Genomic DNA, 54,760 nt, shown 5'->3' on the forward strand with positions numbered 1-54,760 from the left:
CTGAATTTCGTCTTCGCCACCACGGCGCGCGCGCGCGATAATTTCAAGCCGGTGCGCGGACCGGTCGAGGCGGGCAGGGCGCTGAGAGCGCGCCAGCGATCCGGACAGCGCACCGGCATCCTGTTCGGCCGCGAGCGGTTCGGGCTCTACAATGACGAGGTCGGCCTGGCCGACGAGATCGTCACCTTCCCGGTCGATCCCGCCTTCTCTTCGCTCAACATCGCCCAGGCGGCCCTGCTGATGTCTTATGAATGGATGAAGTCGGGCTTGGAAGATGAGACGAAAACCAATTTTTCCAGCCCCGACATGATGCCGGCGACCAAGGAACAATTGCACGGCCTGTTCGCGTACCTGGAAGGCGCGCTCGAAGCGCGCGGCTATTTCCGCCCGGCGCCGAAGAAGCCGAAGTTGGTCGACAATCTGCGGGCGGTGCTGACGCGCGCCGGCTTCGCCGAGCCGGAGCTCAAGGTGCTGCGCGGCATAATATCATCGCTGGACAGGTTCTCGCCGGCCATGCCGCGCGGCGACGGATCGCCGGGCGATGATCCAAGACGGCTTCCGGCAGCGGCGGCACGCGCCCGCAAGGTGACAGACAAAGAATAGAACCGATCGTGAGAACGGCTGCTTCACCAGTAACTGAATTTTATTCGATATGATCCATCGTCCGGCGAAGGGTGGATCCTCGGATGTTTAACTCAAATATCGGTCGTCTTCGCTTTTTCTTCTATTCCGCGGCCCTGCTGGTTGCGGAAATTGTGACATTTGTGCTTTGCATCGTATCGACCATCGGCATCGAGGGATTGGCCAATTCGAAACCTGGTCCTTCCAGGGAAGGGCTGGCCGCGGCCGTTCTCGTCGCTTCGCTGGTGATCGTGCTGTTCCGCGCGAATTTCGCCCGGCGTCGAAGCCGCGACGCGCAAGGACCCAAATGGATCCTTTGGTCGTACATTGTGTTCTCGGCCCTGTTTGCGATTCTGCAGGCCGGCACTGTTCTTGTCGTGAAATTCGACGGCGAAGATTCGCATTCCGGCCTTAACCTGCTGGGACTCGCTCTCGTCGGGCTCTGGGCGGTCATCTTGGCGGCCAAGCCGGCGGGGGACAGCTTTGCGGATATGGCGTCTTCCCTAAGTTTCGATGATCTCGACCCTCCCAGGCCGTTGCGCGGCGGCCGGGCGCCCCATTCAGAGTCGGCCGCCGGCGTGACGGCCCAGGCTCCGGCGTACGCCATGCGCGCCGCACCGGCGCCGTCGAACCATCCTGCATCTCAACCTGCGTCTCTGCCAAACAGCCGGCCGCGGTCCGGCGGCTTCGGCAAGCGGGGCCTTGTGTGATCATCTCGCCGCATCAAGGCCATGATGGTTGCAGATAGAACCGTGCCAGGTAAAACGCATCATTGGCCTAAGCCTAGGCCAGCCTTCTCTCCCCAGCTCCCTTTCCTGAATGACAATGACCGATCTCTCAAACGCCCGCCCGATCCTGATGTTCGATTCCGGCATCGGCGGCCTGACGGTGCTGCGCGAAGCGCGCGTGCTGATGCCCGACCGCCGATTCGTCTATGTCGCCGACGACGCGGCTTTCCCCTATGGCGCTTGGGAGGAGCCGGCACTGAGGGCGCATATACTGGAACTGTTCGGCAAGCTGCTCGACCGTTTTTCGCCGGCCATTTCGGTCATCGCCTGCAATACCGCCTCGACGCTGGTCATCGATGCGTTGCGCGAAAGATTTCCCGGCCATCCTTTCGTCGGCACGGTGCCGGCGATCAAGCCGGCGGCGGAACGCACGCGCTCCGGGCTGGTTTCGGTGCTGGCGACGCCCGGCACCGTCAAGCGCCAGTATACGCGCGACCTGATCGGCAAATGGGCGCAGAAATGCCATGTCCGGCTCGTTGGCAGCGACAATCTGGCGGGACTGGCCGAGGTCTATATGCGTGAGGGCTTCGTCGATGAAGAGGCCGTGCGTGCCGAAATCGCGCCATGCTTCGTCGCACATGATGAGCTGCGGACCGACATCGTCGTGCTTGCCTGCACCCATTACCCTTTTCTGGCCAACCGCATGCGCAAGACGGCACCTTGGCCGGTCGATTGGCTCGATCCTGCCGAGGCGATCGCGCGACGGGCGCTCTCGCTGCTCGCGGACACCGAGGCCAGGAATGGCGGCGAGGCGTTGCCGGAAGGCGCCGATCTTGCCGTCTTCACCTCAAAGAGGGTTGATTTCCCGACTCGCCGCCTGATGCAGGGGTTTGGGCTGGCGATTTCCTGATATCTGGGAACATCACCCGGACCGGTGCGTTTTTCCCTCATTGCAAGACGGGAGAAACGATCATGCCAGCCACATCAAAGGCCCAGCAGAAAGCCGCCGGCGCGGCATTGTCCGCCAAGCGTGGCGAAACCAAAAAGAGCGAACTCAAAGGCCCTTCGAAGGGAATGTACAAATCCATGAGCGAAAAGCAGCTCGAGGAATTCGCCGAGACCAAGCGTAAGGGCCTGCCCGAGAAGAAATCGAAACACTAGCCCGCCGCGTGTCCGACTGGGCGCACCCCCAATGGGCGGTCGTTTCCGGGTCCACGTTTGACCAACCAGCGGTCAAACACAAAGCCGGTGCTACCAGGCCCGGTGGCCGCGCCGTACCTTGTAGCGGATGACCTTGCGATGACCACGATGCGGCATAACTTGTGATGTTTGTGTCCGCGCCAATGCCTAGCCTGCGCCGGCTCCGGCGCAAATGCCATCGAGCACTGCATTCAACGTCGAGGACCGCCTGCCATCACCAACGCCAGCCGCTGCAAGCTTGACACCAGTTAAATCTCCGTCTAATCAGCCCACCAACACCGGGCCTCAGCGTCCGGTGGTTTCTTTTTATGTGCGCAAGGCGTTTGGAAAGCCGCTCTATTCTTTCCGGAGTCTTGTCTAGAATGACGTGTCCCGTGGGTCTTCCGCCGCGTTGCGTGGGAAAACCCTGTCAGGTCTCGAAAACGGGGGCCAGAGGAGGGCGCGTTTCCTTCACCCGGACCATGAGGTTCCGGGTCTGTTGTTTTGAAAGGGAATGCGATGAGCAAGCGCGAATCCGCGAAATACAAGATCGACCGCCGTCTCGGCGAAAACATCTGGGGCCGCCCGAAATCCCCGGTCAACAAGCGCGAATACGGTCCCGGCCAGCACGGCCAGCGCCGCAAGGGCAAGCTTTCCGATTTCGGCCTGCAGCTGCGTGCCAAGCAGAAGCTGAAGGGTCACTACGGCGACGTTTCGGAAAAGCAGTTCCGCAAGGTCTATGAAGAGGCGGACCGCCGCAAGGGCGACACCTCGGAGAACCTGATCGGCCTGCTCGAATCGCGTCTCGACGCGGTCGTCTACCGCGCCAAGTTCGTGCCGACCATTTTTGCCGCTCGCCAGTTCGTCAATCACGGCCACATCAATGTCAACGGCAAGCGCGTCAACATCGGCTCATACCGCTGCAAGCCGGGCGACGTCATCGAAGTGCGCGAAAAGTCGAAGCAGCTGGTGATCGTCCTGGAATCGGTAGGCTTGGCCGAGCGCGACGTGCCTGATTACATCGAGGTCGATCATAACAAGATGACCGCGACCTTCGGGCGCATCCCCGGCCTGTCAGATGTTCCCTTCGCCGTGCAGATGGAACCGAACCTGGTCGTGGAATTCTATTCGCGCTGATCGATTTTCTTCATCTGCGACATCATCGAAGGCCGCCCTCGAGGCGGCCTTTTCTTTGGGGTTCTGAAAATCGATTTCGATTTTCGGGCCGATGCGCTACTCCGGGCAGCAACAAGGACTTTTGGGGCCGCCGCGCCATGAACATGCTGCCAGAAACAATCGAACCGATCGCTGATGCCGCAGGCGGCTTTCATCCGCTGTTTGCCGATGTGCCGTCCTCCGTCGAATTCAACAAGCTGCGCAAGCGGCTGCTGCGTCACGCCCGTCAGGCGATCGACGATTTTTCGATGGTCAGGCCCGGCGATCGCTGGCTGGTCGCCTTGTCTGGCGGCAAGGATTCCTACGGCCTGCTCGCTGTGCTGCTCGACCTCAAATGGCGCGGGCTGCTGCCGGTCGACCTGTTGGCCTGCAATCTCGACCAGGGCCAGCCGAACTTTCCGAAACACATTCTGCCCGATTATCTCAACGCATACGCCATTGCGCACCGCATCGAATATCAGGACACCTATTCGGTGGTGACCGACAAGCTTCCCGAGGGCAGCACCTACTGTTCGCTGTGCTCGCGGCTCAGGCGCGGCCATCTCTACCGCATCGCACGGGAGGAGGGCTGCTCGGCATTGGTGCTCGGCCACCACCGCGAAGACATTCTCGAAACCTTTTTCATGAACCTGTTCCATGGCGGGCGCCTCGCCGCCATGCCGCCAAAACTGCTCAACGACGACGGCGACGTCATGGTGCTACGGCCGCTCGCCTATTGCGCCGAGGCCGATCTCGAAAAATTCGCCGGCGCCATGAAGTTCCCGATCATCCCGTGCGATCTGTGCGGCAGCCAGGACGGCCTGCAGCGCAATGCGATGAAGGCGATGCTCGACGACTTGGAAAAGCGCATGCCCGGCCGCAAGGACACGATGATCCACGCCATGACCAACGTGCGGCCCTCGCATCTGCTCGATCGCAAACTCTTCGATTTCGCCGCACTCAATGAAACCCTGACACGGCAAGACATCCCCAATGACATTTGACGATACCGCGATCGACTGGCTCGCCAAGCTTCTATCCGACGCCGCCATTGCCGAGATCATGCCGCGCTTTCGCCGGCTGGATGAGGGCGACATCCGCCAGAAGACCTCGGCAGCCGATCTGGTGACGGAGGCCGATGTGAGTGCCGAGCGGCTCATCACCGTCAGGCTGCGTGAGCGCTACCCCCAGGCGATGATCGTCGGCGAGGAAGCCTGTTCCGACGACCCGGCGCTGCTCCAGGGCCTCGGCGAAGCCGATCTCGCCTTCGTTATCGATCCCGTCGACGGCACTTTCAATTTCGCCTCAGGCGTGCCGCTGTTCGGCGTCATGCTGGGCGTCGTGGTGAAGGGCGAGACCGTCGCCGGCATCATTCACGATCCCATCGGCAAGGACTGGCTGATCGGCGCCAGGGGTGCTGGCAGCCACATACGGCATGCGCATGGCACTTTGGAGAAGGTGCATGTCGCCGAGCCTGCGCCGATCTCGCAAATGACCGGCGCGGTTTCCTGGCAATATATGCCCGAGCCGGAACGGTCACGACTGGCGCGCAACCAGACGAAGTCCTTGTCGCAATTCGGCTATCGCTGCGCGGCACACGAATACCGCCTGCTGGCGAGCGGCCACGCCCACTTTGTCGTCTACAACAAGCTGATGCCGTGGGATCATCTGGCTGGTGTGCTGATCCATGCCGAGGCAGGTGGTTACGCGGCGCGTTTCGACGGCAGCACCTATCGGCCTTCGCATGTCGGCGGTGGCCTTCTTGTCGCACCGGACGAAGCAAGCTGGCGCGAACTGCGCCGGGAACTCTGGGCGGAATAGGCCGTGCGGGATAGATCCGGTCCCAAACGCAAGCCGATCATGTTCACCATCGACGCGGCCTACACGCAGAAGAGCCTTGAAACGTCGTGCTAGGCGGCCTTCAATTCGATGCGCAAGGTGAAGAAGCTCGCCGGCGCCGAGCTGATGTATTCGCACGACATGGATAACTTCAAACCTATCGGACCGGCACGCAATTCTACGGCTGACCGCCGCCAATGCGGAGACAAAGACCATGCGCTATTTCGAACACGCCGAACCGGTCATCACGCTCACCGCCGGGCCGGTGAACGGCTATGCCGACGTGCTACGCGGCCTCGGCCGCACCGTGCTCTACGACTACGACCCGGCGTTCCAGCTCTTTTACGAGGCGGTGGTCGACAAGGCGCAGAAGGCAATGCGGCTGTCGAACAAGCCGGTCATTCTCCATGGCGAGCCGGTCCTTGGCCTGGAGGCCGCCGCAGCCTCGCTTATCACGCCCGACGACGTCGTGCTCAACCTTGTCTCGGGAGTCTATGGCAAGGGATTTGGCTATTGGGCGAAGCGCTATTCGCCGCATCTGCTCGAAATCGAGGTGCCCTATAATGAAGCGATCGACCCGCAGGCGGTTGCGGCAATGCTGGAAGCGCATCCGGAAATCACCATCGTTTCCGTCTGCCACCACGACACGCCGTCGGGCACCATCAACCCGATCGACGCCATCGGCGCGCTGGTTTCGCATGGCGCCTATCTGATCGTCGACGCCGTTTCGTCCTTCGGCGGCATGAAAACGCATCCTGAGGACTGCAAGGCCGACATCTATGTCACCGGCCCGAACAAATGCCTCGGCGCACCTCCCGGCCTGACGATGATGGGCGTCAGCGAGCGCGCCTGGGCCAAGATGAAGGCAAATCCACTGGCGCCACGCGCGTCGATGCTCAGCATCGTCGACTGGGAGCATGCTTGGTCGAAGGACAAGCCGTTTCCATTCACGCCGTCCGTGGCGGAGATGAACGGGCTCGACGTCGCGCTCGACCTCTATCTCAACGAGGGCCCGGCGGCGGTGTGGGCGCGCCACGCGCTCACCGCCAAGGCCATGCGCGCCGGCGTCGTCGCCATGGGTCTTTCGATCTGGGCCGCCAGCGACAATATCGCATCGCCGATCACGACCGCCGTCCGGACGCCCGAAGGCATCGATGAGAAGGCGCTTCGGCAGGCCGCGCGCGCCCGCTACGGCGTGGTGTTCTCGTCGGGCCGCGGCGAAACATTGGGCAAGCTGACACGCATCGGCCATATGGGCCCGACCGCCCAGCCGATCTATGCGATCGCGGCGCTGGCGGCACTTGGCGGCGCGATGAACGCTTTGGGCCAGGAACTCACGGTCGGCAAAGGCATCGACGCGGCGCTCGCCGTTATCGACGCTGATGTCTGAAGGGATTCATGCGACGCGCTGATACTCGATGAAGGCTTTCGTCGAAAATTCGATTACATTTGTCCGCGCGAAACCGGAGACCCGAGATGAAATCTCGGTTCGCAATTGTCGCACTGGTCCTTGCCCTTGCCTTGGTTGCCGGTCCGAACGCGGCAAGATCGCAGGAACGCGCATGTCGCAGTCCCGATCCCGTCGACACCATAAACGAGATGTTGTCCGCGATCGTCGCCTGCTGGGAGCCGCCGCCCGGAACCGCGGGCATGACCCTGACGCTGCAGTTCTCAATTCGCCGAAACGGAACACTTATCGGCAAGCCTCGCGCCAGCTTCTCCCGTCTAGGGAATGATGACACCCTTAACCGGGCCTTCGTGGCTTCCGTCCTCGAGGCTCTCGATAAGGCCCTGCCACTGCCCGTTTCGGACAGCATGGGTGGAGCGATCGCAGGGCGTACGCTGTTCCCTCGCTTCACAGCAGCGAGTGGGGGTGCATCCTAAAGCGCGTCCGGCAATGTGCATTAAACCGGCGGGTTCTGCGGCTGGAAGAACTTGCCGCGCTCGGCGATCAGCACCATCACCAATGCGCCAAGCGAAACGCTGCAGAATCCGGCGGCCAAGGGCGTCACCGTGCCGTTGAAGGCTTGGCCGATCAGCGTGCCGAGCAGGCCACCGAGGAAGGTTTGCATGAAACCCAGAATGGACGATGCCGTGCCGGCCAACTGGCCGAGCGGCTCCATGGCGAGCGCGTTGAAATTCGCGCCGAGTGCGCCAAACGGGACCATCGCACAGGCAAAGAAGGTGATGAAAAGCCAGAGCGGCATCTTCATTTGGATGGAAACGATCAGCCAGGCGAGGCTGATGGCCAGAAACAAGAGCAGCGCGCTCTGCGACAGGCGGCGCATGCCGATGCGGCCGACAAGGCGCGAATTCAGATAGTTCGAAAAGGCGAGCACGCCGGCGATCCCTGCGAAAATCACCGGGAACATCTCGCCGACGCCGAAGACGCCGACATAGATCTGCTGCGCCGAGTTGATGAAGCCGAACATCGCGCCGAAGGCAAAAGTGCTGGCGAAGGCATAGCAAAGTGCCATGCGATTGGTCAGCACGATGCGAAAGCCGCCGATGATGGATTCGGCCGTCAGCGGTCTGCGATATTCGGGACGCAGCGTTTCGGGCAAGCGCAGCAGCGCCCACGCCGACACGATCAGGGCCCCGGCCGCCATGGTGATGAAGATCACGTGCCAGGTCGCGAACAGCATGATGAACTGGCCGATGCCGGGAGCAACGACCGGAATTGCCATGAACACCATGAAGATCAGCGACATGACTTCTGCCATGCGTCGGCCGTCGAACGTGTCGCGTACGATTGAGACGGCGATGACGCGTGTGGCCGCGGCGCCGATGCCTTGCACCAGCCTGCACAGAAGAAGAATAGCGAATGACGGAGCGATTGCCGCCGCAGCCGCCGCCGCGACATAGATCACCAATCCGACGACGAGTGGAGCACGGCGTCCGAAGCGGTCCGAGATCGGCCCGAAGAAGAGCTGCCCGCCGCCAAAGCCCAGAATATAGGCGGCAATCACGTACTGACGGTGGTTTTCATTTTCCACGCCCAGCGAGGCGCCGATCTGCTGCAGCGCCGGCAGCATGATGTCGATGGCCAGCGAGTTGAGCGCCATCAACGCAGCGCAAAGCGCGATGAATTCCCAGCGCGGAATAGGCAAGGTGCTTGCCTCCGGCGCTTGTGCATGCTGATCCACGGCAAAGTCCGATCTTCAAACGAAAAGCGCCGGCGCACCAGCGCATTCATTCGTCTTAGGCCCCAATACGGGGGAGGTACTCAGTCTGCCGAGGTGGGGGCTGGCCCGGCGTTTAGCGCATGACCCCGAAATCGGGATCGATTTCGCTGGGGATCAAGCGCAAACAAAATTCAGGCGGCGCCTTTGACGCCCACGCCCTTTTCGACGAGGAACGTCTGAAGTTCGCCTGCCTGGAACATCTCGCGGATGATGTCGCAGCCGCCAACGAATTCACCCTTGACGTAGAGTTGAGGGATCGTCGGCCAGTTGGAATATTCCTTGATACCTTGCCGTAGCTCGGCCGAGGTCAGCACGTCGACGCCCTTGTAGTCGGCCCCGATGTAGTCGAGGATCTGCACGACCTGGCCGGAAAACCCGCATTGCGGGAAACCGGGCGTGCCCTTCATGAAAAGGACGACGTCGTTGCCCTTCACTTCGCTGTCGATGTAGTCGTTGATACCGCTCATAGAGAATCCTTTCATGCCCGCGGGAGTCGGGCTCGAAACATACCTTTCAAATAAACCCATAGGTTGCCTGAAACAAGACGTTTGCCGCATCGTCACGCAAATGGCGCAAAGGATGGCTTGATATTGGGCCAAGAGCATCGGCCAGCTATTTTCCCAAGGAAGCGATAAAAGGCGAGATGGCGCGGCAATCCTGACTGGTATTGTGCTCGTTACGCTGGCCTTGATCTGGTGGCTCCGGCAATCGTGATCTGGTGCTCGCAAGTCAGTCTCGGCAGCTTTGCTCGCCTGTTCCGTGATGCGCTGCATTGCCCCAACGCGCTTTTCTTCGACGGAGTGGTCTCGGCGCTGTCGAATGGCGAGAGATCGATCGTCGGCGAAAAATATCCGGCAGGGCCGATGATTGCCGTCTCGCGAAAAAGTAACGAGGGGTTGGACGCCGAAGCTCAGTCCGGCACACTGGTCTGCAAAGCGAGCGCGTGCAGCACGCCGCCCATATTGCCCTTCAGCGCGTCATAGACCATCTGATGCTGCTGGACGCGGCTTTTGCCGCGAAAGCTTTCGGCCACCACCTCGGCCGCATAATGGTCGCCGTCACCGGCCAGGTCGCGGATCGTCACCTTGGCGTCCGGAATGCCTTCCTTGATCAGCCGTTCGATGTCGTGCGCGTCCATTGCCATGCGAGGATTCCTTGTTCAGGTCGTGATCTTATAAATATGATCGAAATGGCGGATGAACCACACCCAAACGACCCCACTCGATCATATCACGGGTCCACGACCTCATTTGCCATGAAGCGAGGAAACCAGGATTCATGGGCAGCGGTCAATTCGCTGACAGGGATCGCCCGTGCCTCGCCGAGTTTCAGGTCATTGCCGCCGGTCGAGCCGATCCACGGCGCAAAGATGCCGAGCTCACTTTGCTGTTCGCGAATTGCATCCCATTCGTCGCTCTGCGGATCGATCGACAGCGTCAAGAGATAGCGGCCCTGATCCTCGCCGAACCAGACCGGGATCGGATCGGTCCCGACCAGGCCGGGGACGGTCGCGCCGATGCCGGACGCCATCGCCATCTCGGCCAGCGCGACGGCAATGCCACCATCGGAAACGTCATGCGCTGATGTAACGACGCCTGAGGCGATCAGGGCGCGTACATGGTCGCCGACGCGCTTTTCATGGTCGAGGTCGACCGGCGGCGGCGGGCCGTCGGTGCGGCCATGAATGTCGCGCATGTAGGCCGACTGGGCGAGATGCGTTCCCCACATGGACGGCGCGCCGACAAGCAGGATCATCTGGCTCTCGGCGGCAAAGCCGATCCGCGCCATCTTCGACCAGTCGGCGATCAGTCCGACGCCGCCGATGGTCGGCGTCGGCAAAATGCCTCGTCCGTTGGTTTCGTTGTAGAGCGAGACATTGCCGGAGACGATCGGGAAGCCGAGCGCACGGCAAGCGTCGCCAATGCCTTTCACGGCGCCGACCAGCTGGCCCATGATCTCGGGCCGTTCCGGGTTGCCGAAATTGAGATTGTCGGTGGCGGCGAGCGGCAGGGCGCCGGTGGCGGTAAGATTGCGCCAGCACTCGGCCACCGCCTGCTTGCCGCCCTCGTAAGGGTCGGCCTCGCAATAGCGCGGCGTCACGTCGGAGGAGAAGGCGAGCGCTTTGGTCGGATGACCTTCGACGCGCACCACGCCGGCATCGCCGCCCGGAAGCTGCAGCGAATTGCCCTGGATCAGCGTGTCGTACTGCTCCCATACCCAGCGGCGCGATGACAGGTCGGGTCCGCCGAGCAGTTTCAGCAGCGCCTCGGCGACGTCGGCTTGTGGTGCATCGCTGGCAGCCAGGGGCACCGGCTTCTTCGGTTCGGCCCAGGGACGGTCATATTCCGGCGCCTGGTCGCCAAGGTCCTTGATCGGCAGGTTGGCGACCTCGTCGCCCTGGTGCAGCACGCGAAAGCGCAGATCGTCGGTGGTCTTGCCGACAATGGCGAAGTCGAGGCCCCATTTGTGGAAGATCGCCTCGGCTTCCTTTTCCTTTTCGGGGCGCAGCACCATCAGCATGCGCTCCTGGCTCTCCGACAGCATCATCTCATAGGCGCTCATGCGCTCCTCGCGCACCGGCACCTTGTCGAGGTCGAGCTCGATGCCGAGGTCGCCCTTGGCGCCCATCTCGACCGCCGAGCAGGTGAGACCGGCGGCACCCATGTCCTGGATGGCGATGACGGCGCCGGACGCCATCAGTTCGAGGCAGGCTTCGAGCAGGCATTTTTCGGTGAAGGGATCGCCGACCTGAACGGTGGGCCGCTTCTCGTCGATCTTGTCGTCGAACTCGGCCGAGGCCATGGTGGCGCCGCCGACACCGTCGCGGCCGGTCTTGGCGCCGAGATAGACGACCGGCAAGCCGACGCCCTTGGCTTCCGACAGGAAGATGGCATCGGTCTTGGCAAGCCCCGCCGCGAAGGCGTTGACCAGGATGTTGCCATTATAGCGCGCGTCGAAATTGACCTCACCGCCGACCGTCGGCACGCCGAAGGAATTGCCGTAGCCGCCAACGCCGGCAACGACGCCGGCGACGAGGTGCCTGGTCTTGGGATGATCCGGCGCACCGAAGCGCAGCGCGTTCATTGCTGCGATCGGCCGCGCGCCCATGGTGAAGACGTCGCGCAGGATGCCGCCAACGCCTGTCGCCGCACCCTGATAGGGCTCGATGTAGGAGGGGTGGTTATGGCTTTCCATCTTGAAGACGACGCAGTCGCCGTCGCCGATATCGACCACGCCGGCATTCTCGCCCGGCCCCTGGATGACCTGCGGCCCGGTGGTCGGCAGCGTGCGCAGCCACTTTTTCGAGGATTTGTAGGAGCAGTGCTCGTTCCACATCGCCGAGAAGATGCCGAGCTCGGTAAAGCTCGGCTCTCGCCCGACCAGGTCGAGGATGCGCTGATACTCGTCGGGCTTCAGCCCGTGCGCGGCAATGAGTTCCGGAGTGATCGGCACGGAATTGGAAATGGTCATGGTCGGCAATTTATGTCCTTGGGATCGAGTCCCCTCTTATCGCAAGCGCGAAGGCCGATACACCCACCAAGCGACGAAAAACGATGGAAAGGGTGCAGCAACCAGCGAAAGATCGCTACTCGATCCGCAGGTTTCAAGCGGCTCAGGAGAAACTGTCGTAACCGGCACGGCCTTCGTCCAGAAGCCGCCTGATCGCGCCGACGCCGCCCGCGATGTCCTCTCGCCGACTCGGCTGTGAAACGCCGAAACGCACGCCGTGGAAAACCTGCTCGGAACGGCCCGCCTTGAACTCGTCCTCATCATCGATAAGCACGCCATGTTCGAGACAGGCATTCTTGAACGTGCCGGAAAGCCATGGATCAGGCAGGGTGAGCCAGACAAAGGGCACATTGTCCACGGCCTTGAAGTCGAACCCGGCCAGCGTCTCGCGCACGATCGCAATGCGCGCATTGATCTCGACGATGCTGCGCTTGCGCATCTCGCTGGCCTGGCCGGACAGCACCAGCCGGCTACACACTTCCGCCAGCAGGAACGGGAGGCCGCCCGTCAGCATCTTGTGAGCGACCCGGATCCGGTGGCGATAGGCCGGCGGACAGGCGAGCCAGCCGCCGCGAACACCAGCCGCGACGGATTTCGACAGGCCGCCGGCAACGATGGTCCGTTCGGGGGCATATTCGGCCAAGAGCGGCGTCGGGTCGTCGGTCAGATCGCCATAGAGATCGTCCTCGATCAGGACGACATTGTATTCGCGCGCGACGCGCGCGATGGCCTCGCGCCGCGTTGCCGACAGCGTCACCAGTGTGGGGTTCTTGGCCGTCGGCATCAGGAACAGCATTTTCGGGTGTTTTTGCGCGCAGACGCGCTCGAAATCGTCTGGATCGATGCCTTCCTCGTCGGACGCCACCAGCGCGGTCCGGCGGCCGATCAGGCCGGCGCTGCGTGAAATCTGCGAGTAGGTGAGGTGCTCGAAGACGACATAGTCGCCAGGTGAGGTCAGTGCGGCAATCGCCGCCATAACCGCGGCATGGGTGCCGAGCGTCGGAACGATCCCAGCAGAGCTTGGGCGAAACGAATTCCGCGACAGCCAGTTGCAGCCGGCCTCGGACCAGCGGTCGGGAAAATCCCGCGTATAGCTTGAAATCTCATACGGATGGTCCTGCGCCGCACGCGAGAGCACATCGGCGACAATGTCGCCCTGGCCAATATCAGGCGCGGCCGTGCTGTCGAAGCGCAGCTTGCCGAGAGGCGCATCGATAGAGCGCGTGCCTTCCACCTGCGGATCGGGCGCCAACAGATCGGTTTTGGTGTCATGCCGGCCCAGGACATAGGTTCCGCGTCCGACTTCGCCGCTCACCAGCCCCCGCTCGCGCAGCAATTGGTAGGCCCGGCCAACCGTGCCGACGGTCGTGCCGATGTCGTATGCCAGATCGCGCTGCGGCGGCAGTTTTGCCCCCGCATCGATCACGCCGCGGTCGATGTCCGTTTCAATGGAATCTGCAAGCCGTTGATACAGGGGCCCGGAGCCGGACTTAAGGTCGGGAAGCCAATTTGTCATGGTGACAATTTTCTATATTGCACCGAATTGAGAGTCAATACATATCGATTTCGCAATAAAAAGGTACAATCTCGAATTCTGGTGGCAAGAAAATGGCTGCAATAGATACAATCCGTTACACGAGAGCTGGATTGCCCGGAGGCCGGCAAGGCTACATCCGCCGCCTGGTGCGCACGGTCCAGTCACTCGCAAACCGGATCGGCAGCCTGCTGGATCGCAGGCGCAGCCGTCTGGTCTTGCTGGAAATGACCGACGATCAGCTCAAGGACATCGGCATCTCGCGCGCCGATGCCCATCGTGAGGGTCTGAGGCCGTTCTGGGACTGAGAATGCGTCTCGCGTGCCCCCGTCTCGAATAGCGGCGTGGTATATCGGCAGGCCCACCAGGCTGGCGATCTGCAGCAAGCGGGCCGTGACGCTACGCAGCCGCACCGCAGGCCGGATTGCCTGTTTGCCAGCGCGCGATGTCCGAACCGATGCGTTCACCGAGCGGCTCGTTCATCAGCGGACCGTAGACGTCGACGCGGCGTGAATTGCCTTGCGCCTGCACGACCAGCAACGGCTTTCCGCCATAGTGCTTGGCTGGGACCAGCAGGAAGCGCGGTGTGCCGGTGAATGAATTCAGCTCATTGGCCATCTGATAGGGCTTGAAGGCGGGATCCTTGCTGGCGATCCAGCATTTGTGGGCGGCGATCGCCACCTGTTCCATGGCAAGCAGTGCCGCGCTCTTACCCGAAGCCGCCGGCGCGTTCTTCGGCTTCGATTGGCAGGAGGCGAGCACAAGGCCGACGGTGGCGACGAGAGCGAGGCGGGCAATCGTCTGTCTCATGGTCAGGCGGCGCCTATTTCGAGTTCGGAAAAGGGATGAGCGCCGAAGATATCAAGCGGCGATGCCGAGGGCACTTTCGAACAGTGCCCGGCCGTCGCTGCCGCCATGCGCCGCTTCGATCAGGTTCTCGGGATGCGGCATCAGGCCGAGCACATTGCCCTGGCCGTTGATGATGCCGGCAATGTCGTTTATCGAGCCGTTGGGATTGGTGCCTTCCGCATAGCGGAACACGACCTGGCCTTCGCCTTCGAGCCTGCGAAGCGTCTCGGCGTCGGCAAAGTAATTGCCGTCGTGATGCGCCACCGGCGAGCGGATGATCTGGCCCGGCTGATAGCGGCGGGTGAACATCGTGTTCGCGTTGGCGATCTGCAGCTTGACTTGCCGGCAGACGAATTTCAGCGATGTGTTGCGCATCAAGGCGCCCGGCAGCAGCCCGGCCTCGACCAGGATTTGGAAGCCGTTGCAGACGCCGATGACCATGACACCCTTGGCCGCCTTTTCGGCGACCGCCCGCATCACCGGCATGCGCGCGGCAATGGCGCCGCAGCGCAGATAGTCGCCGAAGGAAAAGCCGCCGGGAATGGTGATCAGGTCGACGTCGGGGATTTCGGTGTCGGTCTGCCAGACGGTGACCGGTGGCGTTCCCGAAATCTTGGTCAGCGCCGCGATCATGTCGCGGTCACGGTTGAGGCCTGGCAGGAGGACGACGGCTGATTTCATTTTGGTTCGTAAGGCCTCTGGGCTTCGGCAAGTTCGCGCAGGTCTAAGCGCGTTCAATATGTTCCAGGCACTCGTCCTCGCGAGCCAGCACGCAGTAGATGTTCTTCACGTCACCCTCGGTGGCAATGAGGTGGCCGCGGATGGAGCCGAGTTCGGACCTTACCTCCCCGAGCGTCAAATCCATCCTGTCCAGCCGCGACTGAATGGACCTGAGGACTTCAAATATCAAGCTTCCATCAAGCTCGGCCATCTGCCCTCCGGCACAACCTCAGGTAATGGCCACACTATAGTTCTCAATCACCGTGTTCGCCAGAAGCTTGTCGCACATGGCTTTGAGATCGGCCTCCGCCTTGGCCTTGTCGCTCTCCGCAAGCTCGACGTCGAAGACCTTGCCCTGCCGCACCTGGCCGACGCCGTCAAAGCCCATTCCGGACAGCGCATGTTCGATCGCCTTGCCTTGCGGGTCGAGCACGCCGTTCTTGAGGGTTACGGTAATGCGGGCCTTGATCACGCTGGACATGCTCCTGTTCGAAGTATTGCGCGGCAAAAAACTCAGTGCGGCTTGCCTTTAACGCCATCGGTCGAGGCGACGAGCACCGGCCCGGCGGGGCGCGGCGGCTCGTTCTCGTTCATGATGCCAAGGCGGCGGGCGACTTCCTGATAGGCTTCGACGAGACCACCCATGTCGCGGCGGAAACGATCCTTGTCGAGCTTGTCCTGCGTCGCCACGTCCCACAGACGGCAGGAGTCCGGCGAGATCTCGTCGGCAACGACGATGCGCATCATGTCGCCTTCGAACAGCCGGCCGCATTCGATCTTGAAGTCGACGAGCTGGATGCCGACGCCCATGAACAGGCCTGAAAGGAAGTCGTTGACGCGGATGGCCAGCGCCATGACGTCGTCGATCTCCTGCGGGCTCGCCCAGCCGAAAGCGGTGATGTGCTCTTCAGACACCATCGGGTCGTCGAGCGCGTCGGCCTTGTAATAGAATTCGATGATCGAGCGCGGCAGCACGGTGCCTTCCTCGATGCCGAGACGCTTGGCCAGCGAACCGGCAGCCACGTTACGCACCACCACCTCGAGCGGGATGATCTCGACTTCCTTGATCAGCTGCTCGCGCATGTTGAGCCGGCGGATGAAATGGGTCGGAATGCCCATCCGGTTGAGATGGTTGAAGATGTGCTCGGAAATGCGGTTGTTGAGCACGCCTTTGCCATCGACGATTTCGTGCTTCTTTTTGTTAAAAGCGGTCGCGTCGTCCTTGAAGAATTGGATCAGTGTTCCCGGCTCAGGTCCCTCATAGAGGATCTTGGCCTTGCCTTCATAAATGCGGCGGCGATTTTTCATCTGATCTTTTCTCTGGATTTCCGGGCAGGCGGCATGCGACCAGTTCCTGTCCGTTTGCCTAAATTAGTGCGGCAACGGTAGGGGTTCAATGCCGGTGTCTATCCCAATCACACTGTTTGCTCAATCGGCAAATCCTTTCAATCACCGCTTTCCGGAATGAAATGCCGCAGCGCAGCAAGTGACATACCATATTGACCGGCCCGCGGGCTTTTGGTTTGTGCTGCGGCAATACACATATTTCGACTGCCAACGAATCGGATTTGACCGGAGGGATGCCATGAGCAGCATGAAAGATCGCGAGGAGGGCTTCGAGCGCAAGTTCGTAATCGACGAGGAACTCCGGTTCAAGGCAGCGGCCCGCCGCAACAAGGCGCTCGGCCTGTGGGCCGCCGAAAAGCTCGGCAAGGCCGGGGCCGACGCCGAAGCCTATGCCAGCCAGGTCGTCCTCGCCGACATCGAGGAAGCCGGCGATCACGACGTTTTCCGCAAGATCCGCAAGGATTTCGACGAAGCCGGGGTCGCCCAGTCGGACCATCAGATTCGCCGCACCATGGACGATCTGATGGCGCAGGCAATCGAGCAGATCAAGAACACCTGATCCTTGCTCTGAGCCAATTGACTCACTGGACCAATCGACCGCCTGGTCTCTCCAGGCGGTTTTTCTTTGCCTTTGCGGTCGTTTCCGGCTGAACTGCATTAGAGCGACATGCATCCATTCGGACGCACAAAGTACGCTCTAAAACTTTGAGTCCTCGCATCGGGCTTTCCGATTTTTTGGGCCGATGCGAGCGAATAAGGAAGGCGCCCATGTCCCTGAAGTCACGCCTTGCGGCCGATGAAACGTTGTGCACCGCATGGTCTGGCGTGCCTGATGCCCTGACGGTCGAGATTCTTGCCAGACAGGGTTTCGATGCCGTCACGCTCGACATGCAGCATGGCGGACATCACGAGGACAGCGTGCTGCGCGGCCTTGGGCCGGTGCTGGCCGCCAACAAACCGGCGCTGGTGCGCATTCCGGTCGGCCGTTTCGACATGGCCAGCCGCGCGCTCGATTTCGGCGCCGAGGCGGTGATTGCGCCGATGGTGAATTCGGTGGCGGACGCGCGGCTGTTTGCCGCCGCCATGAAGTACCCGCCACTCGGCGAGCGCTCCTGGGGCCCGACCTATGCCTTTCCGCGTCATGGCAAGGGCGACTATGCCGACTGGCTGCGCGACAGCAACGAGCGCACCATGGCCTTCGCCATGGTCGAAACGCGCGCCGCCCTCGATGCGCTCGACGGCATCCTCGACACGCCGGGTATCGATGGCATCTTCCTTGGCCCATCGGATTTCTCGATTGCCTGGTCGAACGGCGCCGCCGTCAACTCGACGCTCGAAAGCATGATGGAAACTGTTGCCTCGATCGCCGAGCGGACACGCAAGGCCGGCAAGCATGCCGCAATCTACGTCATCGAGCCGGCCATCGCCGGCCGTGTGGTGTCGATGGGCTATCGGCTGCTCGCGATGGGTTCCGAGCATGCGCTGATCGGTCTGGGGGCAAAGACCCTGCTGAAGAGCGTGAGGGACTCGATCGGCCCCTAAAGCGCGTCGCATTGAAGGGATGCAACGCGCTTAAAGTCTTTGTTTCATGCATGTCGTTGTCCCAAAACCGCTGCGCACTTTTGGGCGACATGCACTAAAGGCCCGTCAGGAACTTGGCAAAAGTCATCGATCCTTCGGGCCATGGGCCGAAGCCGGAATCCGCATTGAGATGGCCAGCATCGCCGGCATCGATGAACAGCGAGCCCCAGGCGCCGGCAATGTCCTCGGCCACATCGAACATGCAGAACGGATCGTTGCGGCTGGCGATCACCACCGAGGGAAATGCCAGCGGCTCGCGCGGGTAGGGACCGAAGGTCATCAGGTGCCTGGGTTTTATCTTGGGATTGGCGACGTCGGGCGGCGCCACGAAGAAGGCTCCGGCGATCGGACGCTGGAACTGCGGCATTGCCTGTACTACGGCGGCGACGCCGAGCGAATGCGCGACGATAACGACCGGCCGTTCGGCCTCGTTGACCGCCTTCGCCACGCTCGCCGTCCAGTCTTCGCGCACCGGCTTCGACCATTCCGCCTGCTCGACACGGCGCGCCGTCGACAATTTCGATTGCCAGCGGCTCTGCCAATGGTCGGGGCCGGAATTGGTGTAGCCCGGCACGATGAGAATGTCTGCATCCCTGACTTTCATGGCGCGCATGTAGCGAGGGACACGGTTTCGTGCAACCGCGCATGATCCCAAAAAGTGTGAAGCTGTTTTTGGACAAGATCATGCGCAAAACAGGTCTGATCGGTGCGATACTCCCAAATAGTGAACACCATGTTCGCTTCTTGCCGTCTTGTGTGAACGATCGCGATCGACGATCTGTCATCGGGAAAAGCAAAAGCCGAGTAAATGAGAACCTGGAACTAACACGACGAACAATGGTAGGTGGCGCCGGGCTCCTGGCTTTGGGGATCTCGTCGAAGGCCGCCCAAACGGAGACTTTGATGAGCGAACTGCCTTTTGCCGCCACGACCCCGGTCAGCGTTGCCCGCGTCGGGTTGCACGCGCGGAATGCCGAAAGCCTGGCCGCTTACTATCGCAACGTCGTCGGTCTGCGGGAACTGAGCCGCGCCGGCGGCACGATCACGCTGGGCGCCGCCAATCGTCCCTTGCTCGACATCGAGGCGGATACAGCGGCGAAGCCCGACGATCCGCGCAGCGCCGGCCTCTTCCACACAGCCTTCCTGCTGCCCAGCCGGACCGATCTCGGGCGCTGGATCAACCATGCCATTGCCAACAAGATCGGCATCGAAGGCGCATCGGACCATCTGGTCAGCGAGGCACTTTACCTGACCGATCCTGAAGGCAACGGCATAGAGATCTATGCCGACCGCCGCCATGAGGACTGGAAGTGGAATGGCGACAAGATAGCGATGGCGACCGAACGGCTGAATATTTCGTCGGTAGTCGCCGACGTGCCGGCCGGCGATGCCGGCTGGCATGGCATGCCGGACAACAGCATCATCGGCCACGTCCATCTGCGCGTCGGTCGCCCGGAAGACGCCGAGGCCTGGTGGCACCAGGAGTTCGGCTTCGACACGGTGGCGAAATATGGTAGCGCGGCGGTATTCCTGTCGTCAGGCGGCTACCACCACCACATCGGCGCCAATTCGTGGCAGAGTGCCGGCGCCGGCCGTCGCGATCCTTCCCGGTCCGGTCTGGCCTGGGTCGAAATGCGTTCCGATAATGTGAGTGAGGCAAGCACCCGCGAGGATCCGTGGGGAACGGTGATCAGGACCGTTCCCGGCAAGGCTTGAGCGTTCTGGAAGCCTGTTAGAGCCGGGCCTTTTCCAACAAGCGGCCGAGCATGAGCAGGCCCGCCGGCCAAAGGCCGAGGCGGGTTTCGTTGCCCATATGGCCGAGATCGCCGGCGTCGGCGAGGTCCGCGCCCCAGGCGGCGGCGAAGGCGGTCGCCTGGTCGAAGGTGACGCGCGGATCGGTACGGCTGGCCACCACCAGGGTCGGAAACGGCAAGCGTTTCAGCGGCATCGGCGCAAAAGGGCGAACCTGGTCGAAGGAAGGATCAGGGTCTTCGACATTGGTTGCGGCAACCAGCAACGCGCCCGCCACCTTGTTGAGCTGGCTTTCGCTGGCGCTGGCCGCCCACTTCACCGCCGTCGCCACCGCCAGTGAGTGCGCAAGCAGCACCACGCGCCGAGGTGCCGCGGCAATCGCTGCGTCCACCCGGCCAATCCAGTCCTCAGGGGTCGGCCTGTCCCATTCGGCCTGCAGCACGCGGCTCGAATTGGAGAACGCCCGGCACCAATGCGACATCCAATGATCCGGCCCGGAATTGCCGCGTCCTGGCAGGGCGAGAAAATCGAATTCTCCAGGCGCGGAAATCATCACGCTTCCCCGAACACACGCTTGAAGATCGTGTCGACATGCTTGGTATGATAGCCGAGGTCGAATTTTTCACGAATCTCGGCTTCGGGCAAGGCTGCGGTTACCTCTTTGTCAGCCAAAAGTTCCTCAAGGAAATCAGCGCCTTGCTCCCACACTTTCATGGCGTTTCTCTGCACCAGCCGGTAGGCGTCCTCACGGCTGACACCGGCCTGGGTCAGCGCCAGCAGCACGCGCTGCGAATGCACGAGGCCGCGGAACTTGTTCATGTTCTTCAGCATGTTGTCGGGATAGACGAGCAATCTGTCGATGACACTGGTCAGCCGCGACAGCGCAAAATCGAGCGTCACGGTCGCATCCGGGCCGATCATGCGCTCGACCGACGAATGCGAGATATCGCGCTCGTGCCAGAGCGCCACGTTCTCCATCGCCGGTAGCGCGAAGGAACGCACCATGCGCGCAAGCCCCGTGAGGTTTTCGGTAAGCACCGGGTTGCGCTTGTGCGGCATCGCCGACGAGCCTTTCTGTCCGGGCGAAAAATACTCTTCCGCCTCCAGCACCTCGGTGCGCTGCAGATGGCGGATCTCGATCGCCAGCCGTTCGATCGACGATGCGATGACACCGAGTGTCGCGAAGAACATCGCGTGGCGGTCGCGCGGGATCACCTGCGTCGACACCGGCTCCGGCTTCAATCCGAGTTTCGTCGCCACATGCTCTTCGACATAGGGATCGATGTTGGCGAAGGTGCCGACAGCACCTGATATGGCGCACGTCGCAATATCCTCACGCGCGTGCACCAGCCGTTCGCGGCAGCGCGAGAATTCGGCATAGGCCTGCGCCAGCTTGACGCCGAAGGTGGTCGGCTCGGCATGGATGCCGTGGCTGCGGCCGATGGTGATTGTGTCCTTGTGTTCGAAAGCGCGGCGCTTGAGTGCCGCAAGCAGGCCGTCGACGTCGGCCAGAAGGATGTCGCTGGCGCGGGTGAGCTGCACGGCAAAGCAGGTGTCGAGAACGTCCGAGGAGGTCATGCCCTGATGGATGAAGCGGGCATCCGGCCCGACGAATTCGCTGAGATGGGTGAGGAAGGCGATGACGTCGTGCTTGGTGACACGCTCGATCTCGTCGATGGCATCGACGTCGAACTTCGCGGCCCCGCCCTTTTCCCAGATAGTTTTGGCGGCCTCCTTGGGGATCACGCCGAGCTCGGCCAGCGCGTCGCAAGCGTAGGCCTCGATCTCGAACCAGATGCGGAACCGGGTGTCGGGCGACCAGATGGCCACCATTTCCGGCCGGGAGTAGCGAGGGATCATCCGTCAGTCCTGACTTGCGAGTGCGTTCGCCCGCGTCCTAACAGAGCCGGACAAAATCCTCAACGCTGCTGCCGCGCAAACCAGATGCTGGCGAGAGCCAGCGCGATGAAACCGAGGGGAAAATAAAGCCGGATGCCCAGAACGATGAATTGATAGAACGCCGTCGCCACGGTGTGCACGAACTGGATGGACCAGGCGATGGTCAGTGCGGGTTCATGCCACTGGGCATAGTAGGAACGGTATTGCAGCGCAAAGAGCCACCGGTGAAGCCGATCGTAATGGCAAGAAGGCAGACAAACGCGGCCACCAAGGCAACTTGCCAATGCCGTCCGAGCGAGACGAGCCGCGCCAGGAACAGGCCCACCGGAAAAGCGAGCGCACCCCCGGCCGCATAGAGCAACGAGACGAAGCGGACCTTTGCCGGAGTCTCCCAGTCGTCCAACAGCAGATTGGCAAGCGCGCTGGCGCCCATCGCTGCGGCCCATAGCAGGGCGCCGCAAACCGCGGCGCGCGCGATGGCAACGCCTTGCCGATACGATCCAGTCGGTTGTGTATGGCGTGGAGCGGCGTCACAGCCGGCCGGTTACCGCGATCCAGCGATAGTCCGGCCCTTCGAAGCCGTACTGGCGCACCGCGATCAGCACGGCATAGGCGCTGAGGCCCTGCATGGAAAATGTCTGCACCGCGCCGATCCGATAGCCGTTCGGGCAGCCTCTGCTCTTAGGGATCGACTTGTCTTGGTGCAGGAGCTCAGTCTTGCCGCCGTCTTTCGCCTCGATTCGCAGCAAGCGAAAGCCGTTGATCTCGCCGAGGCTCTGGCAGGCTTCCGTGTCGTTCATACCGATCTCGTCGAGCCGCAACTCGAGCGGATCATCGACCGGCGAAAAGATCGGCCGCGGGTTGACCACCATGCGGAACGGATCGGCCGAAAGCTCGGTCACCGGGTTGGAGCCGGCGGTGATGCCGCGATTCGCGGTCAATTCCGCCTGCTTGATGATAGCTTCGCCTTTCTGCCGAGCTGCAAGGCGCGCCGCGTCGAGGGTTGCGTTCTCGTTGTCAAGCCGCACCCTGATCGGCGTGCCCTTGAGAAAACTGTCGTCGGCCGTGTCGATGTAATAGCGATTGGCATAGGGGAATCCCGACCCGTCCTGGACCCCATATTCCTCGAAGGCGAAGATGCCGCCATCTCCAGTGAAGCCGAGGATTTCAAGCTCGGCGACGTCGCCGGCATGCGCGGCGAGCGAGATTGCAAACTGGGCAAGGAGGGAAACGGCAAACAGGGCAAGAATTCGCATCGGATTTCCGTTTGAGCAGTCAGCGTTGTTTCGACCACTATCACGACATGGTCAAAACGTCGTGCCCTCTGAGACGCAGGCCCAATGCATCCAATCGCGCTGTCATTTGTTTATGTTGGCAGCTTCAAATGGAGAACCCACAATGACCGATGCAGCCAGCATTCGCGAACATATGGAAGTGATCGGCGCCGACGGCGTCCATGTCGGCACCGTCGACAAAGTTGAGGGACAACGAATCAAGCTGACCAAGCGCGACAGCGGCGAGGGCGCTCACAGGGGGCATCACCACTTCATTCCGCTCAGCCTCGTAGCCGAAGTCGAGGGCCAGAAAGTGCGGCTGTCGGCAAAATCGGATGTTGCGGTCACATTCGAGGAAGAGAAATCCGACCCCACCTGATCACGGCCAATAATGACGACCCCCTTTTTGATTACGGCAGCGCGCATTCAGCGCGACGACCAGACCGGAAACAGGTCGCCATCGGCTGGCGTCGCGGCAAAGACGCCGCGGCTGATGGCGCGCGCCATGGTGGCGCCTGCCGCTGCGTAGAGGTCGATGGCGTCATTGGGCGCGAGCTCGATGCCGCTCTTGCCGGTCGCCAGCGCGAAAACCAGATCCCCGTCGGCCGGCGTGTGTGTCGGCCAAATGGCGCGCACGAAGCCGTCATGCGCTGATATCGCCAGGCGTTTGGCGGCGGCCTTGGTGAGGACAGCGTCCGTGGCGATGATGGCGATGGTCGTGTTGCCGCCGACCTTCGCCCGTTTCCCGATATGCTTGTCGCGAAACTTCAGCAGGATCGTTTTCGCGTCCTCCGGCATAGGCGAGGGATAGCCAAGCCCGCCGAACTCGTCGCCGATCTCGAAGGGCGCTGCCCAGAAGTGGCGTGTTTGGGCGATCGTCACCGAGCCGGTCGGATTGACGGCGGCGAGCGCGCCGATGGTGACGCCGCTGTCGAGCACCGTCGAGGCCGATCCGAGGCCGCCCTTCAGGCCGGAACTCAACGCACCACTGCCCGCGCCGACAGTGCCGAGCGGAAAATCGATGCCGACTGCCTGTGCCGCCTCATAGCCGAGATCGCGATAGGGCGGATAGCGACCCCAGTCCTTGTCGCCGCCATTGCGCAGGTCGAACAAGATCGCCGCCGGCACGATCGGCACGCGAAAGCCGCCGACCTCGACACCGATGCCCCTTTCACGCAGTGCCGCCTGTACGCCCGCGGCGGCGTCGAGACCGAAGGCCGAACCGCCCGAAAGCACCACAGCATGGATCGCCTCGATCGAATTGTGCGGCTCGAGCAGGTCGGTCTCGCGGGTGCCCGGCGCACCGCCCAGGATCTGGACACCGGCCACCGCCGGTTCGTCGCAGACGATGGTGGTCACCCCGGACTTCAGCCTCACGTCGGAAGCGTTGCCGACGCGCAGGCCGGCGACATCGGTGATGAGATTGCGCGGCCCTGTCCGAAACATCATTTGGCCTCCGCCGGCACGAAATGCGCGCCGTCGAAACGGAAGACCCGATAGAGGTTCTCGGTCAAGTCGCCCTTGCCGTCAAAGCGGATAGGCCCGATCGCGGAGCTGAAGTCATGCGCGGTAAGCGCATCGGCCAATGGCTTGCCGGAGGTTTCCGCCAGCGCCGTCGCCGCTTCGGCGATCTCGACCGCCGCAAAGGCCGGCAGCGTGTAGCCGTCCGGCACGATCTTGTGCGCGGCAAAGCTGTCGAGCACCTTGGAGGCGGCGACATCATCCCATTCGGGCGGCGCGATCATCAGCGTGCCCCTGGCATAAGCCACGTCGCCGGGCGGTGTGCGCAGCGCTTCGCCGCCGGCAAAGGTGATTCCGGCATCGAGCTGGCCGGCGTCGCGACCCATGATGGCGATGTCGTCGCCGTCGCCGCCGGCGAAGACATGCGTTGCGCCGGCTTTCCTCAGCCGCCCGATCAGCCCGATCTGGTTGTCGAGCTGCGGCCGGAATGTGTCGACGAACACCGGTTTCAGCGCCGCCTGCTCGGCTGCCGCCCGAAGCGTCTCGGCGATTTCGCGGCCGTAGATGGTGCCGTCGTCGACGACGGCGAACAGTTCGTTCTGCCATTGGCGGGTGAGGATGGAGGCGACTGCGTTGCGCTCGTCGTCGCCGCGCGGCCCGAGACGAAAGATCGGCCAGCCGGTCTTGGCGCGCCGGTCGGTCAGGCTTTCGGTGCGCACGCCGACGGTGATGACCGGTATGTTGGCGTCCTTCAGGATCGGCAGTGCCGCCTCGATCGCCTCGGTGCAGAGGAAGCCGACGACCACGCCGACTTTCGCCGCAGCGAATTCCCTCGCCGCGGCAGCCCCGCCATCGGCCGTGCAGGCGTCGTCGACAACCTTGAGTTGAGCGCCGTTCGCCGCTGCCGCCAGGCCAGCGCCCGCCTCGATCTGCTTGCCGAGGATCGCCGACGGCCCGGACAGTGGTGCTGCGACGCCGACCAGCAGCGTCTCAGCGTTCGCATCACCAGCGAGAGACAGCCAGGCCAGCACCGCTATTGTCGTTGTCCTGGGTCGCATGCGAGCGAAGAATTCCTCTGCCCCGGTCGCCTGTTTGCCGGGGCCACTTCCTGCCAAGACCTAAAGGCTGGTCAGCTTTCACGCAACACGCGAAATTCAAGATGCATGTCAACCACTTCGCTTGTGGCATGCAATATGCCGCCATATATAGCGGTTCGGTTCACCTCGCTTCAAACCAATGGAAATCGCCGGTGCTGAAGAAGAACGACATAGGGCCGCAGGCCTATCGCGACGCGATGAGCCATTTTGCCGGCCACGTCCATGTGGTTACCACCGACGGTCCCGCCGGCAGGCGCGGTGCGACTGTCATTGCAGCCTGTTCGGTCTCGGACACGCCGCCGACCATCCTGGTCTGCCTCAATTGCGAAAATCCCAAGAATGAGCCGTTCGTGAAGAATGGCAGGTTCGCCTTGAACACGCTGGCTTCGGACCAGGAGGCGCTGTCGGTCGGCTTTTCCGGCCTCACAGGTCTGCCCGTCGAGGAACGTTTCGCGTTGGGCGATTGGGACGTGATCTCGACCGGTGCGCCGACGCTGAAGGGCGCGCTCGCAGTGTTCGACTGCGAACTGATCGACACCAAGGATCTGGCCACCCACCGTGTGCTTTTTGGCAAGGTGACAGGCCTGCGCACCGGCGATAATTTGCGGCCGCTGATCTATCACGACCGCGGCTATCACGCTCTGTAGAGGCCCTGGATGGCTGCACCCACGGAGAGAGAATGACCGAGTTGAAACCACGCCCGGCGCCGCCGACGATCGACGAGACTCTCGATCTGCTGACCGGTGCGGACTATATGGCGGATCGGTCACTGGCGACCGTGCTGTTCTTATCGCTGCGCATGAAGCGGCCGCTGTTCCTTGAGGGCGAGGCCGGCGTCGGCAAGACCGAGATCGCCAAGGTGCTGGCGCAAGCGCTCGGCCGCCGGCTGATCCGCCTGCAATGCTATGAAGGCCTCGACGTCTCGTCCGCCGTCTACGAGTGGAACTACGCCGCGCAGATGATCGAGATCCGCATGGAAGAGGCGGCCGGCAAGGTCGACCGCTCCGACATGGAGCGCAACGTCTTTTCCGAAAAATACCTGATCCGCCGCCCGGTGCTCGACGCACTGACCGGCAAGGCGGGCGCCGCCCCGGTCTTTCTGATCGACGAGCTCGACCGCACCGACGAGGCCTTCGAGGCATTCCTGCTCGAAATTCTCTCCGACTTCCAGGTGACGGTGCCCGAACTCGGCACGATCAAGGCGCAGGAACCGCCGATCGTCATCATCACCACCAACCGCACCCGCGAGATCCATGACGCGCTGAAGCGCCGCTGCCTCTATCACTGGGTCGACTACCCGAATGCCGAGCGCGAGCTGGAGATAGTGCGCAGAAAAGTACCGCAGGCCAACAGCCGGCTGTCGGCAGAGGTGGTTTCGTTCATTCAGAAGCTGCGCCAGATCGAGCTGTTCAAGGTGCCGGGGGTTGCCGAGACCATCGACTGGGCAGGCGCGCTGACCGAACTCGACAAGGTGGCGCTCGATCCGGAAACCGTTTCCGACACGATCGGCGTGCTGTTGAAATACCAGGACGACATTGCCCGTATAGAACAGGGCGAAGGCCGGCGCATCCTCAACGAGGTGAAGGCCGAGCTTTCGGCGGCGGAGTAGGCGATGGCAACGCCGCGTCCCGAACCGAAAGAGGCCACGCCCGATGGGAGGATCGCCGATAACATCGTCTATTTCGCCCGCACCCTACGCAAGGCCGGCATGCGGGTCGGCCCGGCCTCGGTAAAAGATGCGATCGAGGCGGTGCTGGCCGCCGGTATCGGCTCTCGCGACGATTTCTACTGGACGCTGCACGCCGTACTGGTGTCGCGGCACGAGGATCACCCTACCTTCGACGAGACTTTCCGGCTGTTCTGGAAATCGCACGAGCTGATCGAAAAGATGCTGGCGATGTTTTCGCCAGTTGCGCCGAACAGTCGTGAGAAGCAAAAGCCGCGGGCTGCGGAAACCCGCGTCAGCCAGGCAATGTTCGAGGGCCACCAAAAGAACCAGCCGGTGCAGGAAATCCCCGAGATCGAGGTCGACGCTCGCTTCACGTTTTCCGGGAACGAGGTGCTGAGGGGCAAGGATTTTGCCCAGATGAACGCCGCCGAGATGACTGACGCCAAGAAGGCGATCGCCGAGTTGCGGCTGCCCTTCGACATGGTCAGGACACGGCGTTTCAAATCCAACGCGCATGGCCGACGTATCGATCCGCGCGCCATGATGCGCTCGGCCGCGCGGACAGGCGGCGAACTGATCCTGCCGAAATTCCGGTCGCCGCGCGAGGTTCACCCGCCGCTGGTCGTGCTTGCCGATATTTCCGGTTCGATGAGCCAGTACACGCGCATTTTCCTGCATTTCCTGCATGCGCTGACGGAAAAGCGCCGGCGCGTGCACGCCTTCGTCTTCGGCACCAGGCTGACAAATCTGACGCGGCAGATGCGCCATCGCGATCCTGACGCGGCACTCGCCGATTGTTCGGCGGCGGTGATGGACTGGTCGGGCGGCACCCGTATCGGCGATACGCTGGCCGAATTCAACCGGTTGTGGTCGCGGCGTGTGCTGGGGCAGGGCGCCGTGGTTCTCCTGATCACCGACGGGCTGGAGCGTGACGACGTTGCCGGCCTGTCGGAGGAAATGGAACGCCTGCACAAATCCAGCCGGAGGCTGATCTGGCTGAACCCGCTGCTGCGCTTCGACGGCTTCGAGGCGCGCGCCCGCGGCGTCAAGGCGATGCTGCCGCATGTTGACGAATTCCGCTCGGTGCACAATCTCGACGCGCTCGCCGATCTGTGCGCGTCGCTGGACAAGAATTCGGCGCGCTCCGTCGACCCACGCAGATGGATTGAGGGTGGCGCGAGAAGCGCCGCATAGCCATATGTTTCCTCCGGGAGAAACGGTGATGGAAAACAGCATTTATCTTGATGAGGCGCGCGATCCGCTGATCATTGCGGAAGGCTGGATGAAAGACGGCAAGGATGTTGCCATTGCTACCGTGGTCGAGACCTGGGGCTCGGCGCCGCGCCCGGTCGGCAGCCACCTTGTCATCGACGCGGAAGGCAATTTCCACGGCTCCGTCTCGGGTGGCTGCGTCGAAGGCGCGGTGGTCACCGAGGCGATCGATGTCATCGACAGCGGCAAAGCAAAGATGCTGGAGTTCGGCGTCGCCGACGAAACCGCCTGGCAGGTCGGCCTGTCCTGCGGAGGCCGCATCAAAGTCTATGTCGAGCGGTTGGGTTAGAAGCATGATCCCGAACCAAAGGTCCGCGTCAGCGAAAAGTGGGAACCGGTTTTCGGACAAGATCATGCTCAAACAAGAGATCTTTTGATGGATCCATATGCGCTGAAAACGCTGAACGTCGAACGCCGCGCCCGCCGCGCGGCGATCTTGGTCACCGATCTCGGCGACGGCCGCGACCGCATCGTGCGCGAGGGCGATCAGGTCGCCGGCGAATTGGGCGCTGCGATCGCCAAGGCGTTTCGGTCAGGCAATTCGGGCTCGGTCGAGGCGGAAGGGCGAACCTTCTTTCTCAACGCCCACCTGCCGCAGCCGCGCCTGATGGTGATCGGCGCCGTCCATATCAGCCAGGCACTGGCGCCGATGGCCAAGATCGCCGGCTATCCCGTCGAGATCGTCGATCCGCGCACGGCCTTCGCCACATCAGACCGCTTTCCCGATGTCGCGCTGCATGCCGAATGGCCGGAGGATGTGCTTTCGCGCCAGCCGCTCGACAGCTATACGGCGTTGGCAGCCGTCACCCATGATCCGAAGATCGATGACTTCGCGCTGAAGGCGGCGCTCGACGCCAACTGCTTCTATGTTGGGGCGCTTGGCAGCCGCAAGACCCATGCTAAGCGCGTCGAGCGCCTGCTGGCATTGGGCGCGACCGCCGACCAGATCGCCCGCATCCACGCGCCGATCGGCTTGGACATTGGCGCTGCCAGCCCGGCAGAGATCGCCGTCGCGGTGCTGGCGCAAGCGATCAAGGCATTTCGTTCGCGCGGCTTCGAAGCGAAGGACGCGGCGGCGTGAAGTTTGGGCCGATCCCCGTAGATACGGCTGAAGGCGCGGTGCTGGCGCACGCCACCACCGCCGGAGAACGGCGCTTCCGCAAGGCGCATCGGCTGAACGCCGATGATGTATCTTTGCTCAAGGCAGCAGGGATTTCGGAGGTTGTCGCGGCTGTTCTCGCTCCCGACGATTTGAGCGAGGACGCTGCCGCCGAAAAGATCGCGGACAGCATGATTCATCGCAACATCGAGGCCAAGTCCGCTTCGACCGGCCGGGTTAATCTCCACGCTCAGGCGGCCGGCATCTTCACCGTCGATGCGGCGATGATCGACGCCATCAACGCCGTTGATCCGACGATCACCATCGCCACCTTGGCGCAGCACGCGCCGGTTGAAAAGGGCCAGATGGTTGCAACGGTGAAGATCATTCCCTTCGCGGTCAGCTCCATGCTGGTCGATTCGGTGGCGAGGATCTGCGCCGGCGGCGAGATCTTTGCCGTCAATGTCTATCAGCCGGTCCGTGTCGGCGTCATCCAGACGGTTCTGCCCGGCATCAAGCAGAGCGTGCTCGACAAGACGTTGCGTGTCACCGAAGCCCGCTTGGCGCGGTCGGGCGGCCGGCTGACGGCGGAGCGCCGCACGCCGCACGACGTTGGCACCGTTGCGGAGGCTGCGGTCTCGCTGGCGCGCGATAACGACATGGTGGTGATCTTCGGCGCCTCGGCGATGAGCGATTTTGGCGACGTCGTCCCGGCGGCGATCGAGAAGGCCGGCGGCATCGTCATCCGCGCCGGCATGCCTGTCGATCCTGGCAATCTGTTGGTGCTCGGTACGCTTGGCGGCAAGCGCGTCATCGGCGCACCGGGCTGCGCCCGCAGCCCCAAGGAGAACGGCTTCGACTGGGTTCTTGACCGGTTGATCGCCGGCCTCGACGTGACGGCCAAGGATATCGCCGGCATGGGTGTCGGCGGTCTGTTGATGGAAATCCCGACGCGGCCACAGCCGCGCGAGCCGCTGCCGGCCAGAGCCGAGTTGAAGGTCGATGTCGTGCTGCTGGCCGCCGGCCGCTCCAGCCGCATGGGCGGCCCGAACAAGCTGCTGGCGCTGTTCGACGGCAAGCCGCTGGTCCGCCGCACCGCCGAGCGCGCGCTCGGCTCGAAAGCCTCTGATACAATTGTCGTCACCGGCCATCAGCGCGAGCGCGTGCGGACAGCGCTGTCGGGCCTGGACATCACCTTCGCCGACAATCCGGATTTCGCTGACGGCCTGTCTTCGTCGCTGAAGGCCGGCATCGCGAAAGTTGCCGGCGACGCTGCCGGTGCCATGATCGTGCTTGGCGACATGCCTGGCGTCGCGTCAGCCGATCTCGACAGGCTGATCGATGAATTCCGCAAGTCCGAGGGCCGATCGGTCGTGCGCGCCTCTCATGAGGGAGAGCGAGGCAACCCGGTGCTGTTGCCGCGCTCACTGTTTGCGGCGATCGCTCATCTCGAAGGCGATACCGGCGCGCGCCATCTAGTCGAGGCCGAAGGGCTCGATGTCGTCGATGTCGAGATCGGCAAGGGTGCGTCGATCGATGTTGACACCCGCGAGGCGCTGGAAGGCGCCGGCGGCGTGCTGCAGGATTGACAAACCGAGGCCGAAAAACGCATCCCTGAGGGATGGCTCTCCGTTTACAGCTTCTGACCTTGATTTTTCTTTTGTTTTCGGGTTTGGCGTACGGTCAAACGCTGTCGCTAAAGCCCTTCAAGGACGACCTGTTCGCCTATCCGGCCATCCTCTCTTCCGAGGGCGCCTATACTGTCGTCGACTATCGCGAGCTGCGCGATATCAACGCTCGCGACAAGGTGCCGGAGCGCCGCGCGCAGCCGCGATATGTCGACACCGGTGTGCGCAAGGTGCAGCAGGATCTGCTGCTGAAGACCGACGCCGGCAATATCCGCCACGTCGCCGTCGGTCGCACGCAAGGTGCTGCCATCATCGTGCTCTATTTGCATGGACAGGGCGGCAGCCGTAAGCAGGGCGTCGACGATTTCACCTTCGGTGGCAATTTCAACCGCATCAAGAACCTGATGGCCGGCAATGGCGGCCTCTATCTGTCGCCGGACTTTTCCGATTTCGGCGACAACGGCGCGGACCAAATCGCCGCGCTGATCGGTCACTATGCCGAACGGTCGCCGGACGCGAAGATCTTCGTTGCCTGCGGCTCGATGGGCGGCGCACTGTGCTGGAAGCTTGCCGCCCGCAAGAATACGGGCGGCCGCATCGACGGGCTGCTGCTGCTCGGTTCGCTGTGGGATGAAAGTTTCTTCTCGAGTCTGGCCTTCAAGCGCCGTGTTCCGGTCTTCTTTGGCCAGGGCAGCAAGGACCCGGTGTTTCCAGTCGAGAAACAGGAAGGCTTCTTCCGTTCGATCCTGACCAAATCGAAAACCTATCCGGCCCGCTTTGTCCGCTTCGAGACGGGCACACACGGTACGCCGATCCGCATGACCGACTGGCGCGGCACGCTCAACTGGATGCTGTCGAAGGCTCCTTAAGGCGCGGTGTTGTAGTCCACCACCGTCTGCGGGTTGATCTCGCCGTCATAGGAGGCGTCGACATCGAACTGCACCAGCGAGAAATTGCCGTTGCGAAACAGATAGGTCCCGACTGACGAGGCATCGCCGACGCCGCGCCACTTGTTGAGCGACGAGATCGTCTTGGTGGCGTCGTCATATTCGGAATTGACCAGCTGGTCGTCGGTCTGGAAGCCAATGACGTTGATCGCCTCGACCTTACCTTCGCTATTGTTGTTCTCATAGTGGATATCGAGTTCCGGCGAGGCGAACTGCAACTGCCGGACGCCTGATACGTCGTCGTAGACATAGTAGACGACACTCTCATTATAGGCGGCCATCGAGCAGAAAAAGCGGAATAGCCGCGTCTCGAGTTCCGGCTCGTCGGCCTCGGAGCCCGGATACTTGTAGCGGAGGGAGTAGGCGTCCGGCTCTGCCAAGGGCTCGCCGCCTGGCATTTCCTTGTCGCATTGTTCGCCATAGGTGGCTGCAAACGCTTTCTTGACCTGCTCCAGCGCCGCATCTTTCTTCGGCGGCGGCGGTCCGTCGCCGCAGCTTGCCGGCACCGCGTCCTCGAAATCGGCCTTGGATGGTTTCAGCGCGCCCTTGTCGATGAAGATCGGGCGGAATGGCGGTTCCTGGATCTGGGCGTTGATCTGGCGCAACGTATAGCAACCGGCAAAGACATTTTCGCTGCCGTCCTTGGCTGTCGCCCGGATGGCGACCGGAACATTGTAATAGATGCTGCCGGCCGCACCGTCTTCGGACACACCACCGGTTTTGACTTCGACGGTGTCGGTGCCGTCATAGCCTTTAACGAAGGCGCCGAAATCCTTGGCCGGCTTGGTTTCGCCGAAATAGTCCCAGGCGCGCGCGAATTCTTGCCGGTTGATGGCGCTGTAGAACGAGCGGATGACCGCTTCGGCGTTCGACCTGTCGTCGACATAGGGCGCTTCGGCGGCGAGCACTGGCTGGCCTGTCACGGCAAGGGAGAAAAAAGCGGTCGCTGCGAAAAGGGCGCTTCTCATCGGGAATCTCCACCAGATGGGAATCCTATCATACCGATTGCGGCGACGTGGTGGCGCTTGAAGAATCGCCCGCGGAGGCGCTAGGTGCCGCCCTCGGCGTTCCCGCCGGATAGGAGATTCATGTGACCATATCGATGTACGAAGCGTCCGTTCCGGTGTTTTCGGCCAGGTTGAAGGCGCTATCCAACGTGCTGAACATCGCCGAGCAGAATGCGCTCGACCGCAAGATCGATCCGCAGGTGTTTTTGACGTCGAGGCTGGCGCCGGACATGTACGCGCTGACCAGGCAGGTGCAGATCGCCACCGACCACGCTAAGGGCGCGCCATCGCGGCTTGCCGGCCGCGAGGTGCCGAAATACGAGGACAGCGAGGCGAGCTTTGCCGATCTCCAGGCGCGCATCGCCAAGACCGTCGACCATCTGGCGACATTTTCGGCTGCCGATATGGACGGCTCCGATGACAGAATGATCGAGCTGAAGCTTGGCCAGCGCGAGTTCTCGATGGCCGGCATGCAGTATCTGCTGCATCTCGCCATGCCCAATTTCTATTTCCACGTGACCACCGCCTACGACATCCTGCGCCACAATGGCGTGCCGCTGAGCAAGGCGATTTTCATGGGATCGCGTTGAAGAATGGCGAGGAGATATCCCGGTCGAGCCGGGATATCCGTGACTAACGTGAGGACATTTCGCGAGCGACACGCGGAAAATCGGCTGGTTTGATGCCGATGTCGGCACGGTCGGCATTGCTCATCGAATGAAGCAGCGCCAGAGCCGCGCGGTAGCGCAGATGTTCCTGCGGACGCGGACGGGCGAACATTTCAGTGAGAAAACCCATGATTCAAGCCCCTGGTTGGTCCTCCCCGAGTCGCAATATAAGCAAATCATGACAATTGTGCAGTGCAGCATTTGCATGGCAGCCATGCTGCACAGGTTTTTTTGATTACCGGTGAAACTTCCGGCGCGGACGGACCGTATAGCTGAACGCCGGCACAGGGCCGGTTTTTCCTCGCCATTCCTGGCGAAATTCCGGACTGCATGAAAAATGCAGTCCGGCTTTTTGTTGTCTGCTGCGTAGCCGTTGGCTGGATTTCATGGAAAAGTCGTCGGCGATTGGCGGCGGGCTTGGAGACAGCCCTCGCATTCCTGTATGCTGTGCCTTCCTCCCCGCGCAGCCGCGCAAAAACTTCCCGCCGGAGAAAGTTCCATGCACAAACGCCGCCTCGGTCGGACCGATCTTCTTGTTTCCCAGATCTGCTTGGGATCGATGACCTGGGGCCAGCAGAACACCGAAGCGGACGGCCACGCCCAGATGGATCTGGCCTTTTCGCGCGGCATCAACTTCATCGACACTGCCGAGCTCTACCCGATCCCGCCCAAGGCGGAGACGCAAGGCTGGACCGAGAAGATCATCGGCAGCTGGATGAAAGCGAAAGGCAACCGCGATCAGGTGATCCTCGCCTCGAAGGTGGTTGGCCGCACCGCCAATGCATGGTTCCGCGGCGGGCGTCCGTCGAAGCTGGTGCGCGCCGACATCTTGGATGCCGTCGAAAAATCGCTGACCAGGCTCAACACCGATTATCTCGATCTCTATCAAATCCATTGGCCGGAGCGCGCCGTGCCGTGGGGCGCCAACCCGAACCGCGTCGGCGCCGTGCCGCTGCGAGCCGATGCCGTCGGCACACCGGCCGGCGAGACGCCGATCGCCGAGACCCTCGCCGTCTTCGACGAATTGGTGAAGGCCGGAAAAATCCGCCATTTCGGCCTGTCGAACGAGAGCTCCTGGGGCGTCATGCGGTTCATCGCCGAAGCCGACAAGGGCCTAGGTCCGCGGCTGGTGTCGCTGCAGAACGCCTATAACTTCGTCAACCGCGGCTTCGAGGTGAATCTTGCCGAAGTCTGCGAGCGCGAACAGGTTTCCCTGCTCGCCTATTCGCCGCTGGGACAAGGTTACCTGACCGGAAAGTACGACCATGGCGCGCGGCCGCTGGGCTCGCGTTCTCAGCTCTTCAACCGCGGTCAGCGTTACGAGACGCCCAATGCCGCGGAGGCGCAGCTCGAGTACAACGAGCTGGCGCGCTCATTCGGCATGGAGCCGGCACTGTTTGCCAACGCCTATGTCGCGAGCCGGCCTTTCGTCACTTCGAGCCTCATCGGCGCGACGACCCTTTCGCAGCTCGAAATGGCGCTGTCTTCCGCCGATGTCGTCTGGACCGAGGAAATGCAGAAGGCGGTCGACGCAATCCACCAGCGTGTCGGCAACCCGTGTCCGTGAGCTGCTTTCCGGCGCTGTAAGGTGTGATTGCCAAACGATTACAAGAGGGAGGGAGAAAAAGTGACTTTTCCGATTGAGGTCGTGCGCGAGAAATTCCCGGCACTGTCGCTGACCGACAAGGGCCGTCGCCGCATCTATCTCGACAACCCGGCCGGCACCCAGGTGCCGCAAGCGGTAGCCGACGCGGTGTCACGCTGCCTGCTGACCACAAACGCCAATCTCGGCGGCTTCTTCGAAACCACGATTGCGGCGCAACAGATAGTCGACGACGCCCATGCGGCGATGGCCGATTTCCTCGGTGCTGCGAGCCCGCAGGAAATCATCATCGGCGCCAACATGACGACGCTGACCTATCACATGTCGCGCACGCTTGGCCGCACGATGCAGCCCGGCGACGAGATCATCCTCACCCGCATGGACCACGAAGGCAACGTATCGCCCTGGCTGCAGCTGGCCGAAGACCTTGGCCTTGTCGTGCGCTGGCTGCCTTTCGACCAGCAGAGCTGGCAGATCGAGGAGGCGGCGCTTGCTGCGCTGCTCACCGACAGGACGCGACTGGTCGCCTTGAACTACGCCAGCAATCTGACCGGCTCGATCAACCGGGTGAAGGCGCTGACGCGCATTGCCAAGCAGGCCGGCGCGCTGGTCTATGTCGACGCCGTGCAGTTCGCGCCGCACGGCCTGATCGACGTCAGGGATCTCGGCTGCGATTTCCTAATCTGCTCGGCCTATAAATTCTTCGGCCCGCATGGGCATCCTATGGGGCAGACTTGACGTCATCGACGCCCTGAAACCGTATAAATGCCGCTGTTCGTCCAATGCTCTGCCGGAGCGGTTCGAACTCGGCACGCCGCAGATCGAACTGATGGCCGGACTCACGGCCGCGGTCGATTATTTTGCGGAGCTGGGCGCGGCGGCAGGCGAGGGCGGTTCGCGCCGCGCCAGGATCGCCAAGGCGTTCGAAACATCAACAGCTTACGAAAACCCGCTGGCGCAAAGGCTGATCGACGGGCTGTCGGACGTTTCAGGCCTGACGATCCACGGTATCACCGATCCGGCGTGTATCGGGGAGCGCGTGCCGACGGTCTCGTTCACCGTCGACGGCATCGTGCCGGAGACGATCGTACGGCAGATGAATGCGGACAACATCTTCCTGTGGTCCGGCCACAACTACGCCTGGGAGATCGTGCATCAGCTCGGCATTCCGGCCGAGCAAGGCGTCATACGCATCGGCATCGCCCACTACAATACGGCGTCCGAGATCGACGAGACGCTGGAGAGCGTGCATCGGGTTATCGCGATGCTGCGACAGGAGCGATCCTGACGCGACATCCGGCTGATATTAGCGTTTCTTGCCGCCGCCGAACCCGGTGAGGAAGGCAGTAAGATTGTCGCCGAGTTCGTCGCAGAGATAGCCGCCTTCCTGGACGATTACCGTCGGCAGGCCGCGACCGGCGATAGCCTCGCCGATGCGCGAGAAGCCCTGCGTCGTCAGCGATAGTCCGCCGAACGGATCGCCCTCGAAGGCGTCGAGGCCGAGCGCCACGACAAGCGCTTCCGGCGCAAAGGCGCGGATACGCTGGAACGCCACGTCGAGTGCTTCGAGGAACGCGGCATCGCCGGATTTGCGCGCCAGCGGCAGGTTGAAATTGTAGCCGAGTCCGGCTCCTTCGCCGCGTTCGTCTGCATGACCCCAGAAGAACGGATAGAAGCGCACCGGATCGGCATGCAGCGAGACGGTGAGCACGTCCGGCCGTGCGTAGAAAATGCCTTGCGTGCCGTTGCCGTGATGCAGGTCGACGTCGAGGATCGCCACCCGCGCAGCTTGCTTGCGGAGCACCTGTGCCGCGATCGCCGAATTGTTGATGAAGCAGAAGCCGCCGGCGACATCGGCAAAGGCGTGATGGCCGGGCGGACGGCAGAGCGCATAGGCAGCCGGTGCGCCCGACATCACGCCCTCAGCGGCCTCGACCGCGCTCCAGGCGCTCCACAGCGCGCTCCGCCACGTCTCGCCGGAGATCGGGCAAGCGGTGTCGGCCATGTGGTAGCCGGCCTGGCCGACCGCCGATGCCGGATAAGAGCCGCCCCGCGCGATCGGATGGATGTTGGGGATCACTTCGGCCGAAGCGCCTTCGATGCGCTGCCAGCGCACAAAGATGTGCTCGAGAAAATCAAGGTATTCGGGCGCATGGACCGCCGCAACCGGACCAAGCCCGTGATCTCTCGGCCGTTCGATCGTGCAGCCGGCGGCCTTGGCGCCGACGAGCAGCCGTTCGACGCGTTCCGGCTTTTCCGGATTGGGTTTCTGGGCGCCGCTGGAGAGGAACGCCTTGGGATCGTGGCGCTTCTGCTCTTCGGCATAAAAGGCTTTCATCTTGGCTCCTCATCATCGGGTGCATCGGCGAAGGCAAAGAACGCGTCGCCGACGATCTTCTGCACCTGCTCGTAGCTCGACCAGGCAATGCCCAGCCTTTCGTAGAAGGCCTTGGCGGTTTCATTGTCGGTATCGACGGACAGTCTGAGATAGGCGCCGCCGTCCTTCCGGCATTCTCGCGCGGCACGCCGCAGCAGGCGTTCGCCGATCCTGCGGCCGCGAAACCGATCCTCGACATAAAGGTCCTGCACATAAACGCCGGGCCGCCCCATCCAGGTCGAGAAGATCGGGAAATGCAGGCACAGGCCGGCAAACTCGTCGCCGACCTCGGCGATCAGCGTCGAGAAGGCAGGGTTTTCGCCAAAGCCATAGGTGCGAAGGTCCTCGGCCGTAGAAGTGATTTCCCCGGGCGCGCCGATATGAGCGCCAAGTCGCAGGATTGCGGCATGGATCGTTTCGACGTCCTCGACGGTGCCGGGCCGGATGAGAATGTCGTTTGCAGGATCGGTCACGATAAGTGGGGCGCCAAGGTACCCCCCTCTGTCCTGCCGGACATCTCCTCCGACAGGGGGGAGATTGGCAGCGTCAATCTACCCGCACATCCTGCGACGTTCGCGATTGGCGAAAACGACTGGGACATCCGATCTCCCCCCTTGCGGGGAAGATGCCAAGTGGCGGCAAAGAGGGCAGGACAGAGGGGGGTGGGACGGAACGCAAGCATCTCAGATCGTCTCAAAAAGCTACCCTATCGCCACCCTTGAGCGCCAGCATCTCGCGCACCTCAGTGGGCGTGGCGACGTCCAGCGACAGCCCGTCGAGCACACTGCGGATACGGCGCACCTGATTGGCATTGGACTTTGCCAGCTGGCGGCCGTCGTAAAGGCTGTCCTCCAGCCCGACGCGGACATTGCCGCCCATCGCCGCCGCAATCGAGATCATTGGCATCTGGTGGCGCCCGGCGGCCAGCACCGAAAACTGGTAACTGTCGCCGAACAGTTTGTCGGCGATGCGCTTCATATGGACCAGATTGTCGGGATCGGCGCCGATACCGCCGAGAATGCCGAACACGAACTGGATGAACATCGGTCCCGACACCAGCCCCCGGTCGCGAAAATGCGCCAGTGAGTAGAGGTGGCCGACATCGTAGCATTCAAATTCGAAGCGTGTGCCGCAGCCCTTTCCAAGTCTTTCGAGCACGGTCTCCATATCGGCAAATGTGTTTTTGAAGATCGTGTCGCGTGTCGCTTCCAGCAGTTTCGGCTCCCACTCGTACTGCCATTGCCTTGGCCGGTCGAGCATCGGGAACAGCGCGAAATTCATCGAGCCCAAATTGAGCGAGCACATTTCGGGCTCGGCCCTGAGCGGTGCGGCCAGCCGCTGGTCGAGCGTCATCAGCGATGAGCCGCCGGTGGTGATGTTGATCACCGCGTCAGTCGCCTGCTTGATGCGCGGCAGGAACTGCATGAACACATCAGGATCGGCGGTCGGCCGCCCATCCCCGGGATCACGGGCGTGAAGATGCAGGATCGAGGCGCCGGCTTCGGCGGCCGCGATCGCTTCTTCGGCGATCTGGTCCGGCGTCACTGGCAGGTGCGGCGACATCGACGGCGTGTGCACCGACCCGGTGACGGCGCAGGTGATGATGACTTTTCGTGGCGCCATTTTCAGCTTTCGACCGGCAGGTCGAGCTCGCCGGCCAGCACCTGCAGCGAGTCGCCGATGATGGCGACGATCTCGCCGATCTGCTCGGCAGTGACAATCATCGGCGGCGCCACCATGAAATTGTCGCCGTCGACGCCGCCCTTGACCTTTCGCCCATAGATGATCAGGCCACGTTCATAGGCGAGGTCGAGCAGACGCTGGGTGGCCTTCTTCGCCGGTGCGATCGGCTTCAGCGTATCGGGTTCGGCGACCATCTCGGCACCTAGCAGCAGGCCCTTGCCGCGCACGTCGGCGATAAACGGAAACCGCTTGGCCAATCCCTTCAACTCGGCCATCAAAATATCGCCCATGTCAGCCGCGTTGGCGATCAGGTCCAGACGATCCATCTCGCCGAGCACGGCGAGCCCGGCGGCGCAGGCGAGCGGATTGCCGGCGTAGGTATGGCCATGCTGGAAGCCGCCGGAGGCGAGCAGCGGCTGCACCAGCCGCATCGGTGCGGCCAACGCGCCAAGCGGCGCATAGCCTGAGCCTAGCCCCTTCGACAGCGCGACGATGTCAGGCTTGCAGTTCCAGTGGTCGCCGCCGAGGAATTTTCCGGTGCGGCCGACACCACTCATCACTTCATCATGAATGAGCAGAATGCCGTAGCGGTCGCAGATCTCGCCGATGCCCGGATAATAGCTGTCCGGCGCCACCAACGCCGCTGTGGCAGCGCCGCCGACCGGCTCCATGATGAAGGCGAGCACGCTTTCAGGCCCTTCAGCGAGGATTTTCTCCTCCAGCATGTCGGCGTAGCGAATACCGCGCTCTTCCATCGAGAGATTGTCACGGTCGCGCCAGGCGGCCGGCGCCGGCACGGTCGGCATGACCTGCATCATCGGCGCAAAAGTTTCGGCCAGCGCATCGTCACCGGTGACGGACAGCGAACCAAGCGTGCCGCCATGATAGGAGGGAAAGCGGGTGATTACCTTCCAGCGCCTGGGCTGGCCTGTCGCCACTGCCCACTGCCGGGCAAGCTTGATGCAGGATTCCGTCGCTTCCGAGCCGCCCGAGACGAAAAAGATGCGGTCCATGCCTTCGGGCAGCTTTCCGGCCAGTTCCCGCGCCAACTCCTCGGCCGGCTCGTTCTCGAAATGCAGCCGGTAGGCGAAGGTGGCGCGGTCCATCTGCCGCTTCATCGCATCGAGCACGTTGCGGTTGGAATGACCGATATTGGCGACCATCGGTCCGCTCGATCCGTCGATGAAGCGGCGGCCATCCTGCGTCCAGATGTAGATACCTTCGGCGCGATCGACCAGCGGTCGGCGCAGGCTGGACAAATAGAACAGATGCGACGGCGGGCGCGCCTCGGTGTCTAGGGCGGGGGTCTGGGACTTCAGCATGTCAGGTCTTTCCAAGGTAACGGTCGAGAACATTCTTGGTGACGCGCTCGACCATCGCATCCTGCCTTAGCAGGCCGGCGATCCACTCGCAGCTTCCGGCGTTGAACACCTCGCCCTTGCCGCGGGGGAAATTGACGATCATGCCGTTGCCGCGCTTGACCTTGTCGAGATTGGCGTCGCTCGCCTCGCCGAACAGCGTCTCGGCGGAAAAGCGGCCGTCGGCATCGCCGAGAAACTGGTCCTCGAAAGTGATGTCGGCGCTCTCCTCGACCTGGCTAGCCATGCCAACGGCGAGGATTTGCAGCCCATCCGGTGCGCCGCTGTCGGGCGTGGGGTAGGGCAGGCCGCCGCGGATCTCGTGGTCGAGCCCGTCGACTTCATAGCCATAGACATGGCTGCCGGCGCCGAGCAGGTCGCCGTAATAGATGCCTGTGCCGGCGAACGCCCAGTGCTCCGGCCGGTAGACCGGAAAGCCGCGCACGCCGCGCGGCGCGCAACCGCCCCAGCCGGCGTAGAGGCCTCTGGTCGCATTGAGCCCGAAGGTCGCGGCACCCGGCCGGCCGATTTCGGGCGCTTCCCAGGAGTTCGTGGCACGGGTCACGTCGCCGCCTCGATAGGCCGGATCCTCGGCGCGGGCGTGATATTTGTAGCAGACCTGCCGGCGGCCCTCGTCCTCCAGCCTGGTCTGCCACATGAAATTGCCGGCGAAGCGCGCCGCATGGCCGCCGCGCTCGACGTACGCGTCGACCGCGTCGCGCATCTCCCAGGTCCAGTATTCGTCATGGCCGACGAAGACGACGCAGTCATAGCCGTCGAGGATTTCGGGCGAGATATGCAATTCGTGCTGGCTCGCAAGGTCGACAGCATAGCCGGCGCATTCGGCAAAACGAAAAAAGTGGCTGTCATAGCTTGCCCAGCCGGACGAGGCGTATTTCTTCGAATGGCCGGTGGCGAAGGCCCATTCCATATGCGGATAGCGCGGCACGGTCTTCGGTGGCACGGCGACCTCGAGCGGCACCCGCGGCGCCTCCTTCGGCAGAACAACAAAGCCGCGGCACCATGGCCGCTGCGTCGACACCATTGGGGCATACTGGTCGCGGTTCGGGCCGGTGATGCCTTCGTAATGATTGGAGCCGCCCCAAGTGTTGTAGGCAAGCCAGGTGCCGGTGGCGGCAACCTGCAGCACACGACCCCGTTTCTTGCCGGGCGGCGGGGTAACCATAAAAAGATGGTGGCAGCGGATCGGCTTGCCGTCGCGGCCGTCCGCCGTCAGCGTGACGCGGTAGGCTCCGGACGGCCAGTCGTCGCCGACACGAAATTCAAACGACGTGTCCCAGCCGCAACCCACGACCGAACATTGATCGGGCGTATCCTGCCAGCGCGCCGCGGTCCCGGCCTTCTCGAACATTTTCGTTTCGGTGCCGCCGTCGCGGACGATTGACATGCTGAAACTGGAGGCTGTCGAGCTGACGTGCAGCGCCACCGTCTCGCCCTGGCGGTATGAAAAACGGTCGCTGTAGCACCAGATCTCGCCGCGTTCGCCATCCATGCCCGGCCACTCCCAGTAGTGGCCGCGCACGGCTTGCCGGCGCTGGTGGGGCGTTAGGCCGAAATCGGGGAATTCGGTCGGCAAGTCAGTCATGGACACCGGCATGATCGGAGATCGCCATTTCGACCATCTGCCGGGCAAGCGTCAATTGGAAACGATCGGGCCAGCGATAGCTGACAGCCGGCCTTGGCCTTGCCTGCCAAACAGATTATCTCACATAGGGCGGCCTTTTCCGCCACGGGAGCCGATATGCTGAGAGTGCAAAAGGTCAAGGTGGACGACATCTACGTGCCGACCGCGCGCAGGAAGACGCTGCATCCCGAGACCGTCCGGCATCTGGCAGAGGACATTCTGGAGAACGGCATGAAGACGCCGATCCAGGTGCGTCATGACGGCAAGCGCCATATCCTGGTCGAAGGCCTGCACCGGCTGGAAGCGGCGAAGTGGCTCGGCGAGACCGAGATCGACGCCTATCTGGTGCAAGCCAAGCGCCACTAAGCTCTCATTCGGCGTCCGCCGGAATCGGCCAGACGAAGTTTTTCGCGAGACCGTGTCGGGCTGCGCGTTGCCCACTCGTCCTTGAGACGGAAACCGGCATTCAAGCCAACTCTTTAGCAAGCAAGTGAGGAGACCATCATGACGACCAAGCTCGATATCGCCCCCAGCTCGGACCGTGAACTGGTTCTTGCCCGCATCATCGATGCGCCGCGCGAGAACGTCTATCGCTGCTGGACCGAGCCGAAACTCGTAACGCAATGGTTCGCGCCAAAGCCGTGGACGACGCCGCGCGCCGAAATGGACGTGCGCACCGGCGGCTCCAGCCTGGTCGTCATGGCGGGACCCGACGGCAACGAATTCCCGAACCCCGGCATCTTCCTCGAAGTCGTGCCGGGCAGGAAGATCGTTCTCACCGACGCCTATACAAAGGCCTGGGAGCCGTCCGAAAAGCCGTTCATGACGGTCGTGCTGACTTTCGAGGATGAGGGCGAGGGCAAGACCCGCTACATCGCCCGGGTTGCGCATTGGTCCGTCACTGACCGCGAAGAGCACGAGAAGATGGGCTTTCACGAGGGCTGGGGCCAGTGCGCCGATCAGCTCGAAGAAGTTGCCAAGCGACTTTGATATCGGCGGGACGCAAGGAGACCGACATGTCCAGATCGATGTTTTTCGCCATTTTCGCCTCGGCTGCGGCGCTCTTCACTGCGCCGGGCGCCACCAAAGCCGAGGAGGCAAAGCCCGCCATGACCTCCGAAATGAAAGCAATGCCGAAGCCGGCGAAAGCCGGCCTGCTGCCGATCAACGGCCTGAATTACTATTACGCCGTCTATGGCCAGGGCGAGCCGCTGCTTCTGCTACATGGTGGGCTCGGCACGACCGACATGTTCGCGCCGATTCTGCCGAAGCTTGCCGAAAACCGCACCGTAATCGGCGTCGACCTGCATGGTCACGGCCGCACCGCGCTCGGCGACCGGCCGCTCAGCCTGGAGGCGATGGGTGACGACATGGCGGCGATCGTCAAGGCGCTCGGCTACGAGCAGGTCGATGTCATCGGTTACTCGCTGGGCGGCGGCGTTGCCTTCCGCATGGCCGTCCAGCATCCCGAAGCCGTGCGCCGGCTGGTCCTGGTCTCGACCGGCTATGCCTCGGACGGCTTCTATGCCGACATGCGCACCCAGCAGGCGCAGGTCGGCGCGGCGATGGCCGACATGATGAAGGACACGCCGATGTACAAGTCCTACGCGGCGGTTGCGCCGCATCCGCAGGACTTTCCGAAGCTGCTCGATCAACTGGGCGCCCATATGCGCAAGGACTACGACTACTCCGCCGACGTGGCGAAGCTGAAGATGCCGGTCATGCTGGTTTTTGGCGACAGCGACATGTACCGGCCCGAGCATGAGATCAAGTTCTATCAGATGCTCGGCGGCGGGCTGAAGGACGCCGGCTGGATGCGCGAGAACCTGTCGCAGAACCGCTTGGCCATCCTGCCGAACCGCACCCATTACGACGTGTTCTTCGCGCCGGAACTGGTGGCTGCCGCGCTGCCCTTTCTCAATGGCGAGACCAAGGTCAAGACCTGGGACGAGATCGTCAGCGAAACGAACTGACCGCCTGACAACTGCCTGCCGGCCGTCCTCCCGCGAGATGGCCGGCGACGCTCGTTGCGCATCGAACCTGATCGCACGTTCGGCCAGCCGCATCACGCCAACAGATGGCGCCATCAAAGCTTTTCAATTGACGCTCCTATCCCGGCAGCTACCTTGCTGCCAATCTTCAGAAAGAGGGGCTCAGGCAATGGCGAAATATCAGGGCGGCTGCCTGTGCGGGGCGGTGCGCTACCGCACTGAGGCCGCGCCGATCAACGAGCGCGTCTGCCATTGCCGGCTTTGCCAGAAGGCGCTGGGCGCTGCCTTCAACGCCCGCGTGCTGTTCCGCATCGACGATGTGACCATCGACGGGCCGTTGGCGACAGTGAGTTCCTCGCCCGATCTCAAGCGCGGCTTCTGCCCGGGCTGCGGCACGACGATGTTTTCCCGGCGCGACTCCGCCGGCATCATCGGCGTCACCTCAGGCTCGCTCGACGACCCTTCGATATTCAAGCCGCAGATGCATATGTGGACCGCCTCGAAGCAGCCCTGGGTGCAACTCGACGACGGACTGCCGCAATATGAAGGCGCCCCGCCGCCCGCTTAACCTTCTCCCCTTGTTGTGGGAGAAGGTGGATTGCCGCGCAGCGCCAAGACGGTTGAGGGGTGCTGGCCGGAGCGCTGTTGGTGCCAAGCTGGAACACCGCTCATCCGGCCGCTTCGCGGCCACCTTCTCCTACAACAAGGGGAGAAGGCAAAGGCGTGCCCAATTTTTTTCATCCGCGACACGAGATCGCCGGCAAAGCGTCATTGGCGAGCCATCATTGCCGCCTATCTATTACGTGCGGGTCGGCAGTCGAGGAGGCGACGGATGAACGACAGAATCAACACCCTGGATGAGCTTTTGAGCGATCCGATGGTCAAGCTCGTGATGGAGCGTGACCGCGTGCAGCCGGCCGAGCTTCGCACGCTGCTTGAAGAAAAGGTTCGCCGGGCGGAGGACGATGCGCCGGTCGTCAATCGCCCCGCCGACGATCGACCCGTCGAGGATCGCTTTGTGCCGCCCGCTCACGTGGTGGCCACGGCCTGCCACACGCTATGGTTGTGCGGCTAGCAGGGGTGCAAGGTCGGCGATCCTTCGCGCGCCCCTCTGCCCTGCCGGCGTTTTCAAGCTCTCGCCGCTACGGCGATCAAGCGAACGCACCATGTATTCTGTTTGCCCAGCTCTCATCCTAACAATTTGATTCAAACTTTGTTGGTAATTTCTCGTTAGTAATCTGGACTGGTTTGTCCGGCGGCGTTGTCTTGCCCTCGGTCTGTTGTGTTCTGCGTACAGGTCCAGATGCGGTTATCAGGCGTCGTCATCTTTGTGCTCGCGTCTCTGTGCCTTGCCGGCTGCACATCCACGTCCGGCGTCGACGCGTTGCAAGTGCCGTCCAGCGAGACGACCAGCTCGGTTGTGCGGCCGCCCGCGCCGGTAGCGTCGGTCGGTGCGGCCGATGCGGCACCCGACTTCGCGCAGGAAGAGGCGGCGGAGCAGACTGTGGCGATGGCCACTCCAGAGCCTGCGGAAAGCATCGAACCACCCGCCGAACCGATCGCCCTGGTGGCGCCGACGCGGCTGGCACGGGCAGCACCGATCCTCGCCGAGCCGGTCCAGCGCTATCGTTTTCGTGACGCCAAGCCGATCAATTTCGGCAGGGCCTCGCCCAGACACCTCGCCGTTCACGGCGTCGACGTCTCGCGCTGGCAGGGCAACGTGAACTGGGACAAGCTGCGCGCGCAGGGCGCGAACTTTGCCTACATCAAGGCGACCGACGGCGGCGATCATCTCGACCCAATGTTCAGGAAGAACTGGCGCAATGCCCACGCCGCCGGCCTCAAGCGCGGCGCCTACCATTTCTTCTACTGGTGCCGCACAGCCGGCGAGCAGGCCGACTGGTTCATCCGAAACGTGCCGAGAGTCGAGGGCGCCTTGCCGCCGGTGATCGATGTCGAGTGGAACGGCGAATCCAGCTGCAAGCGGCGGCCGTCGCGGCAAAAGGTGCTGGAGAAGATGCAGGTGTTCATGGACAAGCTCGAGCGCCACTACGGCCAGCGGCCCATCATCTACACCGCGCCTGATTTCTACCGCGACAATCTGCGTGGCGCATTTCTGGACTATCCATTCTGGCTGCGCGCGGTGGCACAGCACCCGGCAAAGGTCTATCCCGGCCGCAAATGGGTGTTCTGGCAGTATTCCGGCTCCGGCCTGTCGCACGGGGTGAGGGGCCGCATCGACCTCAACGTGTTCCACGGCGACGAGAGAGCCTGGCGGAACTGGGTCGGCGGACGGCAGATGGTGGCCGAGGCGGAGTAGGGCGTCCTTCCGGGGCTGGAGCTTCTTGCTGTTCGCGCCTGTGGGGGCTGATCGCGGCCGCAGAAAGCCGCCATTTGCAGGCCAGCATGAGGTGAATATCGACGGACCCTGACCGCCTGTCGCGGAAGTGTCATCGATCCGTCATCGCTTTGAAATGTGGTTCCCGCAAATCAGGTGGCTTCCATTCGAACAGGAGACGCCACCCGTGCCCCGCCATTCCGCGCTTTTCGTCCTGACGGCAGCGCTTGCTGCCTCCGTTTCGCTGCCGGCCCATGCCGACATGATGTTCAACCGGGTCGCGAGCTTCGCGGTCGCCGGAAACCTCCCGGCGGACGTCGAGAAGACCACGCCGACTTCGTCCGAGATCATCGCGGCGAGCGAAGACGGCATGACGCTGGTCTATTCCGACAGCCCGCTCGGTGCGGTCGGCTTCATCGACATCGCCGATCCCAAGGCGCCCAAGGCCGGCGGCATCGTCAAGATCGACGGCGAGCCGACCTCGGTTGTGGTCATCGGCGGCAAGGTGCTGGCCGGCGTCAACACGTCGGAGAGCAAAGCCAAGCCTTCGGGCAACCTTACTATCATCGACCTCGCCTCCAAGGCGATCGAAAGCACCTGCGACCTCGGCGGCCAGCCGGACTCACTGGCATTCAGCAAGGACGGCAAGTTCCTGGCCATCGCCATCGAGAACGAGCGCGACGAGGATCTGAACGACGGAGAAATTCCGCAGATGCCGGCGGGCGACCTCAAGATCTTCACGCTGGCCGAGGGCCAGCCTGACTGCGCGACGATGAAGACCGTCAACCTGGCGGGCATTGCCGAAGTCGCGGCGGAAGATCCGGAGCCGGAATTCGTCGCCTTCAACGAGGCCGGCGAGATAGCAGTCACACTGCAGGAAAATAACCACATCGCCATCGTCAACGCCGAGACCGGCGCGATCGTCACGCACTTCACCGCAGGCTCGGTCGCGCTGGACAAGATCGACACCAAGAAGAACGGCGCTCTGTCCTTCGATGGCAAAATGGAAAACGTCGCGCGCGAACCCGACGCCGTGAAATGGCTCGACAATGACCGCCTCGTCGTCGCCAACGAAGGCGACTACAAGGGCGGCTCGCGCGGCTTCACAATCTTCAGCAAGAAGGGCGAGGTTCTCTACGAATCCGGCCCATCCTTCGAGTACCAGGTCGCCAATGCCGGCCATTATCCCGACGCCCGCAACAAGAAGGGCATCGAGCCGGAGGGTCTCGAAACCAGCACGTTCGGCGAAGACAGACTGATTTTCGTCACTTCGGAGCGTGGCTCCGTTGTCGGCGTCTACAAGGACACGGGTGCGGAGCCTCAGTTTGTCCAGATCCTGCCGTCCGGCATCGCTCCGGAAGGCCTGGTCGCGATCCCGTCGCGCAATCTCCTGGTCACCGCCAACGAGGCCGACCTGGTCGAGGACGGGCTCGCCCGCTCGCACGTGATGATCTACGAGCGCTCCGAGGGTCCCGCCACTTACCCGATGATTACGGCAAAGCTCACGGCAGACGGCGCGCCGCTCGGCTGGGGTGCGCTTTCGGCGCTCGCGGCCAGCGACACCGCCGGCAAGCTGTTCGCAGCGTCGGACTCGTTCTATGCCAACGCGCCCTCGATCTTCGAGATCGATGCCACGCAGACGCCGGCGCTGATCACCGGCAAGACCATCGTCACGCGTGGCGGCCATCCCGCACAGAAGCTCGACATCGAAGGTATTGTCGCCGACGGTGAAGGCGGCTTCTGGCTGGCCAATGAAGGCGATCCGGCAAAGCTCGTCCCGCACGCTATCCTGCGCGTCGACGACAAGGGCGAGATCAAGCAGGAAATCGGCTTCCCGACAGAATTGCTCGCTCATCAGAGCCGCTTCGGCCTCGAAGGCATCACCACCATTGGCGAGGGCGACGACCTGACGTTGGTGATGGCGGTGCAGCGCGAATGGGCCGACGATCCGAAGGGCCAGGTCAAGCTTTTGGCCTACAAGCCGCAGGCCAAGGAATGGTCGGCAGTGCGCTATCCGCTCGAAGCGACCGAAGCTGGCTGGATGGGGCTGTCGGAGATCACCGCGCATGACGGCAAGCTCTACATCCTCGAACGCGACAACCAGATTGGCGACCTGGCCAAGGTGAAGCGCATCTATTCGGTGGCGCTCGACGCCTTCAAACCGGCCAAGCTCGGTGGCGAACTGCCGTTGGTCGAAAAGACGCTGGTGCGCGACATCGTCGGCGACCTGAAATCAGCCACCAACGGCTATGTCATCGACAAGGTCGAAGGTTTCACCATCGACAAGAACGGCGATATCTTCGTCGCCACCGACAATGACGGCGTCGACGATTCTTCCGGCGAAACGCTGTTTTTACGCTTGGGCAACATCAGCGCCGTGAACTGAGGGTGTTATATGGAGCGTCCCCCTCATCCGTCCGCTTCACGGCCACCTTCTCCCCGCTGGGGAGAAGAGGCTGGCATCAACGCTGGCGAACTCCTCTCCCCTTGGGGAGAGGTCGGATTGCCCCGAATTGCCCTTCGCAATTTGGTTGGCAATCCGGGTGAGGGGGGCACTTCCGCGAAGCCGGGCGTGGCACGGTCGCTTAGCCAGCGCGCGACGTCTTCCCTGACGGGACATAGACAGGTCTTCGCTGCGGCTGGTTTCGTCGGTGGCATCCGCGGCCGTTTCCACAAGACCCAAGCCGCAGCACATCGGTTGCGGCGTAGCTAGGGCACCTCTACATATTCCGCCAGGCTGACCCCTTTGGGCACATCCAGCCCATCGGCATGCAAGCCTTCGATATGAAAGCGTATTGCGTCGCGAATTTCGGTTTCCACGTCAGGAACCGACGCGCCGGTCGCGATGCAGCCGGGCAGGTCCGGCACGTACGCGGAAAAATTGTTTCCGGCTTTTTCGATCACCACCGCGTAGCGCATGTCATCACTCCTTTAAACCGGACTGCTTGAGGATGCTATTCAGTGTTCCCGGTGCAACCTCTTCAGACGGCTTGCCGGCCACGGTGACGCGGCCGGCTTTGATTTCATGCTTAATATTGGCGATGACTGCCTTTAGTTGCAACCAGATACCAGCTGTCGGTTTCCAGCAGGCGAATGACTTCGCGGACCGTAAGCCGAGGTGGCATCGGTCCTCAGCTGCACCCGCTCGTCGAGCCGCAGGTGTCGCACTTCTCGCACGTGCCGTTCCGCACCATCGTAAAATTGTGGCATTCCGAGCATTCGTTGCCGGTGTAGCCCTGCATCAAGGATTGCTGACGCCTTGTAGCGGCAAGCGCTTTCGCCTCGGCCGCCTCCTGCACGGCGGCATCGGTGAACAGGCCCGAAGCCTCTTCGGCTTCCTCGTAGACGATATCCTCGACCAGTTCCCTGGCCCGCTCCTCATAGTCACGCTTATAGGCGATCGCTTCGTCGCTGGCCGGCTTCAGCGCCAGCACATTGGAGCCTGAGAACGCCGTCGGCGCCGAGCGAGTGGGGGCGGGAGAGGGACTTGAACCGCCAAACCCCTTAGGGTCGGCGCTCATTCCCGACACCAGTTTGACCGGCGAGACGCCGCGCGTCAGCCCCTTCGAGAACGGCGTCGCCTTGCCTTCGTTGATGCCGCGGCCAAGTGCGGTCTTGTCGAAATCCGACTGGTCGACATGAGCGAGGTCGTGGCGTTCGAGATAGGAAACCGCAAGTTCGCGGAACACATAGTCGAGGATCGACGTGGCGTTCTTGATGGCGTCGTTGCCCTGCACCATGCCGGCAGGTTCGAACTTGGTGAAGGTGAAGGCTTCGACATATTCCTCGAGCGGCACGCCATACTGCAGGCCGAGCGAGATGGCGATGGCGAAGTTGTTCATCATCGCCCGGAAGGCGGCACCTTCCTTGTGCATGTCGATGAAGATTTCGCCGAGACGACCGTCATCGAATTCGCCGGTGCGCAGATAGACCTTGTGGCCGCCGACGACCGCTTTCTGGGTATAGCCCTTGCGGCGGTTCGGCAGCTTTTCGCGGTCGCGGTAGAGCCGTTCGACGACGCGTTCGACGATCTTTTCAGTCACCTGCACGGCGCGCTGTGAAGCCGGCGCCGCAATCAGCTGCTCGACGGCCTCGTCCTCGTCGTCTTCGACGTCGGCAAGCAGTGAGGCGTTGAGCGGCTGGGAAAGTTTCGAGCCGTCGCGATAGAGCGCGTTGGCCTTCAGCGCCAGCTTCCACGACAGCATGTAGGCGCCCTTGGCGTCTTCCACCGTCGCGTCGTTCGGCATGTTGATGGTTTTGGAAATGGCGCCGGAGATGAAGGGCTGGGCCGCCGCCATCATCTGGATGTGGCTGTTGATCGACAGCGAACGCTTGCCGATCTTGCCGCACGGGCTGGCGCAGTCGAACACCGGCAGATGTTCTGCTTTCAGAAATGGTGCTCCCTCGAGGGTCATCGCACCGCAGACATGGATGTTGGCGGCCTCGATGTCCTTCTTCGAGAAGCCCAGCGCCGGCAGCATCTCGAACGAGAAATCGTTGAGCTGCTCGTCGGTGAAGCCAAACGTCTCCTTCACCCAGTCGGCACCAAGCGTCCACTGGTTGAAGACGAACTTGATGTCGAAGGCCGATTTCAACGCTGCGTTGAGTGCCGCGATCTTGTCGTCGGTAAAACCCTTGGCCTTGAGCGAGCCGGGGTTGACGGCGGGCGCCTGGTTCAGATTGCCGTGGCCGACCGCATAGGCTTCGATCTCGGCGATCTGGCTTTCCGAATAGCCAAGCGTGCGCAGCGCTTCCGGAACGGCGCGGTTGATGATCTTGAAATAGCCGCCGCCGGCCAGCTTCTTGAACTTGACCAGCGCGAAGTCGGGCTCGATGCCGGTGGTGTCGCAATCCATGACCAGGCCGATCGTGCCGGTCGGCGCGATTACGGTCGCCTGCGCATTGCGGTAGCCATGCTCCTCGCCGAGCTCGATGGCGCGATCCCAGGCAGCCTTGGCATGGGCGGCAAGCTCCGGCTGCTTCAGGTCGGAGGCGACCAGCGGCACCGGGTTGACGGCGAGTTTTTCGTAGCCGTCCCTGTCGCCATAGGCGGCACGGCGGTGATTGCGCATGACACGCAGCATGTTCTGCGCATTGCGGTCGTAATCGGGGAAAGCGCCGAGCTCGGCGGCCATTTCGGCCGAGGTGGCATAGGCCGTACCGGTCATGATCGCGGTGAGTGCTGCGCAGATGGCGCGGCCCTCGTCGGAATCATAGGGAATGCCTGATGTCATCAGCAGGCCGCCAATATTGGCGTAGCCGAGGCCGAGCGTGCGGTATTCGTAGGAGAGCTTGGCGATCTCCTTCGACGGGAACTGCGCCATCATGACGGAAATTTCCAGCACCATGGTCCACAGCCGAACCGTGTGCTCGTAGGCGGATATATCGATGCTGCCGTCCGCGTTGCGATAGGGCAGCAGATTGATCGACGCCAGATTGCAGGCGGTGTCGTCGAGGAACATGTATTCCGAGCACGGGTTAGACGCCCGGATCGCGCCGGCCGCGGCGCAGGTGTGCCAGTCGTTCATCGTCGTGTTGAAGTGCAGGCCCGGATCGGCCGACGCCCAGGCGGCATAGCCGATCTTTTCCCACAAATCCCGGGCCTTCAGCGTCTTCAGCACCTTGCCGTCCTTGCGGGCGGTGAGGTGCCAGTCGGCATCCTCTTCGACGGCGCGCAGGAAATCGTCTTTCAGCGAGACCGAATTGTTGGAGTTCTGGCCCGAAACGGTGAGGTAGGCGTCCGAATCCCAGTCGGTGTCGTAGGTCTTGAACGACATCGAGGTGTAGCCCTGCTTGGCGAACTGGATGACGCGGTAGATGTAGTTCTCCGGCACGCCGTCCTTCTTGGCTGCCTTGATCTCGCGCTTCAGCGCGGTGTTGATCGCCGGGTCGAAGCAATCGTCGTCCTGGCCTTCGCAGTTGATGCAGGCCTTCATGATCGCTTCGAGGCGCTTCTTGACGATCTTGGAGCCGGTGACCAGCGAGGCGACCTTCTGCTCCTCATTGACCTTCCAGTCGATGAATTCCTCGATATCGGGATGGTCGGCGTCGACGATGACCATCTTTGCGGCGCGGCGCGTCGTGCCGCCCGACTTGATGGCGCCCGCCGCGCGGTCGCCGATCTTGAGGAAGCTCATCAGGCCGGACGAGCGGCCGCCGCCGGACAATTTTTCGCCTTCGCCGCGCAGGAACGAGAAATTGGAGCCGGTGCCGGAGCCGTATTTGAACAGGCGCGCTTCACGCACCCACAGGTCCATGATGCCGCCTTCGTTGACGAGATCGTCCTGCACGCCCTGGATGAAGCAGGCATGCGGCTGCGGATGCTCGTAGGAAGACTTCGACTTGGTCAGCTTACCGGTGAACGGGTCGACATAGAAGTGACCCTGGCTCGGGCCGTCGATGCCATAGGCCCAGTGCAGGCCGGTGTTGAACCATTGCGGCGAGTTCGGCGCCACGCGCTGGGTGGCCAGCATATAGGCAAGCTCGTCGCGGAAGGCGCGCGCGTCTTCCTCCGACTTGAAGTAGCCGCCCTTCCAGCCCCAATAGGTCCAGGTGCCGGCAAGGCGGTCGAAGACCTGGCGGGCGTCGATTTCGGAGCCGTAGCGCTCGGCCTCCGGCAGTCTTGCCAGTTCGGCCTCGTCGGCGACGGAGCGCCACAGGAAGGAGGGGACGTCATTCTCCTCGACCTTCTTCAGCCGAGCCGGCACGCCGGCCTTGCGGAAATATTTCTGCGCCAGGATGTCGGCGGCAACCTGGCTGAACTGCGCCGGCACATCGATATTGTCCAAGCGGAACACCACCGAGCCATCCGGATTCTTGATCTCCGAAAGCGCCTTGCGGAATTCGATCTCCGCATAAGCCGATTGCCCCTGCCTGGTGAAACGACGCTCGATGCGCATTGGTCCTATCCCTTTGTGTGTCTACATATAGCGCTTTTCCCAGGGGATTTCTGCCCCCTTTGCGAAACGCGCATGTCCGCCGTCTGCCGGCGTTCGAAAACGGCCGGCTCCTCTTCACAGGCTCCGCCCGCCCTGTTGGTCGAACTCCTTGCGAAGTAGCCGTCCAACGCGCCGACGAACCCTGCGGGTCCCTCAAAACTGAAACTTCTTTGCGACTCCCTCAATCGAGGGACTTTCACATTATCTAGCGTCGAACCTACCTGCAAACACTAAATATAGTGTTAACAGACAATTTATTCCAGTCCGACATTTTTCCCTTTCGTCCCCAAAGACCCCACAACCCCAACGCTTCCGCCGGCCTCGTAAACAGGCGGAAATGCGGCCAAAACGCACATAATCCGGGAAAAAGACCGGGCTCAGAACTTTCCGGTCGCACTCTCAACAGGAGCGCATGGCCTATAAAAGGCGACTCGTTTTGCGCCGTCAAGGATTCGTTTGCGTAGCTTTTGTGACCCCAACATCTTGTGTGTCACATATGTGGATAACGGGGATAGAAAGTTGGCCCACAGAATTTCGATTTTGCCCACGCGCGGGCAATTCGTCCGCAATTAAGACATGGCTAAGACATGGCAAGCCGGAGTTGCCAATCGATTCCCTGACTTCACCAGCAGAACATCGCCGGCGATGCACGGCAAATGCGCGGCTTTGGCCGTGCGTCCTAGTGGTGAAATCCTGACGCTTGGTACCGTGTGTGAAAAGTGGAAATGGGTGGTTTCGTGCGGTTCGATTGCCGACTGGAAACGAGCAACCAGCGACAGAAGCGGATGTAGCCTTGGCGGGGTCAG

The 54,760-nt window shown here is 62.4% G+C and carries 57 protein-coding genes and 1 pseudogene (1 of these 58 running past the window's edge); 31 read left to right on the forward strand and 27 right to left on the reverse strand.

The genetic code is table 11. The annotated features are described in order from the left end of the window. The 9 genes from AC0L3L_RS12075 to AC0L3L_RS12115 all read left to right on the forward strand — a co-directional run. Positions 1 to 603, forward strand: the 3' portion of a protein-coding gene (locus tag AC0L3L_RS12075; protein ID WP_473637713.1) for an RNA methyltransferase. 243 nt of this gene lie to the left of the window's left edge; only the last 603 of its 846 coding nucleotides appear in the window; its start codon lies beyond the left edge, outside the window; the stop codon is at positions 601 to 603. Positions 604 to 674: 71 nt separating this feature from the next. Next, positions 675 to 1,331, forward strand: a complete 657-nt coding sequence (locus tag AC0L3L_RS12080) for a hypothetical protein (protein ID WP_473637714.1) — start codon at positions 675 to 677, stop codon at positions 1,329 to 1,331. 115 nt (positions 1,332 to 1,446) lie between these two features. Then, on the forward strand, positions 1,447 to 2,259 hold the full coding sequence (gene murI, locus AC0L3L_RS12085; RefSeq protein WP_473637715.1) for a glutamate racemase: 813 nt from the start codon (positions 1,447 to 1,449) through the stop codon (positions 2,257 to 2,259). Between the two features lie 62 nt (positions 2,260 to 2,321). Beyond that, positions 2,322 to 2,510, forward strand: a complete 189-nt coding sequence (locus AC0L3L_RS12090; RefSeq protein ID WP_095490797.1) for a DUF3008 family protein — start codon at positions 2,322 to 2,324, stop codon at positions 2,508 to 2,510. Between the two features lie 537 nt (positions 2,511 to 3,047). Continuing rightward, the gene (gene rpsD / locus AC0L3L_RS12095) at positions 3,048 to 3,665 is read left to right on the forward strand and encodes a 30S ribosomal protein S4 (protein WP_029353615.1); all 618 of its coding nucleotides are present in this window, start codon (positions 3,048 to 3,050) and stop codon (positions 3,663 to 3,665) included. A 137-nt stretch (positions 3,666 to 3,802) separates the two neighbouring features. Continuing rightward, complete coding sequence (ttcA, locus tag AC0L3L_RS12100; RefSeq protein WP_473528271.1) at positions 3,803 to 4,687, forward strand: tRNA 2-thiocytidine(32) synthetase TtcA; 885 nt, start codon at positions 3,803 to 3,805, stop codon at positions 4,685 to 4,687. Further along, entirely contained in the window at positions 4,677 to 5,504 is an 828-nt protein-coding gene (locus AC0L3L_RS12105; protein ID WP_077371560.1) for an inositol monophosphatase family protein, read from the forward strand. Before ttcA ends, AC0L3L_RS12105 begins: the two co-directional genes overlap by 11 nt. Positions 5,505 to 5,736: 232 nt before the next feature. Next, positions 5,737 to 6,912 (forward strand): pyridoxamine--pyruvate transaminase, encoded by a 1,176-nt coding sequence (gene ppaT / locus AC0L3L_RS12110; protein ID WP_473637716.1) that lies wholly within the window; start codon positions 5,737 to 5,739, stop codon positions 6,910 to 6,912. 86 nt (positions 6,913 to 6,998) lie between these two features. Next, positions 6,999 to 7,406, forward strand: a complete 408-nt coding sequence (locus tag AC0L3L_RS12115) for a hypothetical protein (protein ID WP_473637717.1) — start codon at positions 6,999 to 7,001, stop codon at positions 7,404 to 7,406. Between the two features lie 20 nt (positions 7,407 to 7,426). Here the strand turns inward: AC0L3L_RS12115 and AC0L3L_RS12120 are convergent, their stop codons facing one another. From AC0L3L_RS12120 to AC0L3L_RS12140, 5 genes are all read right to left on the reverse strand, one after another. Next, positions 7,427 to 8,668 (reverse strand): multidrug effflux MFS transporter, encoded by a 1,242-nt coding sequence (locus AC0L3L_RS12120; protein ID WP_473637718.1) that lies wholly within the window; start codon positions 8,666 to 8,668, stop codon positions 7,427 to 7,429. 170 nt (positions 8,669 to 8,838) lie between these two features. Beyond that, positions 8,839 to 9,174 (reverse strand): Grx4 family monothiol glutaredoxin, encoded by a 336-nt coding sequence (grxD, locus tag AC0L3L_RS12125; protein ID WP_258117612.1) that lies wholly within the window; start codon positions 9,172 to 9,174, stop codon positions 8,839 to 8,841. 443 nt (positions 9,175 to 9,617) lie between these two features. After that, positions 9,618 to 9,851 carry a BolA/IbaG family iron-sulfur metabolism protein gene (locus AC0L3L_RS12130; RefSeq protein WP_023674714.1) on the reverse strand — a complete coding sequence of 78 codons (234 nt, stop codon included), beginning with the start codon at positions 9,849 to 9,851 and terminating at the stop codon, positions 9,618 to 9,620. A gap of 86 nt (positions 9,852 to 9,937) precedes the next feature. After that, on the reverse strand, positions 9,938 to 12,178 hold the full coding sequence (gene purL / locus AC0L3L_RS12135; RefSeq protein ID WP_473637719.1) for a phosphoribosylformylglycinamidine synthase subunit PurL: 2,241 nt from the start codon (positions 12,176 to 12,178) through the stop codon (positions 9,938 to 9,940). Between the two features lie 142 nt (positions 12,179 to 12,320). After that, complete coding sequence (locus AC0L3L_RS12140; RefSeq protein WP_473637720.1) at positions 12,321 to 13,733, reverse strand: aminotransferase-like domain-containing protein; 1,413 nt, start codon at positions 13,731 to 13,733, stop codon at positions 12,321 to 12,323. Between the two features lie 92 nt (positions 13,734 to 13,825). On the opposite strand from AC0L3L_RS12140, the gene AC0L3L_RS12145 reads away from it, so the two are divergent. After that, positions 13,826 to 14,059, forward strand: coding sequence for a DUF1127 domain-containing protein (locus AC0L3L_RS12145; protein WP_473637721.1), 234 nt, complete (start codon positions 13,826 to 13,828; stop codon positions 14,057 to 14,059). 91 nt (positions 14,060 to 14,150) lie between these two features. Here AC0L3L_RS12145 and AC0L3L_RS12150 read toward each other — a convergent pair whose 3' ends face one another. The 5 genes from AC0L3L_RS12150 to purC are packed head-to-tail and all read right to left on the reverse strand — an operon-like array spanning position 14,151 to position 16,628. Beyond that, positions 14,151 to 14,561, reverse strand: coding sequence for a hypothetical protein (locus AC0L3L_RS12150; protein ID WP_473487918.1), 411 nt, complete (start codon positions 14,559 to 14,561; stop codon positions 14,151 to 14,153). Between the two features lie 51 nt (positions 14,562 to 14,612). After that, positions 14,613 to 15,281, reverse strand: coding sequence for a phosphoribosylformylglycinamidine synthase subunit PurQ (gene purQ, locus AC0L3L_RS12155; RefSeq protein WP_352934825.1), 669 nt, complete (start codon positions 15,279 to 15,281; stop codon positions 14,613 to 14,615). Between the two features lie 43 nt (positions 15,282 to 15,324). Next, on the reverse strand, positions 15,325 to 15,531 hold the full coding sequence (locus AC0L3L_RS12160; protein ID WP_473637722.1) for a hypothetical protein: 207 nt from the start codon (positions 15,529 to 15,531) through the stop codon (positions 15,325 to 15,327). Positions 15,532 to 15,549: 18 nt separating this feature from the next. Continuing rightward, entirely contained in the window at positions 15,550 to 15,792 is a 243-nt protein-coding gene (gene purS, locus AC0L3L_RS12165; protein ID WP_023798246.1) for a phosphoribosylformylglycinamidine synthase subunit PurS, read from the reverse strand. Positions 15,793 to 15,833: 41 nt separating this feature from the next. Beyond that, positions 15,834 to 16,628, reverse strand: coding sequence for a phosphoribosylaminoimidazolesuccinocarboxamide synthase (purC, locus tag AC0L3L_RS12170; protein ID WP_023674725.1), 795 nt, complete (start codon positions 16,626 to 16,628; stop codon positions 15,834 to 15,836). Between the two features lie 277 nt (positions 16,629 to 16,905). On the opposite strand from purC, the gene AC0L3L_RS12175 reads away from it, so the two are divergent. Further along, a complete protein-coding gene (locus AC0L3L_RS12175) occupies positions 16,906 to 17,226 on the forward strand; it encodes a DUF1476 domain-containing protein (protein WP_027154189.1) in 321 nt (106 codons plus the stop codon). Between the two features lie 209 nt (positions 17,227 to 17,435). Next, a complete protein-coding gene (locus AC0L3L_RS12180) occupies positions 17,436 to 18,209 on the forward strand; it encodes an HpcH/HpaI aldolase family protein (protein ID WP_473528263.1) in 774 nt (257 codons plus the stop codon). Between the two features lie 94 nt (positions 18,210 to 18,303). Here the strand turns inward: AC0L3L_RS12180 and AC0L3L_RS12185 are convergent, their stop codons facing one another. After that, entirely contained in the window at positions 18,304 to 18,852 is a 549-nt protein-coding gene (locus AC0L3L_RS12185; RefSeq protein ID WP_473637724.1) for an RBBP9/YdeN family alpha/beta hydrolase, read from the reverse strand. Positions 18,853 to 19,151: 299 nt separating this feature from the next. Between AC0L3L_RS12185 and AC0L3L_RS12190 the strand changes: the two genes are divergently transcribed. Continuing rightward, positions 19,152 to 19,964 carry a VOC family protein gene (locus AC0L3L_RS12190; protein WP_473637725.1) on the forward strand — a complete coding sequence of 271 codons (813 nt, stop codon included), beginning with the start codon at positions 19,152 to 19,154 and terminating at the stop codon, positions 19,962 to 19,964. Positions 19,965 to 19,980: 16 nt separating this feature from the next. On the opposite strand, the gene AC0L3L_RS12195 is transcribed toward AC0L3L_RS12190, so the two are convergent. The 4 genes from AC0L3L_RS12195 to AC0L3L_RS12210 form a co-directional block, all read right to left on the reverse strand. Continuing rightward, complete coding sequence (locus AC0L3L_RS12195; protein WP_473637726.1) at positions 19,981 to 20,553, reverse strand: RBBP9/YdeN family alpha/beta hydrolase; 573 nt, start codon at positions 20,551 to 20,553, stop codon at positions 19,981 to 19,983. Next, positions 20,553 to 21,860, reverse strand: a complete 1,308-nt coding sequence (purB, locus tag AC0L3L_RS12200) for an adenylosuccinate lyase (RefSeq protein WP_473637727.1) — start codon at positions 21,858 to 21,860, stop codon at positions 20,553 to 20,555. Before purB ends, AC0L3L_RS12195 begins: the two co-directional genes overlap by 1 nt. Before the next feature lie 202 nt (positions 21,861 to 22,062). Then, on the reverse strand, positions 22,063 to 22,332 hold the full coding sequence (locus AC0L3L_RS12205; protein WP_473637728.1) for a hypothetical protein: 270 nt from the start codon (positions 22,330 to 22,332) through the stop codon (positions 22,063 to 22,065). A gap of 97 nt (positions 22,333 to 22,429) precedes the next feature. Continuing rightward, positions 22,430 to 23,155, reverse strand: a complete 726-nt coding sequence (locus AC0L3L_RS12210) for a DUF2259 domain-containing protein (protein WP_473637729.1) — start codon at positions 23,153 to 23,155, stop codon at positions 22,430 to 22,432. Between the two features lie 142 nt (positions 23,156 to 23,297). Between AC0L3L_RS12210 and AC0L3L_RS12215 the strand changes: the two genes are divergently transcribed. Beyond that, positions 23,298 to 23,552 (forward strand): DUF2171 domain-containing protein, encoded by a 255-nt coding sequence (locus tag AC0L3L_RS12215; protein WP_473528256.1) that lies wholly within the window; start codon positions 23,298 to 23,300, stop codon positions 23,550 to 23,552. Between the two features lie 47 nt (positions 23,553 to 23,599). Here AC0L3L_RS12215 and AC0L3L_RS12220 read toward each other — a convergent pair whose 3' ends face one another. Both AC0L3L_RS12220 and AC0L3L_RS12225 read right to left on the reverse strand, forming a co-directional pair. Continuing rightward, positions 23,600 to 24,619: a P1 family peptidase gene (locus tag AC0L3L_RS12220; RefSeq protein WP_473528275.1), complete on the reverse strand. Its 1,020-nt coding sequence runs from the start codon at positions 24,617 to 24,619 to the stop codon at positions 23,600 to 23,602. Continuing rightward, positions 24,619 to 25,692, reverse strand: coding sequence for a branched-chain amino acid ABC transporter substrate-binding protein (locus AC0L3L_RS12225; protein ID WP_473528255.1), 1,074 nt, complete (start codon positions 25,690 to 25,692; stop codon positions 24,619 to 24,621). The genes AC0L3L_RS12220 and AC0L3L_RS12225 overlap by 1 nt, the downstream gene beginning before the upstream one ends. A gap of 191 nt (positions 25,693 to 25,883) precedes the next feature. Between AC0L3L_RS12225 and AC0L3L_RS12230 the strand changes: the two genes are divergently transcribed. From AC0L3L_RS12230 to AC0L3L_RS12260, 7 genes are all read left to right on the forward strand, one after another. Then, positions 25,884 to 26,378, forward strand: coding sequence for a flavin reductase (locus AC0L3L_RS12230; RefSeq protein ID WP_123150093.1), 495 nt, complete (start codon positions 25,884 to 25,886; stop codon positions 26,376 to 26,378). Positions 26,379 to 26,410: 32 nt separating this feature from the next. Then, positions 26,411 to 27,340, forward strand: a complete 930-nt coding sequence (locus tag AC0L3L_RS12235) for an AAA family ATPase (RefSeq protein ID WP_123149974.1) — start codon at positions 26,411 to 26,413, stop codon at positions 27,338 to 27,340. A 3-nt stretch (positions 27,341 to 27,343) separates the two neighbouring features. Further along, a complete protein-coding gene (locus AC0L3L_RS12240) occupies positions 27,344 to 28,594 on the forward strand; it encodes a vWA domain-containing protein (RefSeq protein WP_473637730.1) in 1,251 nt (416 codons plus the stop codon). A gap of 28 nt (positions 28,595 to 28,622) precedes the next feature. After that, positions 28,623 to 28,961, forward strand: a complete 339-nt coding sequence (locus AC0L3L_RS12245; protein ID WP_065008152.1) for an XdhC family protein — start codon at positions 28,623 to 28,625, stop codon at positions 28,959 to 28,961. 87 nt (positions 28,962 to 29,048) lie between these two features. Then, the gene (locus AC0L3L_RS12250) at positions 29,049 to 29,753 is read left to right on the forward strand and encodes an XdhC family protein (protein WP_473487931.1); all 705 of its coding nucleotides are present in this window, start codon (positions 29,049 to 29,051) and stop codon (positions 29,751 to 29,753) included. After that, a complete protein-coding gene (locus AC0L3L_RS12255) occupies positions 29,750 to 31,360 on the forward strand; it encodes an NTP transferase domain-containing protein (protein ID WP_473637731.1) in 1,611 nt (536 codons plus the stop codon). Before AC0L3L_RS12250 ends, AC0L3L_RS12255 begins: the two co-directional genes overlap by 4 nt. Positions 31,361 to 31,392: 32 nt before the next feature. Continuing rightward, positions 31,393 to 32,268 carry an alpha/beta hydrolase gene (locus AC0L3L_RS12260; protein WP_473637732.1) on the forward strand — a complete coding sequence of 292 codons (876 nt, stop codon included), beginning with the start codon at positions 31,393 to 31,395 and terminating at the stop codon, positions 32,266 to 32,268. On the opposite strand, the gene AC0L3L_RS12265 is transcribed toward AC0L3L_RS12260, so the two are convergent. After that, positions 32,265 to 33,314 (reverse strand): DUF1176 domain-containing protein, encoded by a 1,050-nt coding sequence (locus AC0L3L_RS12265; RefSeq protein ID WP_473637733.1) that lies wholly within the window; start codon positions 33,312 to 33,314, stop codon positions 32,265 to 32,267. The two genes, AC0L3L_RS12260 and AC0L3L_RS12265, sit on opposite strands and share 4 nt — an antisense overlap. Positions 33,315 to 33,436: 122 nt before the next feature. Between AC0L3L_RS12265 and AC0L3L_RS12270 the strand changes: the two genes are divergently transcribed. Continuing rightward, a complete protein-coding gene (locus AC0L3L_RS12270; RefSeq protein ID WP_473528253.1) occupies positions 33,437 to 33,943 on the forward strand; it encodes a DUF1993 domain-containing protein in 507 nt (168 codons plus the stop codon). A 43-nt stretch (positions 33,944 to 33,986) separates the two neighbouring features. Here AC0L3L_RS12270 and AC0L3L_RS12275 read toward each other — a convergent pair whose 3' ends face one another. Then, a complete protein-coding gene (locus AC0L3L_RS12275) occupies positions 33,987 to 34,151 on the reverse strand; it encodes a hypothetical protein (RefSeq protein WP_023798224.1) in 165 nt (54 codons plus the stop codon). A gap of 369 nt (positions 34,152 to 34,520) precedes the next feature. On the opposite strand from AC0L3L_RS12275, the gene AC0L3L_RS12280 reads away from it, so the two are divergent. Further along, positions 34,521 to 35,588 (forward strand): aldo/keto reductase, encoded by a 1,068-nt coding sequence (locus AC0L3L_RS12280; RefSeq protein ID WP_473487935.1) that lies wholly within the window; start codon positions 34,521 to 34,523, stop codon positions 35,586 to 35,588. Positions 35,589 to 35,648: 60 nt separating this feature from the next. Beyond that, positions 35,649 to 36,912, forward strand: a pseudogene (locus AC0L3L_RS12285) (cysteine desulfurase-like protein). An 18-nt stretch (positions 36,913 to 36,930) separates the two neighbouring features. Here the strand turns inward: AC0L3L_RS12285 and AC0L3L_RS12290 are convergent. The 5 genes from AC0L3L_RS12290 to AC0L3L_RS12310 form a co-directional block, all read right to left on the reverse strand. Further along, on the reverse strand, positions 36,931 to 37,962 hold the full coding sequence (locus AC0L3L_RS12290) for a histone deacetylase family protein (RefSeq protein ID WP_473637734.1): 1,032 nt from the start codon (positions 37,960 to 37,962) through the stop codon (positions 36,931 to 36,933). Continuing rightward, positions 37,959 to 38,474: a GNAT family N-acetyltransferase gene (locus AC0L3L_RS12295; RefSeq protein WP_473487938.1), complete on the reverse strand. Its 516-nt coding sequence runs from the start codon at positions 38,472 to 38,474 to the stop codon at positions 37,959 to 37,961. The genes AC0L3L_RS12290 and AC0L3L_RS12295 overlap by 4 nt, the downstream gene beginning before the upstream one ends. Before the next feature lie 220 nt (positions 38,475 to 38,694). Next, positions 38,695 to 39,624 (reverse strand): 3,5-dioxohexanoate:acetyl-CoA acetone transferase, encoded by a 930-nt coding sequence (gene kce, locus AC0L3L_RS12300; protein WP_473637735.1) that lies wholly within the window; start codon positions 39,622 to 39,624, stop codon positions 38,695 to 38,697. A gap of 2 nt (positions 39,625 to 39,626) precedes the next feature. Then, entirely contained in the window at positions 39,627 to 41,006 is a 1,380-nt protein-coding gene (locus AC0L3L_RS12305; protein ID WP_473637736.1) for an aminotransferase family protein, read from the reverse strand. A 1-nt stretch (position 41,007) separates the two neighbouring features. After that, entirely contained in the window at positions 41,008 to 42,648 is a 1,641-nt protein-coding gene (locus AC0L3L_RS12310) for a N,N-dimethylformamidase beta subunit family domain-containing protein (RefSeq protein ID WP_473637737.1), read from the reverse strand. 156 nt (positions 42,649 to 42,804) lie between these two features. Here AC0L3L_RS12310 and AC0L3L_RS12315 point away from each other — a divergent pair, with 156 nt between their 5' ends. The 7 genes from AC0L3L_RS12315 to AC0L3L_RS12345 all read left to right on the forward strand — a co-directional run bounded on the left by AC0L3L_RS12315 (position 42,805) and on the right by AC0L3L_RS12345 (position 49,402). Beyond that, a complete protein-coding gene (locus tag AC0L3L_RS12315) occupies positions 42,805 to 43,053 on the forward strand; it encodes a ParB N-terminal domain-containing protein (protein ID WP_095490758.1) in 249 nt (82 codons plus the stop codon). A 138-nt stretch (positions 43,054 to 43,191) separates the two neighbouring features. Beyond that, entirely contained in the window at positions 43,192 to 43,677 is a 486-nt protein-coding gene (locus tag AC0L3L_RS12320; RefSeq protein WP_473487941.1) for an SRPBCC family protein, read from the forward strand. A 26-nt stretch (positions 43,678 to 43,703) separates the two neighbouring features. After that, entirely contained in the window at positions 43,704 to 44,660 is a 957-nt protein-coding gene (locus AC0L3L_RS12325; protein WP_473637738.1) for an alpha/beta fold hydrolase, read from the forward strand. Between the two features lie 187 nt (positions 44,661 to 44,847). After that, on the forward strand, positions 44,848 to 45,246 hold the full coding sequence (locus AC0L3L_RS12330) for a GFA family protein (RefSeq protein ID WP_473637739.1): 399 nt from the start codon (positions 44,848 to 44,850) through the stop codon (positions 45,244 to 45,246). 264 nt (positions 45,247 to 45,510) lie between these two features. Next, a complete protein-coding gene (locus tag AC0L3L_RS12335; protein ID WP_473637740.1) occupies positions 45,511 to 45,753 on the forward strand; it encodes a hypothetical protein in 243 nt (80 codons plus the stop codon). A gap of 228 nt (positions 45,754 to 45,981) precedes the next feature. Further along, positions 45,982 to 46,998, forward strand: a complete 1,017-nt coding sequence (locus AC0L3L_RS12340) for a glycoside hydrolase family 25 protein (RefSeq protein ID WP_473637741.1) — start codon at positions 45,982 to 45,984, stop codon at positions 46,996 to 46,998. A gap of 205 nt (positions 46,999 to 47,203) precedes the next feature. Beyond that, positions 47,204 to 49,402 (forward strand): esterase-like activity of phytase family protein, encoded by a 2,199-nt coding sequence (locus tag AC0L3L_RS12345; RefSeq protein ID WP_473637742.1) that lies wholly within the window; start codon positions 47,204 to 47,206, stop codon positions 49,400 to 49,402. Positions 49,403 to 49,725: 323 nt separating this feature from the next. Here AC0L3L_RS12345 and AC0L3L_RS12350 read toward each other — a convergent pair whose 3' ends face one another. The 3 genes from AC0L3L_RS12350 to AC0L3L_RS12360 all read right to left on the reverse strand — a co-directional run bounded on the left by AC0L3L_RS12350 (position 49,726) and on the right by AC0L3L_RS12360 (position 53,915). Next, entirely contained in the window at positions 49,726 to 49,935 is a 210-nt protein-coding gene (locus AC0L3L_RS12350; protein ID WP_473487947.1) for a type II toxin-antitoxin system HicB family antitoxin, read from the reverse strand. A 4-nt stretch (positions 49,936 to 49,939) separates the two neighbouring features. Continuing rightward, a complete protein-coding gene (locus AC0L3L_RS12355) occupies positions 49,940 to 50,017 on the reverse strand; it encodes a type II toxin-antitoxin system HicA family toxin (RefSeq protein ID WP_245265364.1) in 78 nt (25 codons plus the stop codon). 130 nt (positions 50,018 to 50,147) lie between these two features. Continuing rightward, on the reverse strand, positions 50,148 to 53,915 hold the full coding sequence (locus AC0L3L_RS12360) for a vitamin B12-dependent ribonucleotide reductase (protein ID WP_473637743.1): 3,768 nt from the start codon (positions 53,913 to 53,915) through the stop codon (positions 50,148 to 50,150). Positions 53,916 to 54,760: the final 845 nt, after the last annotated feature.

The organism is Mesorhizobium sp. WSM4849, from assembly GCF_055811385.1.

What these genes read in the sequence shown, in the direction of transcription:
- murI (WP_473637715.1), top strand. Translation starts at nt 1,447, where the DNA reads ATGACCGATCTCTCAAACGCCCGCCCGATCCTGATGTTCGATTCCGGC.
- AC0L3L_RS12090 (WP_095490797.1), top strand. Translation starts at nt 2,322, where the DNA reads ATGCCAGCCACATCAAAGGCCCAGCAGAAAGCCGCCGGCGCGGCATTG.
- rpsD (WP_029353615.1), top strand. Translation starts at nt 3,048, where the DNA reads ATGAGCAAGCGCGAATCCGCGAAATACAAGATCGACCGCCGTCTCGGC.
- ttcA (WP_473528271.1), top strand. Translation starts at nt 3,803, where the DNA reads ATGAACATGCTGCCAGAAACAATCGAACCGATCGCTGATGCCGCAGGC.
- AC0L3L_RS12105 (WP_077371560.1), top strand. Translation starts at nt 4,677, where the DNA reads ATGACATTTGACGATACCGCGATCGACTGGCTCGCCAAGCTTCTATCC.
- ppaT (WP_473637716.1), top strand. Translation starts at nt 5,737, where the DNA reads ATGCGCTATTTCGAACACGCCGAACCGGTCATCACGCTCACCGCCGGG.
- AC0L3L_RS12115 (WP_473637717.1), top strand. Translation starts at nt 6,999, where the DNA reads ATGAAATCTCGGTTCGCAATTGTCGCACTGGTCCTTGCCCTTGCCTTG.
- grxD (WP_258117612.1), bottom strand. Translation starts at nt 9,174, where the DNA reads ATGAGCGGTATCAACGACTACATCGACAGCGAAGTGAAGGGCAACGAC.
- AC0L3L_RS12130 (WP_023674714.1), bottom strand. Translation starts at nt 9,851, where the DNA reads ATGGCAATGGACGCGCACGACATCGAACGGCTGATCAAGGAAGGCATT.
- purL (WP_473637719.1), bottom strand. Translation starts at nt 12,178, where the DNA reads ATGACCATTTCCAATTCCGTGCCGATCACTCCGGAACTCATTGCCGCG.
- AC0L3L_RS12140 (WP_473637720.1), bottom strand. Translation starts at nt 13,733, where the DNA reads ATGACAAATTGGCTTCCCGACCTTAAGTCCGGCTCCGGGCCCCTGTAT.
- AC0L3L_RS12145 (WP_473637721.1), top strand. Translation starts at nt 13,826, where the DNA reads ATGGCTGCAATAGATACAATCCGTTACACGAGAGCTGGATTGCCCGGA.
- AC0L3L_RS12150 (WP_473487918.1), bottom strand. Translation starts at nt 14,561, where the DNA reads ATGAGACAGACGATTGCCCGCCTCGCTCTCGTCGCCACCGTCGGCCTT.
- purQ (WP_352934825.1), bottom strand. Translation starts at nt 15,281, where the DNA reads ATGAAATCAGCCGTCGTCCTCCTGCCAGGCCTCAACCGTGACCGCGAC.
- AC0L3L_RS12160 (WP_473637722.1), bottom strand. Translation starts at nt 15,531, where the DNA reads ATGGCCGAGCTTGATGGAAGCTTGATATTTGAAGTCCTCAGGTCCATT.
- purC (WP_023674725.1), bottom strand. Translation starts at nt 16,628, where the DNA reads ATGAAAAATCGCCGCCGCATTTATGAAGGCAAGGCCAAGATCCTCTAT.
- AC0L3L_RS12175 (WP_027154189.1), top strand. Translation starts at nt 16,906, where the DNA reads ATGAGCAGCATGAAAGATCGCGAGGAGGGCTTCGAGCGCAAGTTCGTA.
- AC0L3L_RS12180 (WP_473528263.1), top strand. Translation starts at nt 17,436, where the DNA reads ATGTCCCTGAAGTCACGCCTTGCGGCCGATGAAACGTTGTGCACCGCA.
- AC0L3L_RS12185 (WP_473637724.1), bottom strand. Translation starts at nt 18,852, where the DNA reads ATGAAAGTCAGGGATGCAGACATTCTCATCGTGCCGGGCTACACCAAT.
- AC0L3L_RS12190 (WP_473637725.1), top strand. Translation starts at nt 19,152, where the DNA reads ATGAGCGAACTGCCTTTTGCCGCCACGACCCCGGTCAGCGTTGCCCGC.
- AC0L3L_RS12195 (WP_473637726.1), bottom strand. Translation starts at nt 20,553, where the DNA reads ATGATTTCCGCGCCTGGAGAATTCGATTTTCTCGCCCTGCCAGGACGC.
- purB (WP_473637727.1), bottom strand. Translation starts at nt 21,860, where the DNA reads ATGATCCCTCGCTACTCCCGGCCGGAAATGGTGGCCATCTGGTCGCCC.
- AC0L3L_RS12205 (WP_473637728.1), bottom strand. Translation starts at nt 22,332, where the DNA reads ATGGGCGCCAGCGCGCTTGCCAATCTGCTGTTGGACGACTGGGAGACT.
- AC0L3L_RS12210 (WP_473637729.1), bottom strand. Translation starts at nt 23,155, where the DNA reads ATGCGAATTCTTGCCCTGTTTGCCGTTTCCCTCCTTGCCCAGTTTGCA.
- AC0L3L_RS12215 (WP_473528256.1), top strand. Translation starts at nt 23,298, where the DNA reads ATGACCGATGCAGCCAGCATTCGCGAACATATGGAAGTGATCGGCGCC.
- AC0L3L_RS12220 (WP_473528275.1), bottom strand. Translation starts at nt 24,619, where the DNA reads ATGTTTCGGACAGGGCCGCGCAATCTCATCACCGATGTCGCCGGCCTG.
- AC0L3L_RS12225 (WP_473528255.1), bottom strand. Translation starts at nt 25,692, where the DNA reads ATGCGACCCAGGACAACGACAATAGCGGTGCTGGCCTGGCTGTCTCTC.
- AC0L3L_RS12235 (WP_123149974.1), top strand. Translation starts at nt 26,411, where the DNA reads ATGACCGAGTTGAAACCACGCCCGGCGCCGCCGACGATCGACGAGACT.
- AC0L3L_RS12240 (WP_473637730.1), top strand. Translation starts at nt 27,344, where the DNA reads ATGGCAACGCCGCGTCCCGAACCGAAAGAGGCCACGCCCGATGGGAGG.
- AC0L3L_RS12245 (WP_065008152.1), top strand. Translation starts at nt 28,623, where the DNA reads ATGGAAAACAGCATTTATCTTGATGAGGCGCGCGATCCGCTGATCATT.
- AC0L3L_RS12250 (WP_473487931.1), top strand. Translation starts at nt 29,049, where the DNA reads ATGGATCCATATGCGCTGAAAACGCTGAACGTCGAACGCCGCGCCCGC.
- AC0L3L_RS12260 (WP_473637732.1), top strand. Translation starts at nt 31,393, where the DNA reads ATGGCTCTCCGTTTACAGCTTCTGACCTTGATTTTTCTTTTGTTTTCG.
- AC0L3L_RS12265 (WP_473637733.1), bottom strand. Translation starts at nt 33,314, where the DNA reads ATGAGAAGCGCCCTTTTCGCAGCGACCGCTTTTTTCTCCCTTGCCGTG.
- AC0L3L_RS12275 (WP_023798224.1), bottom strand. Translation starts at nt 34,151, where the DNA reads ATGGGTTTTCTCACTGAAATGTTCGCCCGTCCGCGTCCGCAGGAACAT.
- AC0L3L_RS12280 (WP_473487935.1), top strand. Translation starts at nt 34,521, where the DNA reads ATGCACAAACGCCGCCTCGGTCGGACCGATCTTCTTGTTTCCCAGATC.
- AC0L3L_RS12290 (WP_473637734.1), bottom strand. Translation starts at nt 37,962, where the DNA reads ATGAAAGCCTTTTATGCCGAAGAGCAGAAGCGCCACGATCCCAAGGCG.
- kce (WP_473637735.1), bottom strand. Translation starts at nt 39,624, where the DNA reads ATGGCGCCACGAAAAGTCATCATCACCTGCGCCGTCACCGGGTCGGTG.
- AC0L3L_RS12305 (WP_473637736.1), bottom strand. Translation starts at nt 41,006, where the DNA reads ATGCTGAAGTCCCAGACCCCCGCCCTAGACACCGAGGCGCGCCCGCCG.
- AC0L3L_RS12310 (WP_473637737.1), bottom strand. Translation starts at nt 42,648, where the DNA reads ATGACTGACTTGCCGACCGAATTCCCCGATTTCGGCCTAACGCCCCAC.
- AC0L3L_RS12315 (WP_095490758.1), top strand. Translation starts at nt 42,805, where the DNA reads ATGCTGAGAGTGCAAAAGGTCAAGGTGGACGACATCTACGTGCCGACC.
- AC0L3L_RS12320 (WP_473487941.1), top strand. Translation starts at nt 43,192, where the DNA reads ATGACGACCAAGCTCGATATCGCCCCCAGCTCGGACCGTGAACTGGTT.
- AC0L3L_RS12325 (WP_473637738.1), top strand. Translation starts at nt 43,704, where the DNA reads ATGTCCAGATCGATGTTTTTCGCCATTTTCGCCTCGGCTGCGGCGCTC.
- AC0L3L_RS12330 (WP_473637739.1), top strand. Translation starts at nt 44,848, where the DNA reads ATGGCGAAATATCAGGGCGGCTGCCTGTGCGGGGCGGTGCGCTACCGC.
- AC0L3L_RS12335 (WP_473637740.1), top strand. Translation starts at nt 45,511, where the DNA reads ATGAACGACAGAATCAACACCCTGGATGAGCTTTTGAGCGATCCGATG.
- AC0L3L_RS12340 (WP_473637741.1), top strand. Translation starts at nt 45,982, where the DNA reads ATGCGGTTATCAGGCGTCGTCATCTTTGTGCTCGCGTCTCTGTGCCTT.
- AC0L3L_RS12350 (WP_473487947.1), bottom strand. Translation starts at nt 49,935, where the DNA reads ATGCGCTACGCGGTGGTGATCGAAAAAGCCGGAAACAATTTTTCCGCG.
- AC0L3L_RS12360 (WP_473637743.1), bottom strand. Translation starts at nt 53,915, where the DNA reads ATGCGCATCGAGCGTCGTTTCACCAGGCAGGGGCAATCGGCTTATGCG.